This window comes from Micromonospora musae (assembly GCF_003626635.1).
Classification (GTDB): Bacteria; Actinomycetota; Actinomycetes; order Mycobacteriales; family Micromonosporaceae; genus Micromonospora; species Micromonospora musae.
This window is the reverse complement of sequence record NZ_RAZT01000009.1, coordinates 229,557-287,227: the sequence shown is the minus strand read 5'-3', so window position 1 is coordinate 287,227 and position 57,671 is coordinate 229,557. Positions and strand designations below refer to the sequence as shown.

Genomic DNA, 57,671 nt, shown 5'->3' with positions numbered 1-57,671 from the left:
GTAGCCGAAGAGGTAGTCCACCGTGGCGGCCAGCTCGAACGCGCCCTTGTAGCCGTGCCGGCGCATCGCGGCGATCCACCTCGGGTTCACCACGCGGGCGCGGAACACCCGGCGGGTCTCCTCGCCCAACGTCCGGGTGCGCACGTCGTGCGGCATCGCCGAGTCACCGACGTACGCGGCCGGCGCGTCACCGGTGAGGTGACGCACCATCGCGACCATCCCGCCGTGGTACTGGAAGTAGTCGTCGGAGTCGACGATGTCGTGCTCGCGGGTGTCCTGGTTCTTCACGGCGACCGCGATGCGGGCGAAGGAGCGTTCCATGTCGGCACGCGCCTCCCGGCCGTCCAGCCCCCGGCCGTACGCGTAGCCGCCCCAGACCGCGTACACCTCGGCCAGGTCGGCGTCGCTGCGCCAGTTCCGGGCGTCGATGAGCGGCAGCAGCCCCGCCCCGTACGCCCCGGGCTTCGATCCGAAGATGCGCGCGGTGGCCCGGCGTTCGTCGCCGTGCTCGGCCAGGTCGGCGGCGACGTGGGCCCGGACGAAGTTCTCCTCGTGCGGCTCGTCGAGGGCGGCGACCTGCCGGAACGCGTCGTCGAGCAGGGCGACCACGTGCGGGAAGGCGTCCCGGAAGAAGCCGGAGATCCGCACGGTGACGTCCACCCGGGGGCGGCCCAGTTCGGCCGGCGGCACCACCTCGACGCCGGTGACCCGGCGGGAGCGGTCGTCCCAGGTGGGGCGGCAGCCGATCAACGCGAGGACCTCGGCGATGTCGTCACCCTGGGTACGCATGGCGCTGGTGCCCCAGACGGTGAGCCCGACCGAGCGCGGATACTCGCCGGTGTCGGCGAGGTGGCGCGCCAGCAGGGACTCCGCGAGCGCCGTCCCGACGTCCCAGGCGTTGCGGCTGGGGATGGCCTTCGGGTCGACGGAGTAGAAGTTGCGGCCGGTGGGCAGCACGTTGACCAGCCCCCGGGTCGGCGAGCCGGACGGCCCGGGCGGCACGAACCGACCGTCCAGAGCGGCCAGGGTGTGCGCCAGCTCGTCGGTGGTCCGGTCGAGACGGGGCACCAGCTCGGTGGCGGCGAAGCGCAGCAGCGCGGACGCGTCCGGCAGCTCCCGGCCGGTGACCTCGGCGACCACCGCGTCGACCTTCCCGGCGTCCCAGCCGAGCGTCTCCATGCCGACGACGAGCCGGCGCGCGAGGGCCTCGATGAGGTCGACCGCGTCGGCGGCGGTGACCGCCGGCCCGTCCACGACCTCGGTCAGCTCGGCCGGAACGGCGAGCCGCTCGCCCGGCGCGGCGAGCAACGCCGCCTCGTCCAGCCCGTGCGCGGCGGCCAGCGCCTGCCGCAGCCCCGGCAGGGCCCGGCTGCCGCCCCACACCTGCGGGGCGCGCAGCACGGCGAGGACCAGGTTGACGCGGGCGTCGCCGACCGGCGCGGCGGCCAGCACGTGCAGGCCGTCGCGGATCTGCACGTCCTTGACCTCGCAGAGGTACCCGTCGAGGTGCAGCACGAAGTCGTCGAAGTCCTCGGCGTCGGGCATCTGCTCGGTGTGCAGGTCGTGGTGCAGCTCGGCGGAGCGCACCAGCGCCCAGATCTGCGCCTGCACGGTCGGCACCTTCGCCGGGTCGAGGGCCTGCACTGTCGCGTACTCGTCGAGCAGCTGTTCCAGCTTCGCCAGGTCGCCGTACGTCTCGGCGCGCGCCATCGGCGGCACCAGGTGGTCGACGACGACCGCGTGGGCGCGGCGCTTGGCCTGCGTGCCCTCCCCGGGGTCGTTGACGATGAACGGGTAGACCAGCGGCAGGTCGCCGAGGACGGCGTCGGGGGCGCAGTCGGCGGCGAGCCCGAGGCCCTTGCCGGGCAGCCATTCGAGGGTGCCGTGCTTGCCGAGGTGCACCACCGCGTCGGCGCCGAAGCCGCCGTCCTCGGGCCGGGCGGCGAGCCACCGGTACGCGGCCAGGTAGTGGTGGCTGGGCGGCAGGTCCGGGTCGTGGTAGATGGCGATGGGGTTCTCGCCGAAGCCGCGCGGCGGCTGGATGAGCAGCGCCACGTTGCCGAAGCGCAGCCCGGCCAGCACGACGTCACCGCCGTCGGTGTACAGCTCACCGGGCGGCTCGCCCCAGTGCGCGCGCATCCGCTCGCGCAGCGCGGCCGGCACCTCGTCGAACCAGCGTCGGTAGACCTCGCCGGGCACCCGAGCCTCGGCGGCGGCGAGCTGCTCGGGGGTGAGCCACTCGACGTCGTGGCCACCGGCGGCGATCAGGGCGTGGATCAGGGCGTCCCCGTCGTCGGGCGGCGGCGTGGAGCCGAGGTCGTACCCGGCCTCGGCCAGCGCGGCGAAGAGCCGCACCGCCGAGGCGGGGGTGTCCAGGCCGACGGCGTTGCCGACCCGGGAGTGCTTCGTCGGGTACGAGCTGAGCACGATCGCGAGGCGCTTGTCGGCGTTGGGGAGCCCACGCAGCCGGGCCTGCCGCACCGCGATGCCGGCGACCCGGGCGGCGCGTTCCGGGTCGGCGGCGTAGACGGAGAGACCGTCGGCGTCGATCTTCTTGAACGAGAAGGGCACGGTGATGATCCGGCCGTCGAACTCCGGGACGGCCACCTGCATGGCGGCGTCCAGCGGGGTGAGGCCGGCGTCGGAGTCGGCCCACTGCTCGCGGGTGCTGGTCAGCAGCAGCGCCTGGACCACCGGCACGTCGAGCGCGGCGAGCGCCCCCACGTCCCAGGTGTCCTCGTCGCCGCCCGCGGAGGCGTCCGCGGCAACCGCGCCGCCGGCCGCCAGCACGGTCACCAGCAGCGTGTCGCAGCGGGCGAGCAGCTCCAGCGGACCGGCGCCCGCGGTCAGCCCGCGCAGCGATCCGCAGTAGACGGGCAGGGCGTTGCCCCCGGCCGCCTCCACCGCGTTGGCGAGCGTGTCCACGAAGGCGGTGTTGCCGGCGAGCGCGTGCGCCCGGTAGAAGACGATGCCGACGGTCGGCCGACCCGGATCGGTCGCCCGGTCACCGTGGACGCCGTACGCGGGGGTGGGCGCCGGCGGCGCGAAGCCCTCGCCGGTGAGCAGCACCGTGTCGGAGAGGAACCGGGTCAGCTGGGCGAGGTTCTCCGGACCGCCCTCGACCAGGTACGCCAGGGCCTGCGTGACGACCCCGGCGGGCAGCGTGGAGGCCGCCATCAGCTCCGCGTCGGGCGCCGACTCGCCGCTGAGCACGACCGTCGGCACGCCGGAGGCGAGCACCGCGGCCAGTCCGTCCGGCCACGCCGGCCGGCCACCGAGCAGCCGTACGACGGCGACGTCCACGCCGTCGAGCAGCGCGGGTACGGCCTCGGCGTCGACGCGGACCGGATTGGCCAGCCGGTAGTCCGCGCCGCTGGCCCGGGCGGCGAGCAGATCGGTGTCGGAGGTGGACAGCAGCAGGGTACGCACGGATGGCTCCGGAGAGTGACGCCCGGCTCGCCGTCGGGGCGGTCGGGCTGAGGGGTGGATGGCGCGGGGTTCAGCGGGCGCGGTCGGCCGGCCAGAGCCGGCGGTTGGCGCGGCGGTCGGCGTACGGGTCAGCCGGCGGGGTCGAGCCCGCCCGGCGGCGCTCCGGTGTGGCCGGTCGGCGCGGCAGTACGGGGTCGGGTGGCGCGGCGGGCGCGCTGCGGCGCGGGCGCGCCGATGGTATTGGGCCGGTCACGGCGATCGCCGCCGGCACGGTGGACGCGGTGCGTCATCGGGTCCTCCTCGGGTCTCCACGCCCTGGGGTCACATCCCGACGGCCGAAGTATCCTGGCTCCCGGATCGACGCTCACCCCCGGCCTTCCAACCGCACGCGGTCGTGACTCGCAAGGAGGGCTCACTCCCCGATGACAGTGGCGGGACCGCGCCGGAATCGCACCGGCTTCCTTCACTGCCGTCAGGCCGCGAATGCTGCCACACCCGTCCCGGCCGGTCAACGCCGCCCCGGGCGGCTGATCAGCGTCGATGTCATCGAGTCAGATCGATTCCGGGCATCGTCCGGGGCCCCGCCGACCTGGTGCGCGGCGGCCATCCGATCGGCGCGCCCGGCGCTACGCTCGCCGGCCTGCCCGGCCGACGCCCACGGCCGCCGTCCGGCGCCCGCGATCGCGCTGAACCGCTGGCCGGCACACGGATGACGAGCCCCGACAACTAGGATCGACCGGGCCTCGGCGAGCGCCCGTGGTCGATCCCGGGGAGGTCGCCATCATCGGCATGCAGTTCCATCAGCTCGCCGGACGGGTCTGGCTCTGCCCCGGCGATCCCGACCCGGCGGCCGTCCAGGCCGGCGTCGCCGTGGTGGCCGACGAGCGCGGCAGTGTGATCATCGACGCGGGGCAGAGCCCGGCGCACGCCCGAGAGATCCGGGCCGCGCTGCACGCGGCGGGGCTGCCGGAACCGCGCTGGCTCGTCTACACGCATCACCACTGGGACCACGTGTGGGGCGCCTGCGCCTGGCCCGGCGTGGAGATCGTCGGGCAGGTGACCGGCCAGGAGCTGCTGCGGGCCGAGGCGGCCCGGCCGTGGAGCCACCGCTACCTGCGCGAACAGGTCCGCGCGAACCCTCGGCTCGCGCCGAGTTTCCGGGCGCGCGCGTTCGCGGTGGACTCGTGGGACGACTTCGCGGTGTTGCCGCCGACCCGTACCTTCACCGACGCCGACGAGCTGCCGGTCGGAGTGCTGCTGCGCCATGTCGGCGGCCGGCACGCGCCGGACTCGACGGTGGTGCTGGTGCCGGACTCGGGCGTCATGCTGCTCGGCGACTCCTTCTACCCGCCCCCGGCGCACCTTCGCGAGCCGGACGACGGCCCCGACCTCGGGCTGGTCCGCCGGCTGCTCGACGACGACTACGACTGGTACGTCGCCAGCCACTCCGCGCCGATGACCCGCGCGCAGGCCCGGGCCGAGGCCGGCTGAGGGACGTCGACGCGCGCCTGCTCGCGCGTCAGCGGGCCCGACGCTCGGGGTGGGCCCGGTTCCAGGCGCGCATCCGCTCCGGGTAGCCGGTGCGGCCGGCCTCGTAGAGCGGAACGGCGTGCCGCCGTGCGATGGTCGCCGCGGCGCGGGGCGAACCGGTGCGGCGGCGGATCCACTCCCCGTCGTAAGCGATCGCCACCACAGTGGTGTCGGTCGCGGTGGTCTCCGGCTCCAGGTAGAACTCGACGCCCCGGCGGCTGGTGACGAAGGCCTCCAGCGCGGCGAGGTCGTCCCGGGTCGCCTCCCGGTCCAGCTTCGTCGGGGTCCCGTCGGCGGATCGGGACCGCCGGTTGAACCAGCCCATGCCCGGCTCCTCTCCGTGCGCGTTCCGTCCAGTTCACCACCGTCACCTGGCAATATCCTGCGAGCCCGATGGGAGCACGCTGGACCGACGGGCTAGGGTCGGGCGGTGTCCGGGGAGCGCGCGTCGGCCGCGCGGAACAACGCCGAGTGGTGCGATCTCGTCTGCGCGTGCCACGACCTCCCCGGCGCTACCGACGCCGACGCCTGGTCGGTGCCGCGCCGCTCCCCGCCCTGGTACCCGGAGGCCGTCACGCTTCGCCCCGGGGTCTCCGCGGACGCGCTGCTGGCCCGGATCGACCCGGGTCCGGGAGCCTCGGTCAAGGACAGCTTCGCCGACCTGGACCTGCGGCCGTACGGCTTCCGGGTGCTCTTCACCGCCGACTGGATCCACCAACCGGCCACGAACCGGGCGACCGATCCGGCGGGTGAGGTGGAGCGGCCACTGACTCCGGTGCGCACGCCGGACGGGTTGGCCGCCTGGGCGGCGGTCCACGGCGGAGGGGAGCTGTTCCGCCCCGCGCTGCTGGCCGATCCGCGGGTGACGGTGCTCGCCCGGTACGCGGCCGACGGCGCGCTGACCGGCGGCGCGGTGCTCAACCGCGGCGGCCCACTGACCGGCGTCTCCAACGTCTTCGCCGTCGACGGTGACGCGACACCGATCTGGGCCGGGATCCCCGCCGCCGCGGCCGGAGCCGCCCTGGTGGGGTACGAATCCGGAGTCGACCTCGCCCCCGCGTTGCGGGCCGGCTTCACCACCGCCGGGCCGTTGCGGATCTGGGTACGCGACTGACCCGCGCCGGCCGCGGCCCGACGAACCCGACGCCGCCGACACCCCGGCCCGACGAGCCCGGCACGGCCGACACACCGGCCGACGAACCCGGCGCTGCAGAAACCCCCGGTTCGACGATCGCCGCGCCGCCGACACCCCCGGTTCGACGAGCTTGGCGCGGTCGACGCTGATCCGCACGACTGTGATGCCTGAGAGGTATCAATATGCCTCTCAGGCATCACGCTCGCGGGCATCCTCGGTCCGAACACGGTCGACCTCGCCGGCGTCCCACATCGCAGCGCCGGCACTCGCGGACGTTCCGGGCCTCCGGTGCGCCCGAGCCGAAGCGGGCCGGACCTCCGGTGCGCCGAACCGAAGCAGGCCGCCGGGCTCAGTCGAGTGGTCGTGCTCGGCCGGGCCGTCGGGCTCAGCCGGGCCGTCGCGCTCGGCCGGGCCGCCGTGATCAGCCGAGCCGGGCCAGGTCCTCCGCGCTGAGCCGCAGCCCGGCCGCGGCGACGTTCGCCACCAGGTGCCCCGGGTCGCCGGTGCCGGGGATGGCGAGCACGTGCGGGCCCCGGTGCAGGGTCCAGGCCAGCCGCACCTGATGCGAGGTGACGCCGTGGGCGCGGGCCACGGCGTCCACCGCCGGGTTCTCCTCGGCCGCCGCCCCCGCCTCCCGGCGCGTGCCGGCGAGCGCGAAGAACGGCACGTACGGTATGCCCTGCTCGCCGCAGAGCCGGACGAACTCGTCGTCCTCCCGGTACGCGTCCACACCGTACGAGTTCTGCACGCAGACGACCGGCGCGATGTCCCGTGCCTCGTCGAGCTGCTCCGGGCGGGCGTTGGAGAGCCCCAGGTGCCGGATCAGCCCGGCGGCGCGCAGCTCGGCGAGGGTGCCGAAGCGGTCGGCCAGCGGGACCGGGCTCGGTCGGCGATAGAGCCGCAGGTTCACCAGGTCGAGGTGATCGCGACCGAGCCGGCGCAGGTTCTCCTCGACCTGGGCGCGCAGCTGGGCCGGGGTGAGCGCCTCGGTGAAGCCGCTCTCCGGGTCGTACCCCGGGCCGACCTTGGTGGCGATCAGCAGCTCCTCGGGGTACGGGGCGAGCGCCGCGCGGATCAGCTCGGTGGCGTAGCGGGCCGCTCCCGTGCCGACGCCCAGCGTGCCGCCGGGCGAGACGTAGAAGGCGGCGGTGTCGATGTGGTTGACGCCCAGCTCCACCGCCCGGCGCAGGACGGCGAGCGCCCGCGCCGGGTCCGGGTCGGCGGTCAACCGCATGGAGCCGAAGCCCATCCGGTTGACGGTCTGATTTCCCAGCGTCCAGGTGCCCGCGGCGGTGGCGGTGATCTCGTCGATAGGCATCCGGCGACGGTAGCCAGCTCGGGCACCCGGCGCAGTCGGCCGCGTGCCCGATACCGCCCGGGGGCGATTGCGGCTAGGTTTGATCTCCTGAAGGCCCGTGCCCCTGGCCGGTGGGACCGGTGTCGGCGGGGTGGGGCGGGCGCATCACCGGCACCAGCGCCAGCGCCGGCACCAGCAGCAGCGGCACCACGAGCAGGGCGTGCAGGATGCCGACCCGGTCGCCGAGCATGCCGAGCAGCGGCGGGCCGGCGAGGAACGCCGTGTAGCCGATCACCGCGACCACGCTGACCCGTACGGCCGCCTTCTCCTCCTCGTCCGCGGCGGCGCTCATGCCGACCGGGAAGCCGAGCGACGCGCCGATCCCCCAGAGCGCGACCCCGACGATGGCGACCGGACCCGAGCCGGCCAGGATCGCCAGGGTGGCGCCGCCCGCCGCGAGCAGGATCGTCGCGACGAGAACCCGGACGCGGCCCCACCGGTCGAGGGCGATCGTGCCGGCGGTACGCCCGAGCGTCATGCCCGCCACGAAGACGCCGAAGACCGCCGCGCCGGCCGCCTCGCTGAGGTCGTGACCGTCCACGAAGGCGACCGCGAGCCAGTCGTTGGCGCTGCCCTCGGTGAACGCCATGACCAGCACCAGCAGGCCGATCAGCAGGGTTCGCGGCTCCCGCCACACGGCGAGCAGGGCGCCCCGCCGCGACGCCGAGCCGGCCTGCGTCGCGGTGCCGACCCCGGTCTCCGCCGCCGACAGGAAGAGCTTCGCGCCGTAGAGCGTGCCGGCCAGCACCAGCGCGGCGATCACGGCGAGGTGCGCGCCGACCGGAACGTCGAGCCGCGCCGCGCCGGCGCCCAGGCCCGCCCCGGTCACCGAACCGAGGCTCCAGGCGGCGTGGAAGCGGGGCATGATCGTGCGACCCAGCCGCCGCTCGACCGCCGCGCCCTCGACGTTCATGGCGACGTCGCAGCTGCCGGAGCCGTAGCCGAAGGCGAAGAGGCCGACCGCCACGGCGATCGCCGAACCGGTCAGGCCGGCGGCCAGCCCCGCCCAGGCCAGGCCGAGCGCCACCACGAGGGTGGCCAGCCGTACCGATCGGGCGGTGCCGAGCCGCTGCGTCACCAGGCCGGCGGTGGGCATGGCGACCAGCGCGCCGGCCGACATGGCGAGCAGCAGCAGACCGAGCCGCCCGGCGCTGAGCTCCAGTGCCTCGCGGGCGGCCGGCACCCGGGAGAACCAGGTGGCCACGGCGAGTCCGTTGAGGGTGAACACGACGGCCACGCCGTTGCGGGCGACCCGCACCGCCCGGGGCACGGCCGGCGTGGTCGCCGGGTCGGCGGGGGACGCGGTGGTGGCACTCACGGGGTCTCTGTTTCCTTCCCTCAAGACGGCGGTGGCTCGATCGGACACCTGAGAGCGTTCTCACCACAAGCCGGTTCCGACCGTATCGCCCGTCACACTCCGCGGGAATCCCCATGATCGCCGCGACCCGGCGGCCGCGCGGGCGACGAGGCGGGGAGCGCCGCGGCGAACGGTTAACCGGTGGCTCGACGGGTAACCGCCGCGCACATCGGCCGACAGCGAGGAGCAGTGACCCGTGTCCGAACCCGCGCCGCCGCACCGGCAGCCGGAGGAGAACCACCGGCACGGGCGGCTCACCGCCCGCCCCGGCCTGCCGGTCGGTCCGGCCACCGCCGGCCTGGTGCCGATGACCGACGCCGACGGCGGGCTGCTCGCCCTGCTGTACGCCCCGGCGCCGTCCGAGGATCGGCCGTACCGGCTGGTGGTGCTGCTGCACGGGGCGGGCGGGTCGGCACGCCAGGGACTGGACCTGCTGCTCCCCGTCGCGGACACGCACCACCTGCTGCTACTGGCCCCGCAGGCGGCGGCGACCAGCTGGGACCTCATCGTCGAGGGGTTCGGGACCGACGTACGCCGCATCGACGGCCTGCTGAAGTCGACCTTCGCCGGTTACCCGGTCCGGGAAGTGGTGCTCGGCGGCTTCTCCGACGGCGCGTCGTACGCCCTCTCGCTCGGGCTGACCAACGGCGACCTGGTCGACGGCGTGGTGGCCTTCTCCCCCGGCTTCTCCGCGCCGCTGATGACGCATGGCCATCCGCAGGTCTTCGTCTCGCACGGTGTCGACGACCGGGTGCTGCCGGTGGACGTGTGCAGCCGCCGGCTCGTCCCCCGCCTGCACGAACTCGGCTACGACGTGATGTACCAGGAGTTTCCCGGCGGCCACGAGGTCCCCGAGGAGATCCGCGCCGCCGCCGCCGACTGGCTCACCACCCGCCGCCAGAAGAGTTGACCAAGAGGCTCCCGCCCACCTCGTCGGCGCACCCCGCCCCCGCCCTCGCCCCCGCTCTCGCCCACGCCCACAAATACCCGGAAAGAGTGGTCATTCCCGAAGGAATGACCACTCTTTCCGTGAACGAGGCGGCGGGGGCCGGCGGGTCGGGGGCCGGCGGGACGGCGCAGGCGGGGGGTGGGGTGGGGTGGGGTTAGAGCGGGGGGAGGCCGGTGGCCTGGTCGACGCGGCCGAGGACGGTCCGCTCGTCGTCGGCGCTGACGCCACGAAGCAGGTCGATGGCGGTCGCCCGAATCTGACCGATGATCATGACGATGGGCAGGGACCGGCCCGGGGTGAAGAGGGCGCCGGCGGTGCGAACGGCGGCGAGCGCCGCCAGGTCGGCCCGCGCCGCGTGCCCGTCAGCGACCTCGTCGCGCCCCTCCAGGTCGGCGGCGAGCGCCTCCCCGGCAGCGCGGACCGCGTCCGCCAGCGAGCGCAGCGCCACGCCCAGCTCGGCGGGTACCGGCGTGGGCTGGCGGCTGAGCGTGACCCCGGCCCGGGCGAGCACCCGGACGTTGCGTACCGCGTAGTCGATCTGCCGGATCGAGCTGTCCACCGAACGCAACCGGCCGAGGTGCCGACGCCGGCGCAGGTTCAGCCAGAGCGCCTCGCCGGCGGCGAGCACCCCTTCGCGCAGCCGGTCCACCCGGGCGTCCATCTCGCGGGCGTGGCCCAGCGCGCCCCGCGCCGCCGGCTCGTCGTGCCGGTCCAGCGCGTCGGCGATGTCGGTGAGCAGCGCGGCCAGCTCGTCGAACGTGCCACGGACCTCGGCGACCAGCGGGGCCAGCGGGCGGCGGGCGTCGATCAGCTGGCTGGCGGCGAGCGCGATCCCGCCGCCGACCAGCGCGTCGACGAACCGGAACGGAACGAGCCCCTCGGTCGGCGGAGCGACGACGACCAGGTAGAGGGCGGAGACGGCGGCCTGCACCAGGCTCACCCCGGTCGCACCGACCGCCGCGGCGAGCACGACGGTCAGCAGGATGACGGTGAAGACGGTCCCGGTGCTGCCCCGGCCCAGCCCCTGGATCACCACGTCGGCGACGAGCACCCCGCCGGCCACCCCGAGCACCACCTCGACGGCCCGGCGAAGTCGCTGCCCCCGGGCCTGACCGAGAACGATCAGCGCGGCCGCGGGGGCGAAGAACGGCTCCGGGTGCCCGAGCAGCCGGGTGGCGAGAATCCAGGCGACCGTGGCGGCCAGCGTCGCCTCCAGCACCGGGCGCCAGCCGTGGCGCAGCCGCCCGGCGGCCACCCGCAACCAGCCCATCCGGATCATCACCCTCCTCGAACGCCGACACCCGATCGTCCACCAACCGGGCGGCGATTGCCCACCGGCCCGGCGGGCCCCGGCGCCCGGCCCATGGCATGCGAGGCCCGGCCCGGCCGACGCGGGACCCGACCGACGGGACCCGACCGACGCGGAGGCCAGCCGACCCCGGAGCCCGACCGACGCGTAGGCCAGCCGACCCCGGAGCCCGACCGACGCGTAGCCCAGCCGACCCGGAGCCCGACCGACGCGTAGCCCAGCCGACGCGAGACCCAGCCGACGCGGGGCCCGACGCAGGCGGGCGACCGGTGGCGGCAGGGCCTCGTCCTGCGCGTCCACGGCGACGTGGCCGAAGAGCGCGGGCGCCAGCTCAGCCGGCGGCGACGGCCGTCAGGCGGGCGTGCTCCGGCGAGGCGAGAAACCGGGTCAGCACCTCGACGGTGCCGGGGGTGTACGGCCGTCCGTCGAGCAGTTCTGCGGCGGGCACGAAGACGATCGCGGCGCCCTCGCCGAGCACGACGTCCTCCTGCCGGGCCCGGGTGGCGGCGCAGAAGTAGTGCTTGACCCGGTCGACCTCGGGCAGCTCCTGCTGGGCGAAGTGGTGCAGCCCCTGCTCGGCGCGGAGCCCCGTCTCCTCCCACAGCTCCCGCTCGGCGGTCTCTTCCGGGGTCTCGCCCGCCTCGGCGTGCCCGCCGGGCAGGCCCCACACGTTCGGGTGGTACGCGGCGTTGCCGTCGCGCAGCTGCATCAGCAGCCGCCCGTCTCGGTCGACGAGCAGCACGCAGGAAATCGTGATCATCTGGCGAGCCTAGTGCGGCGTCCGGAAACGTTCACCGGCGTCGGGCCGCAGCGGCTCCTGGGCATCCGGGGCGTCGACGACGTGCCGCGCCCGGGTCGCCGAGCGGGCGCGCCGTGGGCGGGCGCGCCGTGCGCGGTGGCGTCGTGGGCGGCCACGTCGTGGGCAGCGACGCCGTACGGCGGGCGCGCCGCGGGTGGTGACGCCGTACCGGGGCCGTCCGTCTCCAGCCACGGCTGCCGGCGACCGTGTCGCGGCGACCACCCGCCCCGGCGGTGCGGGGCGGACCGCGGCGTGATGATCGGCTATAAGTGACGCATGGATTTCCCGCCGTACCTGGCCAGCATGCCGATGCACGCGATCACCGAGATCCACGGCGAACCGGGGCTGCTGGAGCGCTTCCGGTTGGAGATCCAGTCGTTCGACGAGACCGCCCGGGAACGGTTGACCGCCGCGCTCGATCTCGCCGCCGAGCTGCACCGCGATGACCGCCGGGTCCGCGAGCCGTACCTGAACCACCTGCTGCGGGTGGCGATCCGGCTGATGCACCACTACCAGGTGCGGGACGTGGACGTGATCGTCGCCGGGCTGCTGCACGACGCGGTCGAGGACCATCCGGCCGAGCTGGCCGGCGACGCCGGCGGCGAGGATCCGACTCCGGCGGCGCTGGCCACGCTCGCCGCCCGCTTCGGGCCACGGGTCGCGCGCCTGGTGGCCGCGGTCACCAATCCGCGGTACGACCCGAGCCGCGACCGCAACGAGCAGTACCGCGAGCACGTCGCCGCGAGCCTCGACCGGGAACCCTGGGCACGGGTGATCAAGGTGTCGGACTTCACCGACAACGGGGTGGGTGTGATCCACACGGTGGGGCCAAAGGTGGAGTCCTCCGCCCGCAAGTACCGTCCACTGGTCCCGGTCTACCGGGAGTTGGTCACCCGGCCCGACACGCCCCTGTCAGCCGAGGTGAAGCGGCACATCCTGGGCCAGCTCGACCTGGCCGAGGAGCGGTTCAGCGCCATCCTGGACCAGCCCGCCCACCACCACTGAGCACCCGCTCCGCCCGGCCGGGCGGCTGCCGCCCCGATCCGCTCCCGGCCGCGTGATCGACTCGCCTTCCTTGATGTCGGGGTGTCCGAAGCGGCGGGACACCCCGACATCAACGATCCCGAGCGGATCAACCGCGCGCCACGGCGGTCGGGGCACCGCACGGCGCGAGCTTCGGGCGTCCCGTCGTGAGCCCGTCACTTCGTGGGGTCGACCGACCGTTGTTCACGGTGAGGACGGAACCCCGATCGAGAAGGGGTGACATGACGGACGCCCCCGACCCGAAGCCGGCGCGCGCCGACCGGTGGCGGCAGGCCCGCACGCGCGCGTTCGACCGGAGCCGCCGGACGGGTCTGCGCGCCGGGACGTGGCTGGCGCAGCGCTGGCAGCAGACGGTGGCCCTGCTGCGGGGCATGGAGCCGAGCCGGGCGTACGCTCCGCCTCCGGCCGCCCCCGGCCGGCTCACCCAGCGGCGGGACGCGGAGATCGTGGTGCCCGCCCACGGCTACATCTACGTGTTCGTGATCCGGGTCAGCTTCAGCTGGTCCGCCGAGGGGCTCCGCCCCGAGCTGCTCAGCTGGTACGCGCAGCACCTTCAGCCGCTCGCCGTCGCGCAGCTCACCCGGCTCGCCGCGGACCTCGCCCGCAGCACCGCCCCGCAGCACGCCGGCGAGCTGGAGGTGGAGCTCCCGCGGGCGATCGGCGAGGCGGACTGGAATTTTTCCCGTGCCGAGGGGACGGTCACCGGCAGACCGGACGCCTGGGTACGGCTCGACGAGCGGGTCCAGCAGGCGCTGTTGCCCTACTCGGAGCGCCGGGTCACCCTGGAGTCCGAGTACGAGCTGCACCTCCTGCGGGCACACAGCGCGCAGCAGCTGGCCCAGCGCTGGTCGACCATCCTGCGCGAGTACGCCGACACCGCCGCCGAGGTCGGCCCGCAGACCCAGGAGGGCCTGGTCGACGCGGCCCGCCGGATGCTCGGCCTGCAGAAGATCGCCGGACAGTGGATCGAGGACCTGCTCGCCGAGCGCCCCCGTACCGACAACTGGTTCGACCAACCGCCGCCGGACGCGCGGCGCTCCCCCGATCTTCCCCGGCAGCCCGGACCCGAGTCGGCGGCGAACGAGGCCCCTGCCGACGGCGATCCGTCCACCCAGGCTTGAACCGGCGGCGGGGCGCCGCGCCGCGCGTGCCGGCGCAGCACCCCGGGCCGGTTCAGCTCTTCTTCAACCAGGGGTCCTCGGGCTTCGGCCGGTCGAACGTGGGTCGGGCCCGCTGCCAGTGCCCGCGGGTGAAGTCGGGCACCTTGACCGGGCGCATCCGGCCGCTCTTCAACGATTCGTGGCTGAGCGGGATGACGGAGCACCAGGCGGCCGAGTCATACACGTCGATGTCGGGGGTCATGCCGAGCCGCATCAGCTGGACGAGCCGCCAGATGGAGATGAAGTCACCGCCGCCGTGGCCGCCGTACTGATCGGCCAGCTCCTCCAGCGTGGGCCAGAGCCAGTGGTCGTGCTGCCGCAGGATCGTGTTGTAGTCGTTGCCGGTCCGCCAGGTGTGGTTCTGGTGGCCGAGCGACTCGAGGTAGACCCGGGAGTTGTCCAGCTCGATCGAGCCCCGGGTGCCGGTGAGGGTGGTCTCCCGGCTGTAGGGGTGCGGGGAGTTCACGTCGTGCTCGACCCGAATGAACCGGCCGTTGGTGGTGGTCACGAAGCAGGTGTGCCGGTCGCCGGAGATGTAGGGCCGGTCGTCCCACGACGAGTGGTCCTCGCCGACCCGCGGGTCCTCGGAGCGGAACAGGGCCAGCGCCTTGGGTACGGAGGCCACGGCCACCAGCTCCTCGAACCGGTCGCCGCGGTTGACGCCGAGGGCGGCCGAGACCGGCCCCAGGCCGTGCATCGGGTAGTGCAGGGCGTTCATCCGCGTCTGCCAGCGACGCCGCCACTGCTCTGGGTGGTAGGCGCCGCCGAAGAGGTAGGGCCAGCGCAGGTCGTGGACGTACCCGCCGGAGGCGTGCTGGAGGTCGCCGAAGATCCCCTGCCGGGCCATGTTGAACATCGCCATCTCGGGCCGGAAGTAGTTGACGTTCTCCAGCAGCATGCAGTGCTTGCGGGTCCGCTCCGAGGTCCGGACCAGGTCCCAGATGTCGTCGAGGTACGGGGCGATCGGCAGCTCGACGGCGACGTGCTTGCCGTGCTCCATGGCCGCCTTGGCCATCGGGTGGTGCCACTCCCAGGGGGTGGCGATGTAGACGAGGTCGATGTCGTCGCGTCGGACGAGGTTGAGGAAGTCCTCCTCGCCGTCGGCGTAGCCGACGGGCGGGGTGTCCTGGAAGCCCTGCTCCATGATCCGGCTGATGGTCCGCTCGACCCGGTCGGGGCGGATGTCGCAGACGGCGGTGACCGTGGCCACGGCACCCCACCGCCGGTCCTGGTCGCCGCCGCGGTTGCCGACGCCGATGAGCCCGACGCGGACCTGTTCGAAGCCCTCGAACGGCACGTCGACCATGCTCTTCTCGCCGCGGCCGCGGGCGGGTTCGAAGCCTCCCTCGTCGGCGGCGGCGGAGGCGCCCACGGCGCCGGTGAGGCCGGCTGCGGCGCCGAGCACGGCACCGGAGCGGAGCAGGTCACGGCGGGACGGATTGAACTGAGGTGGCGGGGTCACGTGATCACTCCCTAGCTGAAGGGGACCTGATCGAACTTGCCTGCTTACGTCATCCAGTGAGCAGTGTCGATCAGACAGACATCGATGGCAAGGGGTGGTCCCGCACCTTCGCGAGATCGAGAGGTACGGATTGCCGAAGGGCAGACTGACCGTTTACGCTCGGCTGGCCGCCGGATCGCGCGATTTCACGCCGGGCGAGTTGCCTCGTTGGCGGCGGGTCGGAGCGGCATGACACACGTCGAGCAGGAGATCGCCACCCAGCCGCAGTGCTGGCGACGCGGCGTCGCGCAGCCCGGTCTCGCCGAACGGCTGCCACGACCGGGCGAACGGGTCGCGGTGGTCGGCTGCGGCACGTCCTGGTTCGTCGCCATGGCGTACGCCCGGCTGCGCGAAGAGGCCGGCCTCGGCGAGACCGACGCCTTCGCGGCGTCGGAGTTCCCCACCCGACGCCGCTACGACCGGGTTCTGGTGATCAGCCGCTCCGGCACGACCACCGAGGTGCTGGACGTCCTCGCCGCCGTCCGGGGGCGTACGCCGAGCTCCGGGGTGTTCGGTGATCCCCGGTCGCCGGCGGCGAACCTGGTGGACGAGCCGGTCGAGCTGCCGTTCGCCGACGAGAGGTCGGTCGTGCAGACCCGCTTCGCGACCACCGCGCTCGCGGTGCTGCGGGCGCACCTCGGCGAGCACCTCGACCCGGCGGTACGCGACGCGACCGCGGCGCTGACCGTCCCGCTGCCGCTGGACCCGGCAGCGCTCGAACAGGTCACGTTCCTCGGTCGGGGCTGGACGGTCGGCCTCGCCCACGAGGCGGCGCTCAAGTGCCGCGAGGCCGCCGGCTTCTGGGCCGAGGCGTACCCGGCCATGGACTACCGGCACGGCCCGATCGCCGTCGCGGGCCCCGGGAGGGCGGTGTGGGCGTTCGGGGCCGTGCCGGCGGGGCTGCCCGAGCAGGTGACCGCCACCGGCGCCACCTTCGTGCACAACGCACGCGACCCGATGGCGGAGCTGATCCTCGCGCAGCGACTCGCCGTCGACCTGGCCGTCCGGCGGGGCCTCGACCCGGACGCGCCACGTCACCTGACCCGCTCGGTGATCCTGACGTGAACCCCGGGGAGGCGGTGCGCGGCGGGATCCTCACCGTCACCCTCAACGCAGCGCTGGACGTGACGTACCACGTTCCGGCCCTGACGCCGGGCGCCGCGCACCGGGTGTCCCGGGTGGACGAACGGGCCGGCGGGAAGGGCGTCAACGTCGCCCGCCTGCTGCACACCCTCGGCGTCCCGGTCGTCGCCACCGGCCTCGCGGGCGGCGCCTGCGGCACGCGGATCCGATCCCTGCTGGCGCAGGAGGGGGTGCCGGAGACGTTCGCGCCGATCGAGGCCGAGTCCCGGCGCACCGTGGTCGTCGCGGCCCCCGACTCGACGACCGGGTTCTGGGAGCCTGGGCCGACGATCACCCCGGACGAGTGGGACGCCTTCCGCACCCGCTTCACCGACCTCGTACGCGACGCGGCGGCGGTCGTGCTCTCCGGCTCCCTGCCGCTCGGGGTACCGGCCGACGCCTACCGCGTGCTGATCGAGGCGGCCCGCCGCGCGGGCACGTGGACCGTGCTGGACAGCAGCGGGCAGGCGCTGCGCCACGGCCTGCGCGCCGTCCCGGACCTGGTCAAGCCGAACGCCGACGAGCTCGCCGACCTCCTCGGCTGCGCGCCGCCGCGACCGGCCGCGGCGCTCGAGGCGGTACGCGGCCTCGACGCGCCCACCGTCGTCGCCTCGTTCGGCCCGGACGGGCTGCTCGCGGTGACCGGCGAGGGCGCCTGGCGCGCGTACGTGCCGCAACCGGTCGCCGGCAACCCGACCGGGGCCGGCGACGCCTGCGTCGCCGCGCTGACCAGCGGCCTGATCCGGCAGCGCCCCTGGCCCGAGCGGCTCGCCGAGGCGGTGGCGCTGTCGGCGGCGGCGGTCCGGGCGCCGGTGGCCGGGAGTGTGGACCTGTCCGACTACCGGCGGCTGCGCCGGGACGTGATCGTCAAGGAGTTGTGATGCCGCTCGTACCGACCGGAGAGCTCGTCGCCGCGGAACCGGTCTGCGCGTTCAACGTGATAACCCTGGAGCACGCCGAGGCGATCGTCGCCGGGGCGGAGGCCGCGGGTCGATCGGTGGTGCTGCAGGTCAGCGAGAACGCCGTCCGGTTCCACCGCCGGCTCGCACCGATCGCCGCCGCGGCCCGGGCCGTCGCGGCGACCGCCACCGTCGACGTGGCGCTGCACCTCGACCACGTCGTCTCCCCGGAGCTGTGGCGTCAGGCGCCGGAGCACGGCTTCGGCTCGGTGATGGTCGACGCGTCCCGGTTGCCGTACCGGGAGAACGTCGCGGCGACCCGGGCGGCCGCCGAGTTCGCCCATGACCGGGGGCTCTGGGTCGAGGCCGAGCTGGGCACGGTCGGCGGGAAGGAGGGCGAGCCGCCCGTCGACCCGCACGCCCCCGGCGCCCGTACCGATCCGGCCGAGGCCGCGTCGTACGTGGCGCAGACCGGGGTGGACGCGCTCGCGGTCGCGGTCGGCTCCGCGCACGCCATGACCGTCCGGGACGCCGTACTGGACCACGACCTGATCGGGCGGCTGCGGGCGGCGGTCACGGTGCCGCTGGTGCTGCACGGCTCGTCCGGGGTGCCCGACGCCGAGCTGCGCCGCGCCGTCTCCGGCGGGATCGTCAAGGTGAACATCGGTACGGCGCTGAACACCGCCCTCACCGGCAGTGTGCGCCGAACCCTGGCCGCCCAGCCGGAGCTGGTGGACCCGCGCCGCTGGCTGGCACCGGCCCGGGAGGCGATGGCGGAGACGGTGGCCCACTTCTGCCGGGTCGTCTCCGCGGACGGGCCCGCCGGAGCCGACAGCGGCCTGGCCTCGACCGGGGCCGCGCCGTGACCTCGACCGGGACCAGCACGGGCTCCGCCACCGCCGGTGGGATGGCCGACCGGTCCCGCCGGATGCAGGCGCTGCTGGAGATCCTGGCCGCGCGGGGTGGGCGGCTCTCCGTCGCCGAGGGCGCGGCCGCGTTGCAGGTCTCCGAGGCGACCGTCCGCCGTGACTTCACCGTCCTGGCCGAGCAGCAGCTGGTCACCCGCACCCACGGCGGCATCGTGGCCAGCTCGGTCGCGTACGACCTGCCGGTGCGCTACCGCTACCGGGGCGACCGCAGCACCAAGGAACGCATCGCGACGACCGCCGCCGGGCTGGTCGAGCCGGGTAGCGTCGTCGGGCTGAACGGGGGCACCACGACCTCGGCCACCGCCCGGCACCTCGCGGCCCGCCCCGACCTGACGCAGGTCACCAACCGCCCGGCCCTGACGGTGGTGACCAACGCGTTGAACATCGCCACCGAGATGGTGCTGCGGCAGTCGGTGCGCACCGTCATCCTCGGCGGCGTCGCGCTGCCCCAGTCGTACGAGCTGACCGGGCCGCTGACCAGCATGGTCATGCAGTCCCTCTGGCTCGACGTGCTCTTCCTCGGTGTCGACGGGTTCTCCACCGACGGCACGTCGTGCCACGACGAGAGCGAGGCCGGCATCGACGCGTTGATGGTCAGCCGGGCCCGCCAGGTGGTCGTGGTGGCCGGCTCGGAGAAGCTGGGCCGGCACTCCTTCGCGAAGATCTGCGACGCGTCCGCCGTACACACCCTGGTCACCGACGACGCCGCCGACCCGCAGGTCGTGGCCGACCTGCGGACGGCCGGCGTGACGGTCCTGCTGGCCTGACGGCGGACTACTCCGGCTCTACCAGGAGGCGGGCGTAGTTCGCCATCGAGCGCTGGTATCGGGGGAGGTGGGGCGCGAGGGCGGCGACGGCGACCGAGACCGCTTCCCGCTCCCGCCCGACGCTGGTCAGCGCGAGCGCGAGGGTGGCGGCGACCGCGTCGTCGAGCTCGTCGGAGGGCTGCTGCCGCTCCGCCGTCAGCAGCTCGACCGCCTCCTGCGCCTGGCCGATGTTCCGCAGGGAGCTGGAGAGCTGGATGACGGAGCGTCGGCGGCGGAGGCCGGTGACACCGGAACGCAGCGCCTCGCGGTAGAGCGGGACCGCACGGTCGGAGTGCCCCGTCGAGTCGAAGGCGCAGGCGCGCTCGAAGGCCGCGACCGGGTGCCCGTCGGGCAGCTCGGCGGCGAGCTTGTCGACCTGTCGACGGAACTCCTCGGGCTCGTGGTCGTCGATGCTCGCCCACAACTCGGCGCTGCGGCGTTCCCAGTCAGGTGTGGTCGTCATGGACGCGATCCTGCTGGCCGGGTAGGTTTGCCCGCCAGTGATTCGGCGAGGGCCGAACCACCTCGGGGCGGGAAGGAGCCGGGTCATCGCGATCACCCTGCGGTTCGGCCCCGCCGACCTGATCCGCTGCCGCTTCGCCCTCTCCCCCGTGCTGGAGACGATCCAGGCGATCCGGCTGACCACGCCCGAGGACGTCCCCGGGCACCACCGGGGCTTCCTGCACTCGGTCCGGCGTCAGCTCACCGCGCTGGACCTGCGGCCGGTGACGCTGCTGCAGCCCCGCCGCGGGTACAGCCCGGACTTCCTCTCCCCGCCCCCGACCGTCCCACTGCCGCGCTTCGCCGACGAGCTGGCGTGCATCGAGGCGACCCCGCTCGACCGGGTACGACAGGAGGTGGCCCGGTCGCTGCGCGACACCCGCGGCGCCGCCCGCACCGACGTCGGCCGGCGGCTGCTGGCCGACCCCGCCGAGGCGCTGCACCTACTCTCCGGGGTGATCCGGGACGTCTGGCAGCAGGTGATCGAGCCGGTGTGGCCGAGGGTTCGTGCGCTGCTCGACGCCGACGTGGCGTACCAGAGCCGCCGGATGGCCGAGGGCGGGCTGGCCCGGCTCTTCGCCGAACTGCACCCGCAGCTGCGCTGGCACGACAACGTACTCACCCGCGAGCGCGGCGACGACGAGCACCGCGAGCTGACCGGCGAGGGCCTGCTGCTGATGCCCAGCGCCTTCAAGTGGGACCAGGTGCTGGTCATCCTCGACGAGCCCTGGCAGCCGACCGTGATCTATCCGGCGCGCGGGCTGGCCACCCTCTGGCAGGCGACCGGCACACCGGAGCTGGCGGCGCTGGCGCGGCTCGTCGGCCGTACCCGCGCCACACTGCTCGCCGGGCTCACCGAGCCCGCCACGACCACGGTGCTCGCACACCGGCACGCGCTCGCGGCCGGCACGGTCTCCGAGCACCTGGGCGTGCTGCGCGACGCGGGTCTGCTGGTCGGTGAGCGGCACCGCCACGAGGTCCGTTACCGCCGGACGCCGCTGGGTGCCGCCCTGCTCCACCGGAGCGCGTGACGGTGGGGTTCAGTCATTGAGCAGGTGGGAGATGCGGGCCGGCTCGGCGAGGACGGCCTCGGCATCTTGACTGTCGGCGAGCCGGGCTGGTGGTTCCGGTCACCCGGCGCGCCACATCGGCGCGCTCCGGTTGACCGTCCGGACCACGATGTTCGGGTCCGCGAGGGCGCTGGCGAACCTGCGGCTCGCCGCCACCGCGAGGGGACCGAGCGTCGGATGGCCGAGCACGGCGTGGCTGGCCTGGAGCCCGATCTCGGCCAGCTCCCGGCGGCCGAGCTCGATCGGACGGCCGCGCCGCTCGACCATCGCCCTCCGCACGCGCCCGTGCAGCTCGGCCCGCTCGTCAGTGACCCGCCGCATCACCTCGACCGACCAGCTCCACCGCTGCACGAGGACGAACAGGTCGCTGCGGTGCGGAGGCTGGTCCGCGAAGAGCATCTCCTGGTGGCACACCGTCAAGGCCGCGATCGGATCGCCTCCGTCCAGGAGCAGCCGCGCCAGCAAGCCCGCCACGATCGGCATCGGCAGGTCGTTACCCGTGCTGCGGGTGTCCCACAGCCGCGCCAACCGCGCCCGCGCCGCGTCGACATCACCCTCGGCGTAGCAGACGACGGCCAGGAACTCCTCGGCGACTAGGTCCGCCGTTCCGGCCGCCTCCTCCCGGCGACACAGCTCCTCGGCAGCGGACACCAGCTCGACCAGGGGCGCACGGCCGGCGACGAGCCGCGCGACCAGCTCCCGCTGCGCTTGAATCTCCACCGTCGACGCATTGGCGGCGGGTGGCGGCATCAGCGCCAGCAGCTCCGCCAGCAGCGCCCATTCCCGAGCCGCGGCCCCGGCGAGCAGGGCCCGGCGCAGTGCCGCCGCCGTGAGGTCGTCGGCCGGCCCGATGTTCGCGACCCGGGTACGGGTGACGTCGGCGAAGACCGCCAGCGCCTCGGTCCAGTAGCCGGCGCGGGCCAGTTCGAGCCCGAACTCCTCGGAGAGCCGGGTGCCCCGCTGCGCGATCGCCGACCGGGCGGCGAGTCGGCCCTGCAGCCGGCCGTGCCGGAAGCGGTATCCGCCAGCGCCGTAGCGCAGTAGCCCGACCGCCTCCGCGTACGACAGGAAGGAGAGCAGCTGCAACGGCGTACGGCGACGGAGGGCGAGCACCCCGCGAGCTACGGCGAACCGTACCCACGCCCCACGGCCGTGGCTGAGCAGCCACCGTCCCAGACCGAGCCCCACCCCGGCGTAGAGGAGCGTCGGCAACGGTGGCATCCCGGAGAGCACACCGGTCAGCCGCAGCGCCGCCATCAGCACGAGGACCTGTAGCACGGAGCCGGCGACCGCCGGCACCGTCGCGGCGATGGTGGCCGCCCGGTCGGCGCGGACTGTCTCGTCCGGCCGGGCCGCGGCGAGATCGTCGACCGGTGCCGCGACGTCGACCCGCAGCGCCGAGCGAACGGCGTTGTAGGCGCAGACGACGACGGCCAGCACCACCCCGGCCTGGGTAGGCACGGACCACGGCGGTAGTCCGGGCACCCGCTCCAGCACCGCCACCAGCTGCGGGGTGGGTGGGAGCGGCCACAACAGCGCCCAGGTCAGCAGAGATCCCGAGGCCGCTCCGCGGGCCAGGCCGTCCCGCATCCCCATCGCAAGCGCACGCGGGCCACCGGTGAACGCCACCCGGACCGGCGGGACGCTGCCGCCGCCGCGGCGCAGCAGCGCGAAGGCCGCCACCAGCACGACGGCCGCCGCGGTGAGCACGTCTGGGCGGCGTGCGGTCCATTCGAGCAGGTCCGCGACCCACCGCTCGTCGACCAGCGCCGCGGTGCCGGTGAGCGCGTCGCGGGCCAACGCCACGGCCAGCCACACCGCCAGTCCGGCGCGGAGGCCGTCGACGAGTCCCCAGAAGGGTCGGGGCAGCGCGGCGGGCAGCTCCCACCAGCGGAACTCCCGCAGGTCCAGCGACTCGAGGTGGGCGGCGAGGTAGGAGAGGTAGGCACGGGCCCGCGCGGGCGCCCACCGGCGCAGGCCCTGCCCGCCGCGTCGGGACCGGAGGGCCGCGTCGACCGCCCGGGTCAGGAGCTGGTCCTCGACCGAGCGTCGGCCACGCTCACGGGCGAGGGGTACGAGGTCCTGCGGGTCGGTTCCGGGGGCGTCGAACGCGCTGCGGGCCATCGCGACCATCAGTGGGGTGGAGAGCGCCCCGGCCAGCTCCGGGTCGTCGTCGAGGGTGCCCGCGACCGTGGACCAGTTGTCGACCTGGTGGTAGGGGGCCGCGTCGACGAGGTAGTCGGCCACCTCGGCGGGCGCCGGTGGTTCGAGGATCACGACGGCGGTGCCGCGCAGCTTCTCCCCCTGGCTCAGGTAACGCTCGTACACGGAGGTGCGGCAGGTGAGGACGAAGCGCTGCGTCGGCAGCGCGTTGAGCTCCTCCAGACAGGCGATCAGCCGGTCCTCGGGCACCTCGTCCAGGCCGTCCAGCACCGGAACGACCAGGTCGGTCTCGACGAGGTCGCGCAGCACGGCGTCCCGCCGGGGACTGTCCGCCGCTAGCTGCGGGTACCGCCGCCCGATGCGGTCGACGAGCCAGTCGTGGAACGGCAGCCGATCGGGATCCCACGAGTCGGCCGACAACACCACGGGCACCGGCGCGTCCGGCTCGCGATGCACGGGCGACTCACGGGCCATCCGCAGCGCGATGATCGACTTTCCGGAGCCGGCGGGGCCGAGCAGCAGCAGCCGCCCCGACGGGACACGACGGTAGTGACTCCACAGCGTCCCGTCCCGGCCGGCGAGGTCCAGCAGCCCGGCGTCGCTTGACCGGCCGATGGATCGCCAGGAGGGCTGGAGCCGTTCGGGGGCGTTGCGCCAGCGCACCGGCAGCGGGTAGGGCTCGTCGACGGTACGCAGCAACGCGTCGTCGGCCGGGTCGCGGCGGACCAGCTCGGCGAGTTCGTCGGCGAGGGCCTGCCGGTGCGCGGCGACGGCCACCGGAGTGGCCGGTCGGGTAAGGAAGATCTGGTCGAGTACGACGTAGACGGCGATGACCCCGGCGACGACGCCCCACGCCCAATTGACCTTCTCGAAGTCGTACCGCGTCCAGACCCAGGCCGTGCCGGCCGCCGAAAGCCCGGCGACGACGCCCAGCAGTCCCCACTTCCACACCTGACGCCGCACCGAACGATTGTGATCGAACCGGCCGTGCCGGGACAGCCCCGCCCCGGCGCGCAACTTCAGGGAAGTTGCGGCCTCCAGGGCGGTGGAGGGGACAACTTCCCTGAGGTAGTGCGGATCATGAGCACGGCCGGTCCGAGGCGGCGCGGTCAGCGGGGGGTGTCACGGCGGCGGAAGGCGGCTGCGCCGGTCGTCAGCAGGGCCGCCGCCACGGCGACGAGGACCAGCAGCGGCAGCGCCGTCGGGTCGACTGCTGGCGCGGCGGGCACGTGGGTGTACGGCGAGAGGTCGAGCGCGCCCTGCGGCAGCTCCAGCACCGCGCCCAGCTGCCCGAGCAGCAGGAAGACCATGAGCGCCGCCCAGGAGAGCGCCACCGACCAGCGGGGCAGCAGTCCGAAGAGGGCGGTCACCACCCCGGCGACGACGAGCAGGGCCGGCAGGCGCAGCGCGGCGGCGCCGCAAAGCGCGAGCGCCTTCCCCACCGGGTCGCCGTCGACCAGGCCGTAGCCGATCCCGGTGGTGATTCCGCCGAGGAGCAGCAGCGCGGTCGCGCCGAGCAGCGCCGCGGCCACCTGCGTGCCGAGCCAGCGGCCGCGGCTCACGGCGGTGGCGAGGACGGCCTCCAGCACCCCGTCGGCCTCGTCGGCGCGTACCCGGAGCAGGGCCTGCACGACGTACGCGCCGATCGCCAGCGCGTAGAGCCCGAGCATGGCGGCGAGGTACGCGTCGACCAGTTCGGCGCCGCCGCCCATCGCGGCGATCGCCTCGGCGGCGGCCGGGTTCTCGGCGATCATGGCGTTGAACTCGTCGGCGGCGACGCCCATCGAGATGCCGAGCACGCCCACACCGATCGCCCAGCCGAGCAGCGTGCCGCGTTGCAGCCGCCAGGCCAGCCCGGCGGGGCTGAGCAGCCACGTCGCGGCGCGCCCCGGTCCGCGGCGGGCGGCGAGCAGGCCGGCGCCGAGGTCCCGTCGCTGCGCCAGCGCGTACGCGAGCGCCACGGCGGCGATCAGCAGCGCGACCGGCAGGGCGAGCGTCCACCACCGCTCGCCGGTGTAGGCCCGTACCTGGTTGCCCCACCCCATCGGACTCAGCCAGGACGGCCAGGCGCTCTCCACCCGGGTGCCGTCGGCGCTCTGCTCACCGAAGACGTCGCCGGCGGCGCGGAGCAGGAAGGAGAGGCCGACGGCCGCGGCGGCGAGCGCGTTGGCGCCCCGGGAGGTGACGGTGAGCTGGGCGGTGACGGCGGCGACGCCGGTGAACGCCACTCCCACGCCGCCGATCGCGGCGGCCGCGGCGACCGATCCGGCCAGCGGCAGCCCGGCGCCGGCGAAGACGACCGCGAGGAGAGCGGCGGCGAGCAGGTTCACCCCGACGACGACCAGCAGGGCGGCGGTGAGCAGCGCGTACCGGCCGACCACGGAGGCGCCGAGCAGCTCGGCCCGGCCGGTCTCCTCGTTCTGCCGGGTGTGCCGGACGACCGCGAAGGTGCTCAGCAGCGCGACGAGGACGGCCAGCGTCGCGTACGTCTCGGCGACCACCACCGCGCCGAGGTCGGTGCCGGCGATGGGGCCGTTGAAGGCGCGGGCGACCAGGCTGGACGCCGAGGTGGTGGCGTAGCCGTGCCGGGCCGCCTCGTCGGGGTAGACACCGGCGACGCTGGCGGCGAGGGCGTAGCCGAGCAGGGGGGTGCCGAAGATCCAGATGCCGAGCCGGATCCGGTCGCGGCGCAGCGCGAGTCGGGTGAGCCGCCCAGTGCCGGTGAAGGCGCTCACCGCAGCGCCGCCGGGGTCTCGGTGGCGCGCTGTTCGGCGACCCGGCTTCCCTCGGCGCCGTAGTGGCGCAGGAAGAGCTGCTCCAGGGTGGGCGGGGCGCTGCTCAGCGCGCGCACGCCGAAGCGGACGAGGTGACCGAGCAGCTCGTCGAGGTGGGCCGGCTCGACCTCCAGGTGGGTGCGCCCGTCGGCCTCCCGTACGGAGTGCACGCCGGGCAGCTCGGCGAGGCCGGTGAGCGGCCGGGCGGTCTCCACGGTGACCGCGGTGCGGGTGAGGTGGCGCAGCTCGGTGAGGGTGCCGGATTCGACGGTGCGCCCCTCGCGGATGATGCTGACCCGGTCGCAGAGCGCCTCGACCTCGGCGAGCACGTGGCTGGAGAGCAGCACCGTGCCGCCCACGCTGCGGATGCGCCGGACCTGGTCCTGGAAGACCGACTCCATGAGGGGGTCGAGGCCGGAGGTCGGCTCGTCGAGCACGTAGAGCTCCACGTCGGAGGCGAAGGCGGCGACGATGGCGACCTTCTGCCGGTTGCCCTTGGAGTAGGTGCGGCAGGTGCGGGTCGGGTCGAGGTCGAAGCGCTCCAGCAGCTCGTCGCGGCGGTGCCGGTCGAGCCCGCCGCGCAGCTTGCCGAGCAGGTCGATGGCCTCTCCGCCGGTGAGGTTGGGCCAGAGGCTCACGTCGCCGGGCACGTACGCCAGCCGGCGGTGCAGGCGTACCGCGTCGCGCCACGGGTCGGCGTCGAGCACCCGCGCCTCGCCGGCATCGCGGCGGAGCAGACCGAGCAGGATGCGGATGGTGGTGGACTTGCCGGCGCCGTTGGGGCCGAGGAAGCCGTGCACCTCCCCCGCCTCGACCCGCAGGTCGAGTTCGTCGAGCGCGCGAACCGCGCCGAACGTCTTGACCAGTTTGTCGATCGCGATGACGGCCATGGCCCCTCCCGGCGGATGACACCTCGACGTCCTCACTGTACTGACCGACGGTCAGCCGGATCAACGGGCTTCCGCCCGTCGGTCAGAAGGGCGACTACGCTGGCGGGATGACCGCCGAGCCCGTGGACGACACCCGGTCCCGGATCCTGCGCGCCGCGCTCGACCTCTTCGCCGAGCACGGTTACCAGCGCACCTCGCTCCGGCAGATCGGTGAGCGGCTGCGGCTGACCAAGGCCGCCATCCTCTACCACTTCCCCGCCAAGGAGAACCTGCTCGCCGCCCTGGTCGAGCCGCTGCTCGGCGACCTGGAGGGGCTGCTCGACGCGGCGGAGGGGCTGCCGACCGAGCGGGCCCGTGCGGTGGTGTTGGAGGGCTGGGTGGACACGATGCTCGCCCACCGCCGCCCCCTCGGCATGCTCTTCCACGACATCGCCCTGATCACCCGGGGTGACACCTACCACCGGCTGATGCGGATCGCCATGCGGGCCAACGACCTGATCGCCGGTCCGCAGGCCGGACGCCGGGAGCGGGTGCGGGCGGTGCAGGCGGTCGCCATGTGCAGCGACCCGGTCGTCTTCTTCGCCGACGTTCCCGACGAGGTGCTCCGCGCCGACATGCTCGACGGGGTGCGTCACCTGCTGACGGCGACAGTGGACACCGGACTCTCCGCCGGCGTGACGGCCGGGCAGCCGAAGCGGAGCGGGCGAGCCGCGCCGTCGGTGATCGGCGCGGCCCGGGTGGGCGTCGACCACGGCGGGGCCGGGCCGCGACGGCGGCCGGGCCGACCCCGCGCCCTCGATCGCGAGCAGGTCGAGACGGCGCGGCGGATGTACGCCGCCGGGGACCACTCGGTGGACGCGATAGCGGCCGCGTTGAACGTCTCCCGGGCCACCGTCTACCGCCACCTGGCACCGGCCGGCGAGAGTAACGAGACGATTTAGCGACAGTTTCGAGACGGTTCCGCGACGGAGCGGCCGTCACCGTCGTGCGGCTCCACCACGGTGCCGACGTGCGCGAAGACGTCGGCCAGGCGGGCGAGGTCGACGCCCTCGAAGTGGTCGAGGAACCGTCGGCGCACGGCGGCGAGGTGGCTCGGCCAGGACTCGGTGAGCCGGGCGAAGCCGGCGTCGGTGAGCACGGCGTTCCAGCCGCGGGCGTCCTCCAGGCTGCGGACCCGGCGCACCAGGCCCTGCGTCTCCAGCCGGGTGATGGTGCGGGTCATCCCGCTCAGCGAGAGGTGGCAGGCGAACGCGAGCTCGCTCATCCGTAGCTGCCGTTCGGGCGCCTCGGAGAGGCGCATCAGGGCCGTGTACTCGGTGAGCGGCAGCTGCCGGTCGCACACCATGTCGGCGTCGATGGCCCGGGGCAGCAGGTACATCACCCGGAACAGGGTGCGGACCAGGGCCTCCTCGTCGCGGTCGAGGGGCTTGCGCGGTTCGCCGGAGACGCCGGACATGCCGCCCATCCTAGTTCCGGCGGCGGAGCGCCCCGCCGGGGGCGCTGTGACGGCGGCCACGGCCCCGGTGTTTGCTTGACCAATCAACATCTGTCTAGCGTGTGGTGGCGTCAGGCAACGACTTCGGGAAGGCACCACCCGCATGACCAGGATCGGCATCATCCTCGGCAGCACCCGCCCCGGCCGCAACGGCGAGGCCGTCGCCCACTGGGTCCTCGAGCACGCCAAGCAGCGCACGGACGCGCAGTTCGAGCTGATCGACCTGCTCGACCACCCGCTGCCACACCTCGACGAGACCAACCTGCCCTCGTTCGGCCAGTACACGCAGCCGCACACCAAGAGCTGGGCCAAGACCATCGGGTCGTACGACGGGTTCGTGATGGTCACCCCGGAGTACAACCACTCCACCTCGGGTGCGCTGAAGAACGCGATCGACTACCTCTTCGCCGAGTGGAACAACAAGGCCGTCGGCTTCGTCAGCTACGGCTCCGCCGGTGGCGCCCGGGCCGTCGAGCACCTGCGTCTCATCGCCGGCGAGCTCATGATGGCCGACGTACGGGCCCAGGTGGCGCTCTCGTTCGTCAACGACTTCGAGAACTACAGCGTCTTCAAGCCGAGCCCGTCCCACGAGCCCACCCTGAACACCATGCTCGACCAGGTCGTCGCCTGGAGCAGCGCGCTGGCGCACCTGCGCGGGAACTGAATTCACACACGGCACGAGGACGGCCGCGGGAACCTCCGCGGCCGTCCTCGTGCCGTGTCCGGAGGGGGTCAGGCGGCCAGCGCGGCGTAGCGGCCGTCGCGTTCGATCAGGCCGTCGTGGGTGCCGCACTCGACGATCCGGCCGTGGTCGAGCACCGCGATCTGGTCGGCGCCGCGGACGGTGGAGAGCCGGTGCGCGATCGTGATCGTGGTACGCCCCCTGGCCAGCTCGTCGAAGGCCCGCTGCACGGCCCGTTCCGTCTCGGTGTCCAGTGCGCTGGTGGCCTCGTCGAGGATCAGCACCCGGGGGTCGCGCAGCAGGGTGCGGGCGATCGCCAGCCGCTGCTTCTCGCCGCCGGAGAAGCGGTGGCCCCGGGAGCCGACGACCGTGTCGTACCCGTCGGGCAGGTTCGCGATCAGGTCGTGGATCTGCGCGGCGCGGGCCGCCGCCTCGATCTCCGCGTCGGTGGCGTCCGGCCGGGCGTAGCGCAGGTTCTCCCGCACGGTGGTGTGCAGCAGGTAGGTCTCCTGGCTCACCACGCCGACGACCGCGGCCAGGTCGGCCAGGCGCAGGTCACGCAGGTCGGTCCCGTCGACGGTGATCCGTCCGCTCGTCGGGTCGTGCAGCCGGCTGACCAGGGCGGCGAGGGTGCTCTTGCCCGAGCCGGTCTCCCCGACCAGGGCGAGTCCGGTGCCGGCGGGCACGTCGAGGGTGACCCCCGCGACCGCCGCGGTGTCGCTGCCCGGGTAGCTGTAGGTGACGTCCTCCAGGCGCAGGTGTCCGCGCACCCGGCGCGGGTCGACCGGCGCCGGCTCGACCGGCTCGGCCACCTCGACCGGGAGGTCCAGGTACTCGAAGATCCGGGCGAAGAGCGCCAGCGACGAGGTGAGTGAGACGCCCACGTTGAGCAGCATCATCAGCGGTCGGAACAGGCCGTTCTGCAACGTGGTGAAGGCGACCAGGGTGCCGATGCTCAGGGTGCCGGCGGCGCCCGGCAGGCCGGCGCCGAGGTAGATGAGCGCGGGAACGGCGGCGAAGACGATGCTCATCGAGGCCATCCGCCAGCGTCCGGCCAGCTCGCTGCGCAGCTCCAGGTCGACCAGGCGGGCCGAGGAGGCGGTGAAGCGCTCGACCAGTGCCGGGGCGGTGCCGAGGGTCTTGGCGAGCTGAACCCCGCTGACCGAGAGGCTCTCCTCGACGGTGACGTTGAGGTCGGCGAGTTCCCGCTGGCGTCGGGCGGTGATCTCCCGGCGGAGTCGGGCGACCCGGCGGGTGAGCCAGATGGCCGGCGGGAGGATGAGCAGCGAGACGAGCGACAGCCGCCAGGAGAGCGCGACCATGGCGGCGACCGTGGCGACCACGGTGGTCAGGTTCGACGCGATCGAGGTGGCGGTGGAGGTGACCACCGACTGCATGCCGCCGATGTCGTTGGTGATCCGCGACTGCACCTCGCCGGTGCGGGTGCGGGTGAAGAAGTTCAGCGACTGGCGCTGCAGGTGGGTGAAGACGTCGGTGCGCAGGCGGTGCATGACCTCCTGCCCGACCCGGGTGGAGATCCAGGTCTGCACCACCCCGAGCACGGCGGTGACGGCGGCGACCCCGACCATGCCGAGAACCAGCCAGGCCAGCAGGGGCAGGTCGCGCCCCGGCAGGGCCTGGTCGATCACGTGCCGGAGCAGGAACGGCGAGGCCATCGCGAGGACCGAGGAGGCCACGATGATCGTGGTGACCACGGCGAGGGCGGCCCGGTGCGGGCGGAAGAGCCCGGCGATGCGCCGCAGCGACACCTGCCGGGCCTGCGCCTTCTCCGACGGGCTGACGGTACGGGGGCCGCGGTCGCGGCCGAGGGGGTTGGGCTCCAAAAGCGGGCACCTTCCGATCGAATTTTACTGAGGTTGCCTCATCATGAGGGAACAACCGTACATCCTGCTACCGTATTCCGCGTGATCGAGGTCGACGGCGACGACGACAGCCTGGCCGAGGCGTTCTGGAAGGTGGCGCGGCTGCTGCGGCACCGCACCCGGGACGCCCTCGCCCCGTGGGAGGTCAGCCCGAGCCAGGCGCGCGCGCTCGGCGTCCTGGCCCGGCACGGCGTACTGCGACCCGGCGCGCTCGCCGAACACCTGCGCATCGCGGCCCGCTCCGCCACCGAGGTGGTCGACGACCTCCAGCGACGCGGGCTGGTCGAGCGCCGCCCCGACCCGAACGACCGGCGGGCGACCCTGGTCGCGCTCACCCCCGAGGGGGTACGCACGAGCAGCGGAATCCGGGCCAGCCGCCAGGCCGAGGCGGAGCGGTTGTTCGCCGAACTCACCCCCGGCGACCGTGCGGAGCTCGCCCGCATCCTGCGTACGCTGCACGGCTGACCGGCCGGCGCGGAGCCGGCCCCGGACCACGCGGCCCGACCCGCCGTGCCCCCGGAACGGCCCGGCCCGGCCCGCCCGGGTTTGGCCACCGGAACGCCGGGTAGCCGAGCCCGTCCGATCGACGGGACCGGCGGGTGACGGGAGGGCCTCGTGGTACGCCTGCTCAGCGGTGCGACCGGCGGCCGGCGCTGATGTGCGGCATCGCCGGGGAGGCCCGGCTCGACGGGTCGACGCCGGACGTCGCGGCGGTGACCCGGATGACCGAGCTCATGCGCTCCCGGGGCCCGGACGGCGAGGGGCTCTGGACCGACGGTTGGGTGGCCCTCGGGCACCGGCGGCTCACCATCATCGACCTCTCCGAGGCCGGCGGCCAACCGATGGTCCGCGAGGACCTCGGGCTCGGGCTGGTCTTCAACGGCTGCGTCTACAACTACCCCGAGCTGCGCGAGGAGCTGAGCAACGCCGGCTACTCGTTCCACTCCACCAGCGACACCGAGGTGATCCTGGTGGCGTACGCCCACTGGGGTGAACGCTTCGTCGACCACCTGGTCGGCATGTTCGCCTTCGGCCTGGTGGACCGGGCGCGGCGGCGACTGGTGCTGGTCCGCGACCGCCTCGGGGTGAAACCGCTCTACCTCGCCGAGACGCCCGGCCGGCTACGGTTCGCCTCCAGCCTGCCGGCGCTGCTCGCCGCCGGCGACGTGGACACCGGCATCGACCCGGTGGCGCTGCACCACTACCTCTCCTGGCACTCGATCGTGCCCGCGCCCCGGACCATCCTGCGTGGCGTCCGCAAGCTGCCACCGGCCACCCTGCGGATCGTGGAGGCTGACGGGAGCAGCCGGGACGAGGTGTACTGGCAGCCGGACTACGTGCGGGAACCGGCCGACGCGGCCATGGGGGCCCGGGACTGGCAGGACGCCGTCGGGGAGGCGCTGCGCACCGCCGTCCGCCGACGGCTCGTCGCCGACGTCCCGGTCGGTGTGCTCCTCTCCGGCGGCCTGGACTCCAGCCTGATCGTGGCGCTGCTCGCCGAGGCAGGCCAGCGGCACCTGCGGACGTTCAGCATCGGCTTCGACAGCCGGGGCGACGAGTCCGGGGACGAGTTCCACTACTCCGACCTGGTGGCGCGCGACTTCGACACCGACCACCAGCGCATCCGGCTCACCGACGACGACCTCGTCCCCGCCGTACGCCGCAGCGTGCTCGCCATGACCGAGCCGATGGGCAGCCACGACGTGGTCGCCTTCCACCTGCTCTCCGAACAGGTGGCCCAGCACGTGAAGGTGGCCCAGTCCGGGCAGGGCGCGGACGAGGTGTTCGCCGGCTACGCCTACCACCAGCCGCTGGCGCGGGTGCCCCGGGAGGGCGCCGCCGACGAGTTCGCGGCGGCGTTCTTCGACCGGGACCACGCCGAGCTGAACCAGGTGGTCGGGCCGGCGTACGCGCTGGACCGGGACGCCAGCCGGGACCTGCTCGACGCGCACCTGGCGGCGCCCGGGGCGCAGACGGCGGTCGACGCGGTGCTGCGGCTGGACACCCACCTGATGCTCCCCGACGATCCGGTCAAGCGGGTCGACAGCATGAGCATGGCCTGGGGCCTCGAGGTGCGTACCCCCTTCCTCGACCAGGACCTGGTCACCCTCGCCGCGCACTGCCCACCGGAGCAGAAGCTGGCCGGGGGCGGCAAGGGGGTGCTCAAGGAGGTGGCCCGGGAGGTGCTGCCGGCCGAGGTGGTCGACCGGCCGAAGGGCTACTTCCCGGTGCCCGCCCTGCGCAACGTGGACGGCGCCGTACGCGAGCTGGTGGTCGAGGCGTTGCAGTCGCCGGTCGCCCGGGAGCGGGCCCTGTTCCGGCCCGAGTACGTGGCGCACCTGCTCGCCGAGCCGGACCGGGCGGCCGCGGCGGCGGGCAGCAACAAGCTCTGGCAGCTCGGCCTGCTGGAGCTCTGGCTCCAGTCCCACGGCGTCACCTGATCGTGGCCGGGGCGAGGCCGGTCGGGGTCAGCCGGCGGTGGTCCAGGCGGCCAGCTCGGCGAGGACGGCGCGCAGGTCGCCGGTCTCGTCGAGGATCCGCCGCTGCCGGGTCGCACCGGTGCCCTCCCCGCGCAGCCGGGTCAGCTGATCCAGCACGTACCCCAGGTCGCCGTGGCGCAGCAGCGCCGGGGAGACCGTGGCGAAGAGCTCGTCGGCCAGCTCCCACGCCGGCCGGGCGCCACCGCGTCGCAGGTCGATGAGGGTGCCGTCCATCCCCTCGTGGGCGGCCCGCCAGTGCGCCGCGGAGACCAGGCAGTCGCGGACGGGCGACGCCGGCACCCCGGCGCGCACCTCGTCGACGAGCGTCGCGACGAGGGCGCGCAGCAACGCGGCGACGAGCACGGTGTCGTCGACCGTCGGGCAGACGTCCCCGACCCGGATCTCCACAGTCGGGTACGCGGCCGACGGCCGGGCGTACCAGTAGACCATCGCCGCGTCGAGCATGACGCCCGCGGCGATCAACTCCTCGACCGTGCGGTCGTAGTCGGCAGCCGAGTCGAAGTAGGGGGTGGGGCCGAGGCTCGGCCAGCGCTCCAGCTGCATCGAACGCCAGCTGGCGTGCCCGGTGTCGGCGCCGTCGTGCAGCGGCGAGTTGGTGGCGATCGCGTGCACCACGGGCAGCCAGGGGCGCAGGTGGTTGCAGACCTGGATGGCCAGGTCACGGTCCGGCACCCCGACGTGCACGTGGCATCCGCAGACCGCCGGGTCGTGTGCCACCGGCCCGTACCGGCGGGACATGGCGTGGTAGCGCGGTTTGTCCGGCACCGTCCGATGTGGCTCGTGCATCGGGGTCGCGCCCACTGCGACCAGCCGGGCGCCCGCCGACTCGGCCGCCTGAGCGGCGGAGCGTCGCAGTGCCACCAGGTGCGCCCGCAGCTCGGTCAGGTCGACGCTGACCGGGGTGACCATCTCCACCATGCTGTGCCGGAACTCCTGCCGGCTCTGGTCGCGGGCCGCCCCGCGCAGCCCGGTCAGCACCCGCTGGGCGACCGGCAGGTTCTCCCCGGTCCGCGGGTCCAGCAGCAGGAACTCCTCCTCCACCCCGATGGTCAGCGTGGTGAGGTCGGGCACCGCGGTGGCGATCGTCGGACGGTACGTCATGCGTTCGGCGTCCGTTTCGTCAGGCGACGCGCCGGGCGTCGCACTACCGGCCGCCTCCGCGTTCCCGCCGCCGGGGTCGGCAAACGCTCGCGGCCCGGCCGGAGGAGTCCGGCCGGGCCCGTCGGGCGAGCAGTCGGTGCTACGGGTACGCGGTCAGGTACACCTGCTGGTTGGCGGTGTTCGCGGTGCCCCCGGTGTTGTTGATCACGCGGTTGATGGTGCCGACCCCGCCGAGGGAGACGGTCACCAGGTTGGTGAACCGTACGTTCGGATTGGTCGGCGCCTCGAAGGCGCGTTCGGCGACGACCGCGGGGTTGACGTTGAAGTAGCAGTAGCTGCCCATGCCCCAGCCCTGGTGGCTGGTCACCCCGTCGCCCACCTTGTACGCGGCGTAGCCCCGGGTCGAGCCGTTCATGAAGGCGGCCTGGTTCGGCGGGTCGTACGGCATCTCGTTCTGATAGAAGTACGTCCGCCCGCCGTTGCCGTTCCAGACGGTCTGGTACCTCTGGTAGTGCTCGACGAAGAGGCCGTACATGGTGACGTTGTCGCCGTTGACGGTCAGCCCGGTGTCGGCGGTGTTCAGCGTCCACCCGGTCGGTACGCCGGAGGCCGCGTGGTCGGCCCGCCACAACCACATGTGGTCGCCGATCACGTTGTCGCTGTTGACGGTGAGCGTGTTGGTGGCCTTGCCGACGTGCGGCCCGCCGATGCGGAAGAACACGTCGTGCAGCGAGGTCGGGTTCGCCGCGTGGCTGGCCGACGAGCCGGCCGGGCCGACCTCCATGAGCACGGGCGAGTTCGTGGTGCCCGCCTCGAACATGATGCCGGCGACCTTCACACCGTCCACGTCGGCCACCCGCATGGCCACGGTGCCGTTGTCCGCCTGGATGGTGGCGAGGCCGAGACCGAGGATCACCGTGTCGGCGCGGTTGACCTGGATCGGCTCGGTGACGTGGTGCACGCCCGGGGTGAAGAGCAGGTGTTTGCCCTGGGCGAGCGCCGCGTTGATGGTGGCCGCGCCGGTGCCGGGCTGGACGACGAAGAACTGCGACAGCGAGATGGACGAGCCGGCCGGGGTCTTGCCGTACCAGCTGGTGCCGGTGGTGTTGCTGCGCAGTGCCGGTACGAAGACCCGGTACTCGCCGGTGCCGTCGACGTAGAGGAAGGGCTTCTCCCGCACCACCGGGGTCTGCGGGATGACGGTGTGCGACGGGTTCGGGAAGTGCGGCGGCGGTGCGCCGGCGACGCCCTGGAAGACCATGTTCCAGACCGAGCCGGTCCAGCCGTTTCCGAACTCGCTGTTGCGCGAGTACCACTGCTGCTGGGAGCCGGAGACGACGAGGCCGTCGATCCGGGTGTCGGCCATCAGGCCGCCGCTGGACCAGCCGTCACCGCCGTTCCAGAGCTGGATCTGGTTCTGCCCGCCGCGCAGGTGCATCCGGCGGTACGGGGCCGCCTGCGAGACCGCCCACCGCTCCACCGTCACGCCGGCGGGCAGGGTCACCGAGAGGTTCTCGGCGGCGCGCCAGAAGTTCTGGGTGGCGTTTCCGTTCATCCAGAACGCCTCGACCCGGACGTGGCCGTTGAGGTTCACGTCGTCCGGGCTCATCCCCAGGCCGGCGACCTGGGTGAAGAAGCCGAGGTTGACGTCGGCCGTGTAGGTGCCCGGCTTGAACAGCACCGCGTACCGCTGCGGGCCGAACTGGTTCTCCTCCTGCTGGTCGAAGAGGGTGTTCAACCGACTCTGGATGGTGCCGGTCGGGGTGCTGGGGTCGAAGACGAAGGTGTTAGGCCCGAAGTTCGGGTTGCGCGGATCGGTCGGCGGGATCGACGGGTCGCCGCCCCCGCCGGTGGTGTTGACCTGCAGCTCCCAGAGCGAGTAGCCGTACGCGGTGCCCCGGGCGGTCCCGTACATCCGCAGGTAGCGGCCGCTGCCGTTGACGGTCAGGCTCTGCGTGCCGCCGGTGCCCGTGGTGGTGCTGTAGACGGTGGTCCAGGCGTTGCCGTCGGCCGAGGTCTGGAGCTGGAAGGACCGGGCGTACGCGGCCTCCCAGGTCAGCACGACCCTGCAGATCGTCTGGGTGCCGCCCAGGTCCACCCGCAGCCACTGGGGGTCGCTCGCGGCGCTGGCCCACCGGGTTCCGCCGTCGCCGTCGACCGCCGCGGAGGCGGGCAGGGCGGCGTTCTCGGTGGAGGAGGCGGTGGCCGGTCGGCCCTGCGCGGCGTTGGCGCTGCCGCAGGTCGGTGTGGTGCCGCCGGTCTCGCCGTAGACCTGGAACTCCCAGAGCGAGTAGCCGTAGGCGCTGCCCCGGGCGGTGCCGTACATCCGCACGTAGCGGCCGGCGCCGGTCACGGTGATGTTCTGGGTGCCGCCGGCGCCGGTGGTGGTGCTGTGGACGGTGGTCCAGGTGCCGCCGTCGTCGGAGGTCTGGAGTTGGAACGCGCGGGCGTAGGCGCCCTCCCAGACCAGGGTCACCTGGCTGATCGTGGCCCGGGTGCCGAGGTCGACCTGGAGCCACTGCGGATCGCTGAACGCGCTGGACCAGCGGGTGCCGGTGTTGCCGTCGACCGCCGCGGCCGCCGGGGTGCCGGCGTTCTCGGTGGACGAGGCGGTGGCGGGGCGGCCCTGCGACAGCAGGGTGGGGGCGGCCTGCGCGGGTGGTGCGACGCCCGCCGGGCTGAGCGCCGCGACCAGCGCCACGGCGAGCCCGATGAGCGCGCGCCGCCGCCAGCGGGAAGCTGGCACGGATAAAACACGAGATGTCATGACGTTCCCTGTCGGTAGAGGGCTGCGGACGCCGGGCAGACGGGAAGGGACCGGTACGACCGCCGGCGCCGGGGTGATGCCGCCGAGGCGGCGCCGGGGGGTCGAGAGAGCGCTCTCGATGGAGTGTTACGGGGGCGTCGCGACGACGTCAAGACATCGATCTATAACACTGTTATTTATCCCGAAGGTCGTTTATGGACGATGCGCCACCCCCGGGAGACGGCACGCGGCCGGCGGGGGATGGCGCGCGGCCGGCGGGAGACGGCGCCCCGGCCGGCGGGAGCGGGTAGTGCCCTTCGGTGGCTTTAGAGCTGATGTCGCGAACGAGTCGACCCAACGACGCACGAAGGCCACGGCACCAAGCAGGGGAACCCCACTACCCCACCTCCCCCCGCCCCGACCCGCCCCGTCCCGCCTCCGGCTCCGACTCCGGGCCTCCGGGCCTCCGGGCCTCCGGGCCTCCGGGCCTCCGGGCCTCCGGGCCTCCGGGCCTCCGGGCCTCCGGGCCTCCGGGCCTCCGGGCTTCCGGGCTTCCGGGCTTCCGGGCTTCCGGGCTTCCGGGCTTCCGGGCTTCCGGCGATGATCATGAAGTTAGCGGGGGTCGGGAAGATCAAAATCCGCGTTAACCTCATGATCGACGGGCTGAGGCGTGGGCAGAGAGTTCGGTTCATGTCGGTGTCGACCGGGCTCGGCCGCACCGTTTCACGGTGATCGTCGGCGGTTCGGCAGGTCGCGTGGCGGCGGGTCGACGCGCCCGGGCGTCACCGCGGGGCTTCGTCCCGGGCGGGCGTGACGATCGGGGCGACCACCCATGGCACGCATCCTTGGCGCGGCCTCGGCTTCCCGGGGCTCCGGCGCCCGATGTCGCTGTTGACTCAGCTCCAAAGCGTCGGCGCGACCTTACCTAGACTGGTGAGTGGCGCGCCCGACGACGCCGACGAAAGCGTCACCGGCATCGGCACGACCTCGCGTCAACCAGCGACCGGCAGATGGCAGACAGCAGACGGAAAACGGCAGACGGCAGACGCAAGCAGCGACGTCACCAGCGTCGGCACGACCTCACGCCAACCTGCGACCTGCGACGACCCTGGCAGGAGCGACGGCCGACGACCGACATCCGACGACCGGCGAGCGGCGACGACGCGGGCAGAGGCGACGCGGGTCGGGGGCGACGCGGGTCGGGGGCGACGCGGGCGGGGGCGTCAGCGGCGTACGCCTCCGTCGGCGAGGAAGCGGGCGACCGGGAGCGTCGCGGCGCCGAGAGCGACCGCGTCCACACCCAGCCGGCACAGCTCGATCGAGGCCTGTTCGTACGGCTGGCGCAGCGCCTGACGGCCGGCGGCCTCGCGTACGGCCGGCAGCAGATCGCCGAGCGCCATCGCCGCCCAGCCGCCCAGCACGACCCGCTCCGGATTGAACAGGTTGATCAGGTTGGCGACGCCGGCGCCGAGGTAGGCGGCCGTCTCGTCGAGCACCCGGCGTGCTGTCGCGTCACTGGCCGCCGCGTCGAGCAGCGCGTTGAGCTGGGACTCCTCATCTTCACCCGGCACCGGGCGGCCACCGCGCGCCTCGCGGTAGCGGTCGATGATCGCCTCCGCGCCGACGTACGCCTCGAGACAGCCGCGGGCGCCGCAGCGGCAGGGCCGCCCGCCGTACACCAGCGTGGTGTGACCCCACTCCCCCGCGCTGCTGGAGGCGCCGCGGTAGGTCGCGCCGCCGGCCACCACGGCCGCGCCGACACCGGAGCCGACCAGGGCGAAGACGGCGTGCCGTGCGCCCTTGCCGGCGCCGAACCACATCTCGGCCTGGCCGAGCGTCTTCGCCCCGTTGTCGATGTGCAACGGCAGGTCGGTGCCGGCGGCGATCAGCTGCTCGAGCGGTACCCGGTCCCAGCCGAGCGCCTGGGCGTGCACCACGGCGTGCTCGCCCTGCGAGACCACGCCGGAGACGCCGATGCCGACGCCGAGCACGTCCGCGGGGCGGACCCCGGCGGCGCCGGTCACCGCGTCGATCCCGGCGAGCACGTGGCCGGCCACCTCCGCGGGCTCGGTCCGGGCCGGGTCGAGCGGGTACTCGGCGCTGGCCAGCAGGGTCATGGCGAAGTCGAACAACTCGACGCGCACCCGGGTCTCACCGACGTCCACCCCGACGAGGAACGCGAACCGGCTGGCGATCCGGAGCAGCATGCTGGGCCGGCCGCCGTCGGACTCGGCGGCGCCCGCCTCGGCCACGAGCCCCTCCTCGATGAGGTCGCTGACCACGTTGCTCACCGCCGGCTGACTCAGGCCGGTGCTGCGCACCAGATCCTGCCGGGTCAGTGGCCCGTCGAGGAAGAGCTTGGTCAGCAGGGAACCCCGGTTGCGCAGTCGCACGCTCCGGTTGGTGGCTCTCGCCAGCTCCACTCGGCACCTCGATCCCGTCGGTCGTCCGGAGCGACTGTACGGCTCCCCGTGCTTGACGACCCCACCAGCAGACACTTTAATGACGACATAATTTAAGCCTTGATGTAACCCCCCTACCCCCACCACTGCATCGGAAGGGCTGATCGTGTCCACGAGACGTCAACTCGGGATACTTACCGCCGCCGTCCTGGCGGCCGCTTCGCTGACCGCCTGCGGCGGCTCCGGCGACGACGCCGGCGGTTCCGGCAAGACCCTCACCTACTGGGCCAGCAACCAGGGCGCCAGCATCGAGGCCGACAAGGCCATCCTCCAGCCGGAGCTGGACAAGTTCGAGAAGCAGACCGGCATCAAGGTCAACCTTGAGGTCGTGCCCTGGTCGGACCTGCTCAACCGGCTGCTCGCCGCCGCCACCTCGGGTCAGGGCCCGGACGTGGTGAACATCGGCAACACCTGGTCGGCGTCGTTGCAGGCCACCGGCGCGCTCGTCGAGTTCGACGACGCGACGCTGCAGGCCGTCGGCGGCAAGGACCGCTTCGTCCCGGCCGCGCTGGCCGCCGCCGGCGCACCCGGCAAGCCGCCGGCCGCCGTGCCGCTCTACAGCCTGGCGTACGCGCTGTACTACAACAAGAAGGCGTTCGCCGACGCCGGCATCACCGCCCCGCCGACCACCTGGGAGCAGCTCGCCGAGTACGGCAAGAAGCTCACCACCGGCGGCAAGTGGGGGCTCGCGATCGAGGGCGCCAACCCGAACGAGAACGCCCACCACGCCTTCGCCTTCGGCCAGCAGTACGGCGGCGAGTGGTTCGACTCGTCCGGCAAGCCGACGTTCGACACCCCGCAGAACGTCTCGGCGGTGAAGCGGTACGTCGACTTCATGGCGACCGACAAGATCACCAACCCGAGCAACGCCGAGTACGCGCAAAACCAGTCGGTCTCCGACTTCGCCAACGGCAAGGCGGCGATGCTGCTCTGGCAGGCCGCCGGGTCGAACCTGAAGACCCAGAACATGGCCCCCGACGCGTACGGGATCGCACCGGTGCCCTTCCTGGCCAGCCCGCCCGCGGGCGGCAAGAAGGTCAACAGCATGGTCGCCGGCATCAACATGGCGGTCTTCAAGCACACCAAGAACAAGGACGCGTCGCTGAACTTCGTGAAGTTCATGACCAGCGACGAGGAGCAGACGCTGCTCAACAAGACGTACGGCTCGCTGCCCGCGGTGAAGACCGTCGGCACCGATCCGGCGTTCAGCGCCCCGGAGCAGAAGGTGCTCCAGGAGACGCTCTCCACCTCGGCGGCCCCGCTGCCGCAGGTGCCTGACGAGAGCACCTTCGAGACGCTGGTCGGCACCGCCATCAAGGAGCTGTTCGCCGACGCGGCCAGCGGCCGCCCGGTCACCGAGGACTCGGTGAAGAAGAAGCTGAGCGACGCGCAGCAGAAGATGCGCTGACCCCGGCGTCACAGGTGGCCGTGGTGGGGCGCCCCACCGGCCCTGCCACGGCCACCACCTGCCGAGAGGATCCTGATGGCAACCAGCACCACCGCGCCGGGTGCCCGCCCCGACCGGCGCGACCCCGGGGCCGCGACCGCGGCGCCGGCCCCGGCCCGGCGGCCCCGCCGCCCCCGGCGTTCGCTCCTGCCGTACCTGCTGCTCGTTCCGGCCGTCGTCCTGGAGCTGGCCATCCACGTGATCCCGATGGTGGTCGGGGTCTGGATGAGCCTGCTGGAGCTGACCCAGTTCCACATCCGGGACTGGTCCACCGCACCCTTCATCGGACTGGAGAACTACAAGGCGACGCTGGACTTCAACAGCGTGGCCGGCCGCGAGCTGCTGCACTCGTTCTGGGTCACGCTGGTCTACACCCTGCTCTCGGTGGGGCTGGCCTGGCTGCTCGGGATCGCCGGCGCGGTCGTGCTGCAACGACCGTTCCGCGGCCGGGCAATTCTGCGGGCGCTCTTCCTCACCCCGTACGCGCTGCCCGTCTACACCGCGGTGATCACCTGGAGCTTCCTGCTCCAGCGGGACACCGGCCTGGTCAACCACGTCCTCGTCGACCAGCTCGGGCTGCTCGACGACAAGCCGTTCTGGCTGATCGGCGACAACAGCTTCTGGTCGCTGCTCATCGTCTCGGTCTGGCGCAGCTGGCCGTTCGCGTTCCTCTGCCTCATGGCCGGCCTGCAGAACGTGCCGGACGAGCTCTACGAGGCGGCCGCGATCGACGGCGCCGGGTTCTGGTGGCGGCTGCGCTCGGTCACCCTGCCGATGCTGCGCCCGGTAAACCTGGTCCTGCTGCTGGTGCTCTTCCTCTGGACGTTCAACGACTTCAACACGCCGTACGTGCTCTTCGGCGGTTCGGCGCCGGCGCAGGCCGACCTGATCTCCATCCACATCTACCGCAGCTCCTTCAAGACCTGGGACTTCGGTTCGGGCTCGGCGATGTCGGTGGCGCTGCTGCTCTTCCTGCTGGTCGTCTCGGCCGGCTACCTGCTGATCACGAACCGCCGGAGGGACCATGCGTGAGACCGCCGGTGAGCGCTGGGGCCGACGGATCGTGCTGACCCTGCTCACCCTCTTCGTCGTCATTCCGCTCTACGTGATGGTCACCTCGGCGGCGAAGCCGCTGCAGGACGTGCAGAACGGCTTCACCTGGTGGCCCAGCCGGCCGACGCTGCAACCGTTCGTCGACATGTGGAGCACCGTGCCGCTGGCCCGCTACCTGGTGAACAGCCTGGTGGTGTCGAGCGTCGCTGCGGTCTGCTCGGTGGCGGTCGCCATCTTCGCGGCGTTCGCGGTGAGCCGGTACCGCTTCCGGGGCCGGGGTCTCTTCTCGGTGACCGTGCTCTCCACCCAGATGTTCCCCGGCATCCTGTTCCTGCTGCCGCTCTTCCTCATCTACGTCAACCTAGGCAACGCCACCGGGATCGAGCTGTACGCGAGCCGTACCGGCCTGGTCATCACGTACCTGACCTTCTCGCTGCCGTTCTCGATCTGGATGCTGGTCGGCTACTTCGACTCGATCCCGCGCGGGCTCGACGAGGCGGCGCAGGTCGACGGCGCCGGTCCGCTGCGCATCCTGTTCCGGGTGATCCTGCCGGCGGCCGTACCGGGCGTGGTCGCCGTCACCGTGTACGCGTTCATGACCGCCTGGGGTGAGGTGCTCTTCGCCTCGGTGATGACCGACGAGGGCAGCCGTACTCTCGCCGTCGGCCTCCAGGGCTACTCCACCCAGTTCAACGTCTACTGGAACCAGATCATGGCCGCCTCGCTGGTGGTGAGCGTGCCCGTCGTCGCCGGTTTCCTGGCGTTGCAGCGCTACTTCGTCGCCGGCCTCACCGCCGGCGCTGTCAAGTGATTCGATCCACCGCAGAGGAGAACCAACCCGTGCCGGACCTGTCCAAGCTGCCGCCCGACTTCCTCTGGGGCGTCGCCACCGCGGCGTACCAGATCGAGGGGGCCGTCGACGTCGACGGACGATCTCCGTCCATCTGGGACACCTTCTCGGCGGCTCCCGGGAACGTCGACAACGGTGACACCGGTGCCGTCGCCTGCGACCACTACCACCGCTGGCCCGAGGACGTCACGCTGCTGCGCCGGCTCGGCGTCGACGCGTACCGGTTCTCGGTGGCCTGGCCCCGGGTGCTGCCCGAGGGGGTCGGCGCGGTCAACGCGGCGGGACTGGACTTCTACGACCGGCTGGTCGACCGGCTGCTCGCCGAGGGCATCCGGCCCTTCGCCACGCTCTACCACTGGGACCTGCCACAGGCTCTGCAGGACCGGGGCGGCTGGCCCGAGCGCTCCACCGCCGAGGCGTTCGCCGACTACGCGGCGATCGTCGCGGCCCGGCTCGGCGACCGGGTGACCGACTGGAACACGGTCAACGAGCCGCTCTGCGTCTCCTGGATCGGCCACCTGGAGGGCAAGATGGCCCCCGGGGAGCGGGACCTCGACCGGGCGGTGCGTACCTCCCACCACACGCTGCTCGGACACGGCCTGGCCACCCAGGCGGTACGGGCGAACGCCGCCCGCCCGGCGTCGATCGGGCTGGTGCTCAACCTCAGTCCGATCGAGGCGGCCACCGACCGTCCCGAGGACGTCGCGGCGGCCCGCCGGATGGACGGCCACGTCAACCGCTGGTGGCTCGACCCGATCCACGGGCGCGGCTACCCGGCGGACATGATCGCCACCTACGGGATCGAGCCGCCGGTACGCGACGGCGACCTCGCGGTGATCGCCACCCCGACCGACTTCCTCGGAGTGAACTACTACTTCCGTCAGCTGGTCGTCGACGACCCGGCGGGGCCCCCGCCGTACGCCCGGCAGGTGCCGGTGCCCGGCGCGGTCGAGACGGCGATGGGTTGGGAGGTCTACCCGACCGGGCTCGAGCAGCTGCTGGTCTCGGTGCACGAGGAGTACCGGCCGGCGAAGATCATCGTCACCGAGAGCGGGTCGGCGTGGCCGGACACGGTCACCGCGGAGGGCACGGTCGAGGACAAGGAGCGCACCGACCAGCTGGAGGAGCACCTGGTGGCGTGCGCGTCGGCGGTGGCCCGCGGGGTTCCGCTCGCCGGCTACTTCGTCTGGTCGCTGCTGGACAACTTCGAGTGGGCGTACGGCTACGACAAGCGCTTCGGGCTGGTCCACGTCGACTACGCCACGCAGCGGCGCACGATGAAGGCGAGCGGGCACCGCTACGCCGAACTGATCCGCGCCCACCAGCGGCTCGCCGGTGCGGCCGGCGCCACCACCACGCCGGTGGCCTGAGCCCGTATCCACCTCCCGGGGCCCCGGGTGCCGCACCAACGGCACCCGGGGCCCTCCCCATTCCCACCCCCGACCCTCCCCACCCCCGGCCCTCCCCGTCGATCATGAGGTTGGCGGGGCCTTGGAGATCGGCTCCCCCGTCAACGTCATGATCAACGGACGGCGCCGAGGAGTCCCGCGTGGGGGAGAGCGCTCTCTTGACACAAGGGCGGAGCGTTCATAGATTGTTGACAGTCTATTTCACCGGTTTCCTTACAGTTCCCGTCCGCCGGACGGGTTGAGGCTCCGGACATCCGAGATCGCAGGGAGGCCTCCCATGCGCAGACTTCGTGCCGTCGCCGCACTGGCGCTCGCCGTCGTGGGGCTCAGCGCCGCGCTGACCGTACCCACCGCCGCACCCGCCGCCGCCGCACCCGGCGCGGTGACCTGGTCCGACGACTTCAACGGGCCCGCCGGCACACCGCCGGACCAGAACAAGTGGAAGTACGACATCGGTGGTGGCGGCTGGGGCAACAACGAGTTGCAGTACTACACCAGCAGCACCCGCAACGCGGCGCTGGACGGCAACGGCAACCTCGTGATCACCGCCCGCCGGGAGAACCCCGCCAACCACAACTGCTGGTACGGCAGCTGCCAGTACACCTCGGCCCGGCTGCTGACCGCCGGCACGTTCGCCCAGGCGTACGGCCGGTTCGAGGCTCGCATCAAGATCCCACGCGGCCAGGGGCTCTGGCCGGCCTTCTGGATGCTCGGCACCAGCAGCAACTCCTGGCCCGACCGGGGCGAGATCGACATCATGGAGAACGTCGGGCGCGAGCCCTCCACCGTGCACGGCACCCTGCACGGGCCCGGCTACTCGGGCGGCAACGCGGTCACCGGGCAGACCTCCCTGCCGGGCGGGCAGGCACTCGCCGACGCGTTCCACACGTACACCGTCGACTGGGCGCCCGACTCGATCACCTGGTACCTCGACGGCGTGCAGTACTCCCGCAAGACCCCGGCCGACCTGCGCGGCAACCGATGGGTCTTCGACCACCCCTTCTTCATGATCATGAACGTCGCGGTCGGCGGCAACTGGCCCGGCTCCCCTGACGGGACGACGGTCTTCCCGCAGCAGATGGTCGTCGACTACGTCCGGGTGCAGGCGTGGGACACCGGCGGCGGGGGCGGTGGCGCGCCGATCGTCGGCTACGGCAACAAGTGCGTGGACGTGGCCGGCGCCAGCACCGCCAACGGCACCGCGGTGCAGCTCTGGACCTGCAACGGCACCGCGGCGCAGCGCTGGTCCTGGGCCGGCGACGGTTCGGTGCGGGCGCTGGGCAAGTGCCTCGACGTGGCCGGTGGCGGCACCGCCAACGGCACGCTGGTGCAGTTGTGGGACTGCAACGGCAGCGCCGCGCAGCGCTGGGTCCTCAGCGCCGCCGGGGACATCGTGAATCCGCAGGCCAACAAGTGCCTCGACGCGACCGGAGCGAGCTCCGCCGACGGCACCCGCCTGCAGATCTGGGAGTGCACCGGCGGCCCCAACCAGAAGTGGCGCCGCTGACCGGCACGGTCACGGCGGAGTGGCGCGGCCGAGGTCGGCCGGGGTGTCGAGGTCGAGCGGAACGCCGACACCGTCGCAGGGCACCCGGACCACCAGGTCGGGCCGGGCGCGCAGCAGGTCGCGGGCGCCCCGGTCGCCGGTGGCGTACCGGTCGAGCAGCGGCCAGGTCTCGCGCCCGAGCAGCACGGGGTGGCCGGGACGCCCGGCGTAGGTGGCCGTCGCGACGACCGCGCCGCCGGCGTACGCGGCCCGCACCCGGCGCACCGCCGCCGGGCTGAGCAGCGGCTGGTCGACGAGGACCACCACGGCGGCCGCCACGTCCTCGGGCAGCGACGCCAGCCCGAGGCGCAGTGAGAGGCCCATCCCCCGGGACCAGTCGGGGTTGTGCACCAGGACCGCCTCCGGCAGCGGGGGCAGGCCGTCCACCCCGGCGCCGACCACGACGTGCGCCGGGGCGCAGCCCCCGGCGGCCAGCAGGCGCAGGGCACGGCGGACGAGCGGCTCGCCGTCGAACTCGACGAGCGCCTTCGGCCGGCCGAACCGACGCCCCGCGCCGGCGGCGAGCAGCAGCCCGGCCACCCTGCCCTTCGCCACGCGTCCCCCAGCCGGACAAGAGCTGTCGGTTTTCTCCCGATTAGTGTGAACAAAGCTACTATGGGCAGGTGCAGAATCGCTCCGGTAGCGCCTCGATCGCCGGCGACGAACGGTCGTCCCGGGTCGCGTTCACCGTCAACGGCGATCGCCGCGAGCTGACGCTGGACAACCGCACGACGCTGCTCGACACGCTGCGCGAGCACCTCGGCCTCATCGGCGCGAAGAAGGGCTGCGACCACGGCCAGTGCGGCTCCTGCACGGTGCTGCTGGAGGGGCGGCGGGTGAAGAGCTGCCTGATCTTCGCGGTCACCCTGGACGACTGCTCGATCACCACCGTCGAGGGGCTGGCCGGGCCCGACCGGCTCTCCCCGCTGCAGGAGGCGTTCGTCGCGCAGGACGCGTTCCAGTGCGGCTACTGCACGCCGGGTCAGCTCTGCTCGGCGCGCGGCGTGCTCGACGAGCTCGCCGAGGGGTGGCCGAGCGCGGTCACCGAGGACCTCACCGGCGTCGTCCGGCCGACCGACGCGGAGATCCGCGAACGGATGGCCGGCAACCTGTGCCGGTGCGGGGCGTACCCGCACATCGTCGCCGCGATCCGGGAGACGGCGGGCGAGCGATGAGGGAGTTCCGGTATCGCCGCCCGACCGACGTCGACGAGGCCGTGGCGCTGCTCGACGCGGACCCCGACGCCGCGTACCTGGCCGGCGGCACCAACCTCGTCGACCTCATGAAACTCGGCGTGCAGCGCCCCGACCTGCTGGTGGACGTCAACCGGCTGCCGCTGGGCGGCGTCGAGCCACTGCCCGAGGGCGGCCTGCGCGTCGGCGCGACCGTACGCAACAGCGAACTCGCCGCCCACCCGGTGGTACGCCGGGACTACCCCGTGCTCGCCCGCGCGCTGCTCGCCGCCGCCTCCGGTCAGGTGCGGAACATGGCGACCACCGCCGGCAACCTGTTGCAGCGCACCCGGTGCTTCTACTTCCAGGACACCGGCAAGGCGTGCAACAAACGGGATCCGGGCAGCGGCTGCGCGGCCCGGCACGGGCAGAACCGCGAGCTGGCCATCCTGGACTGGTCCGAGGAGTGCGTCGCCACCCACCCGTCGGACCTGGCCGTCGCGCTGGCCGCCCTCGATGCGGTGGTCGAGGTGGCGGAGCCCGAGGGAACCCGGGACGTGCCCTTCGTCGAGCTGCACCGGTCGCCGGGCGAGCACCCGGAGCGGGAGACCACCCTCCGACGGGGTGCGCTGATCACCGCCGTACGGATCCCACCGCTGCCGGCCGCGCGCCGGTCGGCGTACCTCAAGGTTCGGGATCGGGCCTCGTTCGCCTTCGCGGTCGGTTCGGTGGCCGCCGTGCTCGACCTGGACGGGGACGTGGTGCGTGACGTCCGGCTCGCCTACGGCGCGGTCGCGCACCGACCCTGGCGCGCCTACCGGGCCGAGGCGGAGCTGCGCGGCCGGCCGTTCACCCCGGAGCTGGCCGGGCAGGCCGCGGACGCGGAGCTGGCGGCAGCGCGCCCGTTGCGGCACAACGGGTTCAAGGTGCCGCTGATCCGCGCCGTCACCGTCCGCGCCCTCACCGAGCTGGCGGAGTCGCGGCGATGAGCGGCGGGCTCGGCGTGCGGACCGGGGCGGAGCCGTGAGCGCTGGCGCGGTGGGCCGGGCCCACCCCCGTCTGGAGGGCCCGGAGAAGGTCACCGGCACCGCCCGGTACGCGGTCGAGTACCCGCTGGAGGACGTGACGTACGGCTGGGCGGTTCCCGCGGCGGCGGTGCGCGGGCGGATCACCCGGATCGACCCGGACCCGGCGCTCGCGGTGCCGGGCGTGCTGGCGGTCCTGCACCACGGCAACGCCCCGCGGCTCTCGCCCGACGTCGAACCGGAGCTGTACCTGCTGCAAGATCCGGCGGTGCACTACCGCGGTCAACTGGTGGCCCTGGTCGTGGCGGAGAGCATCGAGGCGGCCCGCGAGGGCGCGCGTCAGGTCCGGATCGACTACGACACCGAGCCGCACAGCACGGTGCTCACCGCCGACCACCCCGGCCTGTACCGACCGGAGAAGGTCAATCCGAGCTATCCCACGGACACCAGCGAGGGGGACTTCGACGCCGCGTTCGACGCCGCCGAGGTGCGGGTCGACGCCACGTACCGGACTCCGGCGTACCACAACAATCCGATGGAGCCGCACGCCACCACGGCGCAGTGGCGCGACGGGCGGCTGCTCGTGCACGACTCCAACCAGGGCTCGACGGCTGTGCAGGCCGCCCTGGCCGAGCTGTTCGGAATTCCCCGCGACTCCGTGCGGGTGATCAGCGAACACGTGGGCGGCGGGTTCGGCAGCAAGGGCTACCCGAAGGCGGCCGTGGTGCTCGCCTCGCTCGCGGCCCGGCAGGTGGACCGGCCGGTTCGGCTCGCCCTCACCCGGCAGCAGCTCTTCGGGCCGATCGGCTACCGCACTCCGACGATCCAACGGGTACGGCTCGGCTCCGACGCGGACGGTCGGATCGCGGCGATCTGCCACGACGCGATCAGCCAGACCTCCACCATCACCGAGTTCGCCGAGCAGACCGCCGTCTACACCCGCAGCATGTACGCGGCGCCGCACCGGCGCACCACCCACCGGCTGGTCCGCCTCGACGTGCCGACCCCGTTCTGGATGCGGGCGCCGGGCGAGTGCCCCGGCGCGTACGCCCTGGAGTCGGCGATGGACGAGCTCGCCTCCGCCTGCGGGATCGATCCGATCGAGCTGCGGGTCCGCAACGAACCGACTGTCGACCCCGACCAGGGGCATCCGTTCAGCAGCCGCAACCTCGTCGCCTGCCTCATCAGGGGCGCACGCCGGTTCGGCTGGGGTGACCGCGACCCGCGTCCAGGTGCCCGCCGCGAGGGACGTTGGCTGGTCGGCACCGGGGTGGCCGGCGCCAGCTACCCCGCTCGGGCGCGGGCGTCGGCCGCCACGGCCACCGCGCTGCCCGACGGCGGCTACCTGGTCCGGATCAACGCGACCGACATCGGCACCGGGGCCCGTACGGCGCTGTGGCAGATCGCCGCGGACGCGCTGGACGTACCACCGGAGCGGGTGACCATCCGGATCGGCGACAGCGACCTGCCCCCGGCGGGCGTGGCCGGCGGTTCGATGGGCACCGCCTCGTGGAGTTGGGCGCTCACCCGCGCCTGCCAGGAGCTGCGCGACCGGCTCGGCCACCACTCGGGCTCACTGCCGCCGGAGGGGCTGACCGTCGCGGCGAGCACCGCCGACGAGATCCGGGCCCAGAAGCCGATGGCCCGCTACGCGTACGGCGCGCACTTCGTCGAGGTACGGGTGGACGCGGAGACCGGTGAGGTCCGGGTGAGCCGCATGCTGGGCGTGTTCGCGGTCGGCCGGGTGGTGAACCCGACGACCGCGCGCAGTCAGCTCATCGGGGGCATGACCATGGGAATCTCCATGGCCTTGCACGAGGAGGGGTTGCTCGACGAGCGGTACGGCGACTGGGTCAACCACGACTTCGCCACGTACCACATCGCCGGGTGCGCGGACGTCGAGCAGATCGAGGCGGAGTGGGTCGCCGAGGAGGACTCCGACCTGAATCCGACCGGGGTGAAGGGGCTCGGCGAGATCGGCATCGTGGGTTCGGCGGCGGCGATCGCCAACGCCGTCCGGCACGCCACCGGCGTACGGGTGCGCGACCTGCCGATCCGGCTGGAGAAGCTCGCCGGCTCATCATCCTTTACTTAATTAACCTGGCGCTGATATAACTTCTGGGTGCATGCCTTCGACGTGTTGGGCGACCCGGTGCGGCGCCGCATCCTCGAGCTGCTCGCCGGGGGCGAGACGACCGCGGGCGACATCTGCGCGGTGATCCAGCGCGAGTTCGGCATCTCCCAGCCGGCCGTCTCACAGCACCTGAAGGTCCTGCGCCTCAACGGGTTCGCCACCGTCCGGCCCGACGGCACGCGCCGGCTCTACGCGGTCGACCCGCGCCCGCTGCACGACGTCGACCAGTGGCTCGACCACTTCCGCCGGTTCTGGACCCCACCGCTGAGCGCGCTCGCCACCGAGCTCGCCCGTGGCAAGCGGGAGCGGCGACTGCGGGACCAGTCCGGCGACACCCCCGACGGGCCGCCGCCGCAGGCCACCACCGACCCGAACGAACGGCCGCGCCGGCCGGCGCCCACCGGCGGGGGCGAGCGGCCAGGGCGGCAGGCGTCCACCGACCAGGGCGAGCAGCCACGGCGGCAGGCGTCCACCGACCAGGGCGAGCGGCCACGGCGGCGAGCCACGGAAGTCCCCGATGACAGGAGAGCACGATGATTGACGCCACCGAGCAGATCAACGCCGTCCGGCGGCAGGTCGGCAGCCGGACGCTGGAGGCCGGCGAGGCCCGCGTGACCACCATCGGCCAGACGTACGACGCGCCGGTCGAGGACGTCTGGGACGCCTGCACCAACGCCGAACGGATCCCCCGCTGGTTCCTGCCGATCTCCGGCGAGCTGCGGCTGGGCGGCCGATACCAGCTGGAAGGCAACGCCGGCGGGGTCGTCGAGACCTGCGACCCGCCGCACAGCTTCACGGCGACGTGGGAGTACGGCGGCGAGGTCAGCTGGATCGAGGTTCGGCTGACCCCGCAGGACGGCGACCGCACCCGTTTCGAGCTGCACCACATCGCGCACGTCGACGACGACCGGTGGGCGCAGTTCGGCCCGGGCGCGGTCGGCATCGGCTGGGACCTCGGGCTGCTCGGCCTCGCGACGTACTTCGGCACGCCCGGCGCGGGCGTCCGTCCGGAGGACGCCGAGGCGTGGTCGGCCTCGGCCGAGGGGCGGTCCTTCATGACGCTGGCCAGCGAGCGCTGGCGCGAGGCGAGCGTCGCCGCGGGCACCGACCCCGAGGCCGCCCGCGCCGCCGCCGAGCAGGTCACCGCCTTCTACACGGGCGTCTCGGCCTGAGCCACCGCGTCGCGGGCGACCGGCCCGACCCGGGCGGGGCACGGGGGCGCCTCGGCGCGACTCGGGCGGGGCGGCGCGGGATGTCCCGGCCGACCGGGGCGCGGCGCGGTCCTGCGGTGTGATCGACTCGGAGTCAAGGAAGTCGGGCTCTCCGGCACGCCCCGACGGCCCGACTTCACGGATACCGAGTCGATCTTGTCGGTGTTCTCCGGCACACTGCGTCCATGCCCTCCCCCCGCTCGGTCGACGACCTGACCGCCGCCGTGCGCGCCGGCCAGCGCGTGCGCTACCTCTTCTTCTGGGGCCACCGGCCACAGCCCGACGGCAGCGTCGGCGCGGGCTGCCTCAGCCAGTGGTGGCCCGCCCCGTTCGGCGACGGTGACCGCACCTTCGCCACCGCCGAGCACTGGATGATGTGGCAGAAGGCGCGGCTCTTCGGCGACGAGGAGACGGCCGAGCACATCCTCACCGCCACCCACCCGCACCGGGCCAAGTCGCTCGGCCGGCAGGTGCGCGGCTTCGTCGAGGCCCGGTGGGAGGCCGCCCGCTACGACATCGTGGTGGCGGGCAGCGTCGCGAAGTTCGGTCAGCACCCGCGGCTGCGGGAGTTCCTGCTCGGCACCGGCGATCGGGTGCTCGTCGAGGCGAGCCCGATGGATCGCGTCTGGGGCATCGGGCTCGCCGCCAGGGACCCGCGCGCCGACGACCCGGGCGCCTGGCGCGGCGCCAACCTGCTCGGCTTCGCCCTGATGGACGCCCGCGACGTCCTCCGCGATACCACCGGCACTTGATCGACTCGTCTTCAAGGAAGTCGGGCTGTCCGGGCGACTCGGACAGCCCGACATCCTGGATGTCGAGTGGATCTTGTGGCATCGGTCGATCACGCGGGTAACGTGCTGCGGCATGACCGGTGCGCCGTACTCTCACTGTTCCTTCTGCGGGGCGAGCTACCCGGCGGCGGCCGGCTGGCCGCGGGTCTGCGCGGTCTGCGGGCAGACGGTCTGGCGCAACCCGCTGCCGGTGGCGGTCGCGGTGCTCCCGGTACGCACCCCGGCCGGCGTCGGCGTGGTGGTGGTCCGGCGCGACATCGAGCCCGCCCGCGGGCAGCTCGCCCTGCCCGGCGGCTTCATCGAGTACGGCGAGGAGTGGGACGAGGCGCTGGTCCGGGAGCTGCGGGAGGAGACCGGCCTGGTCGCGTCGGCGCGGGACGCCACGCTCTTCGCGGTGCACTCCGCGCCCCGCGGCGGCACGATGATGGTCTTCGGCGTGCTGCCCGAGCAACGCGCCGAAGAGCTTCCCGCGTCGGCGCCGACCGAGGAGGCCACCGAGTGGCTGGTGCTCACCGAGCCGGTCGAGCTGGCCTTCGACACGCACACCCGGGTGCTCGCCGACTTCCTGGCCGCCCACCGCGCCGGCTGAAACGCGTCCCGCCCGGCGTCGACAGCGACGCCGGGCGGCGTGCCGGCCGCGCCGCGTGCCGTCTCCGCGCGGGGCAGCGACGCCGGGGACGCCGCCACCGGCACCGCCACCCACCGCCCGGCTTCGGCACCGCCCGCTGACGGTCAGGCGGCGGCGCGGTCGACGACGGGTCGGCGGCGACGCCCCGGGTCGGTGAGCGCCGGCGGACGCCAGACCCCGTCGGCCGCGTACAGGTCGGTGCCCGGCGCCACGATCTCGTCGATCCGGTCGAGCGCGGCGTCGTCGAGGGTCAGTTCGGCGCCGGCCAGCAGCCCGTCGAGCTGCGCCATGGTGCGCGGCCCGATGAGCACCGAGGTGACCGCCGGATGCGCGGCGGGGAACGCCACCGCCAGCTGCGGCAGCGTGCAGCCGAGCTGCCCGGCCAGGGCCGCCAGCTCCTCGACCGCCCGGTACTTGGCGGCGTTGCCGGGGAGCGCCGGGTCGAAGCGGGCCGGGGTGAGGGTGGCCCGGCCGCTGGTCAGGTCGGCGGGGCGACCGTCGCGGTACCGGCCGGAGAGGAAGCCCGAGGCGAGCGGGCTCCAGGTGAGCACACCCATGCCGTACCGCTGGCAGACCGGCAGCACGTCCGCCTCGATGCCCCGGGCGAGCAGCGAGTACGGCGGCTGCTCGGTGCGGAACCGGCCCAGCGCCCGCCGCTGCGAGACGTGCTGCGCCTCCACGATCTCCTCGGCCGGGAAGGTGGAGCAGCCGAAGGCCCGGATCGTGCCGTCCCGGACCAGGTCGGTGAGGGCGCCGAGGGTCTCCTCGACGTCGGTGGTGTGGTCGGGACGGTGCACCTGGTAGAGGTCGATCCAGTCGGTGCCCAGCCGCCGCAGGCTCTCCTGGACGGCCCGTACGATCCAGCGCCGCGAGTTGCCGCTGCGGTTGCGCCCCTCCCCCATCGGGAAGTGGACCTTGGTGGCGAGCACGACGTCGTCCCGCCGGCCCCGCAACGCCTTGCCGACGATGACCTCGGACTCACCGGCGGAGTACATGTCGGCGGTGTCGACGAGGTTGATCCCCCGGTCGAGGGCGGAGTGGATGATCCGGACGCACTCGTCGTGGTCCGGGTTGCCGACCGCGCCGAACATCATCGCGCCCAGCGCGTGGACGCTGACCTGGATGCCGGTGCCGCCGAGAACGCGGTAACGCATGACTGAACTCCCCGTCGTCGTACCGATGCCCGCCGGGAGACCCGGCGGGCGTGCGGCTCACGGTAGGAGTTCGAGTGCTCTGGAGGTCAACAGTGGGATCGCCGCACCGGGCTCGGTGACGGCGACCGACGGGGACGGTCAGGGCGCGGGGAGCGGATCCGGCGTGGGCGGGCGCTCGACGGTCAGCGGCAGCAGCACCCGGAAGACCGTGTCGCCGGGCTCGCTGCGCACCCGGATGTCGCCGTGGTGCTTGTGCACGACGATCCGGTACGAGATGTCCAACCCCAGACCGGTGCCGCTGCCCACCGGCTTCGTGGTGAAGAACGGCTCGAAGATGCGCGGGCGCACCTCCGGCGGAATGCCCGAGCCGGTGTCGGCGACCTCCACGGCGAGCAGCTCACCCGCCCGCTCGGTGCGGACCGTCAGCGTCCCCGTCTCCCCCATCGCGCCCAACGCGTTGTCGATGAGGTTGGTCCAGACCTGGTTCAGCTCCGCGGCGTACGCGGGCACGGGCGGCAGGCTCCGGTCGTACTCCTTGACGAGCCGGACCCCGGCGGGGATCTTCGCCTTGAACATCACGAGCGTGGCGTCGAGCAGGTCGTGCACGTCGACGACCTGGAACGGCGCGCGGTCGAGTTGGGAGTACTGCTTGGCGGCGCCGACCAGGCCGGAGATCCGGGTGACCGCCTCACCGATCTCCCGCATCAGCAGCTCGGTCTCGACGGTGTAGGTGAGCCACCGGATCGCCGTCTCCAGGTCGGCCTGGCCGACGCTGGTGCGCACCCGGGTCAACCACTCGGTGTCCGCGCCGCCGCTGACCAGGATCGGCGCCAGGTCCCAGGCTGCCCGAACCCCGTGCTCGTCCAGCCAGTCGGTCAGCGTGTCCTCGGCGTCGGCGACGGCCATCGGGCTGAGCTTCGGCGCGCCCGCCACCCGGGCCACCGCCTCCTCCTGCAACTCCACGAGACGGTGCAGGCCACTGCCGTCGAGGCGGCCGTCGGCGATCATCGCGAGCTTGCTCCGGATCGCGGCGACCCGGTCGCGCAGCACCGAGGTCGCCCGCACCGCCGCGGCGGCCGGGTTGTTCAGCTCGTGGGTGAGGCCGGCGGAGAGCGAGCCGAGGGCGAGCAGCCGTTCCCGCTCCCCCACCAGGGTCTGGGTGTTGCGCATCCCGATGAAGAGCCCCTCCAGCAGGTGCATCGCCATCGGGAACCAGGTGCGGACGGCCTGCGCGAAGCTCTCCGCGGGGAGCACGAAGAACTCGGCGTCGGTGTTCGCGCGCATCGTGTTGCGGTAGACCTGCTCGGTCTCGCCGTCGAGGTACGCCTGGGTGGCCCCGCCGTACACCCCCCGCTGGGCGGTCCGGTTCAGCTCCACCTCGTCGTCGCCGACCCGCCGGCTGAGCGTCACCGAGCCGGAGAGCAGGACGAAGAAACAGGTCGCGGCCTCGCCCTCGCCGAACACGACAGTGCCGCCGGCGCGCTGCTCCGTCCGGCCGTGCTCCGCCAGCCAGGCCAGCTGGTCGTCGCCGAGCGACTCGAACAGGAACAGGGTGCGCAGCTGCTCCGGCGTGAGCCGGTCGGTCGGGGTGCTCACTGCGCCTCCAGGTAGCGGTGCACCAGCGACACGGCCATCGCCCCTTCGCCCACGGCGGAGGCGACGCGCTTCACCGACTGGGAGCGCACGTCGCCGGCGGCGAAGACCCCCGGCAGGCTGGTCTCCAGGTGGTACGGGTCGCGCTGCAGCGCCCAGCCGGCCGGCGGCCTGCCGTCGGTGACCAGGTCGGGGCCGGTGACGATGAAGCCGCGCCGGTCCCGGGCCAGCACCCCGTCCAGCCACTCCGTCCTCGGCTCCGCCCCGATGAAGACGAAGAGCCAGGAGGTCTGCGCGGTGCGTACCTCGCCGGTGCGGCTGTCGCAGATCGTGATCCGTTCGAGGTGGTCGCCGCCGGCCGCGCCGACCACCTGGGTGTGCGGGTGCACGGTGATCCGGTCGCTCTGCTCCAGCTGGTCGATCAGGTAACGCGACATGGAGGCGGTCAGGTCGGGGCCCCGAACCAGCAGGTGCACCCGGGCGGCGTAGCGGGAGAAGAAGACCGCCGCCTGACCGGCGGAGTTGGCCCCGCCGACGATGTAGATCTCCTCGTCGACGCAGTTCGGCGCCTCCGTGGAGACGGCTCCGTAGAAGACCCCCCGACCGGTGAAGTCACCCACGCCGGGGGCGTCGAGCACCCGGTAGGAGACGCCGGTGGCGAGTACCACGGTGTGCGCGGCGATCTCGGTGCCGTCGCCGAAGCGGAGCAGGCGGGCGCCGCCGGCCTCGGTCAACCCGACCACCTCCCGGGTGCTGAGCAGCTCGGCGCCGAACTTGAGCGCCTGCCGGCGGGCCCGGTCGGTGAGCTGGGCGCCGGAGACGCCGTCGGGGAAGCCCAGGTAGTTCTCGATCCGGCTGCTCTGCCCGGCCTGCCCGCCGGTGGCGCGCCGCTCCACCAGCACCGTACGCAGCCCCTCCGACGCCGCGTACACGGCCGAGCCGAGACCGGCCGGGCCGCCGCCGACCACCACCACGTCGTAGAAGTCGGTGGTCGGCTCCACGGCGAGCCCCACCACGCTGGCGAGCTCGGCCGCCGATGGCGCGATCAAGGTCTTGCCCTCGGCGGTGACCACCAGCGGCACGTCCGTCTCACTGGCACCGGCGGCGGCGAGCAACCGGGCGCCCTCCGGGTCGTCGGTGAGCAGCCAGCGGTACGGGATGAGGTTGCGGGCCAGAAAGTCACGGATCTTGAACGAGGGGGCGGACCAGCGGTGCCCCACCACGCGGATCTCGGTCAGCGCCGCGTCCGGGGTGGCCGCCCAGGCGTCGAGCAGACCGTCCACGACCGGGTAGAGCTTCTCCTCCGGCGGGTGCCAGGGCTTGAGCAGGTAGTGGTCCAGGTCGACGACGTTGATCGCCTCGATCGCGGCGTCCGTGTCGGCGTACGCGGTGAGCAGCACGCGGCGGGCGGCGGGGAAGAGGTCCATCGCCGCCTCGAGAAACTCGATTCCGGTCATCTCGGGCATCCGGTGGTCGGCGAGGAGCAACGCCACCTGTTCCCCGCGCAACTTGATCTCGCGTAGCGCGTCCAGCGCCTCCGGGCCCGACCCGGCACGCACCACCCGGTACCGCTCGCCGTAGCGGCGACGCAGGTCGCGTGCCACCGCCCGGGAGACCACCGGGTCGTCGTCGACGGTCAGGATCACCGGGTTCGCCATGGCGCCCATGAAACCACCTCCCGCCGCGTCGGTCACCGGCACCTCGGCGAGGCGTACCCGGGAAGAGGCGTGGTACCGCGGTGTCGCACGAATGGCAGGCGTCGGGGCGGGTAACCGGGGCCGGGCGCCGGCGGGGCGCCGCGGCCCGGGCTGCCGTAGACACCTCCGGGGGGTCAATGTCGCAGACGCCAGCGCCCTCGGCCGGGCCGGCGGGGGCCGGCGAGGTCGTGGAGCTACGGGTGCACGGGGTCTCCGGGGCCGGCGCCGAGCAGGTGCTGGACCGGCCGCACGCGTACCAGGTCGCCGGGGACAGCAACGGGGGCTTCTTCCGCCCGCGGCCCGGTTACCCGGACAGCGCCGGCCCGGGCGGCGTCACGGTCGAGGCGTACCGCTGGAGCGATCTGCC

At 73.4% G+C, this 57,671-nt stretch carries 46 protein-coding genes, 1 pseudogene and 1 riboswitch (2 of these 48 cut by a window edge); of the genes and pseudogenes, 27 read left to right on the top strand and 20 right to left on the bottom strand.

Annotation, left to right across the window (positions count from 1 at the left end; all coding sequences use genetic code 11):
* A protein-coding gene (gene cobN / locus D7044_RS19640; protein ID WP_120689791.1) for a cobaltochelatase subunit CobN crosses the window boundary here: on the bottom strand, window positions 1–3,429 show its 5' portion. The gene continues 240 nt to the left of window position 1, outside the view; the window shows 3,429 of its 3,669 coding nt (coding positions 1–3,429); the start codon lies at window positions 3,427–3,429; its stop codon lies beyond the left edge, outside the window.
* Window positions 3,430–3,745: 316 nt separating this feature from the next.
* Window positions 3,746–3,918, bottom strand: a riboswitch (cobalamin riboswitch).
* A gap of 267 nt (window positions 3,919–4,185) precedes the next feature.
* Here cobN and D7044_RS19635 point away from each other — a divergent pair.
* Entirely contained in the window at window positions 4,186–4,920 is a 735-nt protein-coding gene (locus D7044_RS19635) for an MBL fold metallo-hydrolase (protein ID WP_233563450.1), read from the top strand.
* A 28-nt stretch (window positions 4,921–4,948) separates the two neighbouring features.
* Here the strand turns inward: D7044_RS19635 and D7044_RS19630 are convergent, their stop codons facing one another.
* Window positions 4,949–5,284 (bottom strand): hypothetical protein, encoded by a 336-nt coding sequence (locus D7044_RS19630; protein WP_120682076.1) that lies wholly within the window; start codon window positions 5,282–5,284, stop codon window positions 4,949–4,951.
* A 105-nt stretch (window positions 5,285–5,389) separates the two neighbouring features.
* On the opposite strand from D7044_RS19630, the gene D7044_RS19625 reads away from it, so the two are divergent.
* Entirely contained in the window at window positions 5,390–6,073 is a 684-nt protein-coding gene (locus D7044_RS19625) for a hypothetical protein (RefSeq protein ID WP_120689790.1), read from the top strand.
* A 442-nt stretch (window positions 6,074–6,515) separates the two neighbouring features.
* Here the strand turns inward: D7044_RS19625 and D7044_RS19620 are convergent, their stop codons facing one another.
* Entirely contained in the window at window positions 6,516–7,412 is an 897-nt protein-coding gene (locus tag D7044_RS19620) for an aldo/keto reductase (RefSeq protein ID WP_120689789.1), read from the bottom strand.
* A gap of 73 nt (window positions 7,413–7,485) precedes the next feature.
* A complete protein-coding gene (locus D7044_RS19615) occupies window positions 7,486–8,769 on the bottom strand; it encodes an MFS transporter (RefSeq protein WP_120682070.1) in 1,284 nt (427 codons plus the stop codon).
* 235 nt (window positions 8,770–9,004) lie between these two features.
* On the opposite strand from D7044_RS19615, the gene D7044_RS19610 reads away from it, so the two are divergent.
* Window positions 9,005–9,718, top strand: coding sequence for an alpha/beta hydrolase (locus D7044_RS19610; protein WP_233563449.1), 714 nt, complete (start codon window positions 9,005–9,007; stop codon window positions 9,716–9,718).
* A gap of 193 nt (window positions 9,719–9,911) precedes the next feature.
* Here D7044_RS19610 and D7044_RS19605 read toward each other — a convergent pair whose 3' ends face one another.
* Window positions 9,912–11,036, bottom strand: a complete 1,125-nt coding sequence (locus tag D7044_RS19605) for an FUSC family protein (RefSeq protein ID WP_233565049.1) — start codon at window positions 11,034–11,036, stop codon at window positions 9,912–9,914.
* A gap of 361 nt (window positions 11,037–11,397) precedes the next feature.
* Complete coding sequence (locus D7044_RS19600) at window positions 11,398–11,826, bottom strand: NUDIX domain-containing protein (protein WP_120689788.1); 429 nt, start codon at window positions 11,824–11,826, stop codon at window positions 11,398–11,400.
* Window positions 11,827–12,141: 315 nt separating this feature from the next.
* Between D7044_RS19600 and D7044_RS19595 the strand changes: the two genes are divergently transcribed.
* The gene (locus D7044_RS19595; RefSeq protein WP_120682066.1) at window positions 12,142–12,870 is read left to right on the top strand and encodes an HD domain-containing protein; all 729 of its coding nucleotides are present in this window, start codon (window positions 12,142–12,144) and stop codon (window positions 12,868–12,870) included.
* A 260-nt stretch (window positions 12,871–13,130) separates the two neighbouring features.
* Window positions 13,131–14,030, top strand: coding sequence for a hypothetical protein (locus D7044_RS19590; RefSeq protein WP_120689787.1), 900 nt, complete (start codon window positions 13,131–13,133; stop codon window positions 14,028–14,030).
* Window positions 14,031–14,082: 52 nt separating this feature from the next.
* Here the strand turns inward: D7044_RS19590 and D7044_RS19585 are convergent, their stop codons facing one another.
* On the bottom strand, window positions 14,083–15,531 hold the full coding sequence (locus D7044_RS19585) for a Gfo/Idh/MocA family oxidoreductase (RefSeq protein ID WP_120689786.1): 1,449 nt from the start codon (window positions 15,529–15,531) through the stop codon (window positions 14,083–14,085).
* Between the two features lie 228 nt (window positions 15,532–15,759).
* On the opposite strand from D7044_RS19585, the gene D7044_RS19580 reads away from it, so the two are divergent.
* Genes D7044_RS19580 through D7044_RS19565 form a run of 4 tightly spaced genes read left to right on the top strand, consistent with a single transcriptional unit; the run spans window position 15,760 to window position 19,287 of the window.
* Window positions 15,760–16,635 (top strand): SIS domain-containing protein, encoded by an 876-nt coding sequence (locus D7044_RS19580; RefSeq protein WP_120689785.1) that lies wholly within the window; start codon window positions 15,760–15,762, stop codon window positions 16,633–16,635.
* Window positions 16,632–17,573: a 1-phosphofructokinase family hexose kinase gene (locus D7044_RS19575; RefSeq protein ID WP_233565048.1), complete on the top strand. Its 942-nt coding sequence runs from the start codon at window positions 16,632–16,634 to the stop codon at window positions 17,571–17,573. The genes D7044_RS19580 and D7044_RS19575 overlap by 4 nt, the downstream gene beginning before the upstream one ends.
* Window positions 17,573–18,457 (top strand): class II fructose-bisphosphate aldolase, encoded by an 885-nt coding sequence (locus tag D7044_RS19570; protein WP_120689784.1) that lies wholly within the window; start codon window positions 17,573–17,575, stop codon window positions 18,455–18,457. The genes D7044_RS19575 and D7044_RS19570 overlap by 1 nt, the downstream gene beginning before the upstream one ends.
* 41 nt (window positions 18,458–18,498) lie before the next feature.
* Window positions 18,499–19,287, top strand: a complete 789-nt coding sequence (locus tag D7044_RS19565) for a DeoR/GlpR family DNA-binding transcription regulator (protein WP_407663391.1) — start codon at window positions 18,499–18,501, stop codon at window positions 19,285–19,287.
* A 7-nt stretch (window positions 19,288–19,294) separates the two neighbouring features.
* Here D7044_RS19565 and D7044_RS19560 read toward each other — a convergent pair whose 3' ends face one another.
* Window positions 19,295–19,789 carry a tetratricopeptide repeat protein gene (locus D7044_RS19560; RefSeq protein WP_120689783.1) on the bottom strand — a complete coding sequence of 165 codons (495 nt, stop codon included), beginning with the start codon at window positions 19,787–19,789 and terminating at the stop codon, window positions 19,295–19,297.
* Window positions 19,790–19,826: 37 nt separating this feature from the next.
* Between D7044_RS19560 and D7044_RS19555 the strand changes: the two genes are divergently transcribed.
* Window positions 19,827–20,858 (top strand): ArsR/SmtB family transcription factor, encoded by a 1,032-nt coding sequence (locus D7044_RS19555; RefSeq protein WP_233565047.1) that lies wholly within the window; start codon window positions 19,827–19,829, stop codon window positions 20,856–20,858.
* Window positions 20,859–20,957: 99 nt separating this feature from the next.
* Here the strand turns inward: D7044_RS19555 and D7044_RS19550 are convergent, their stop codons facing one another.
* The 3 genes from D7044_RS19550 to D7044_RS19540 form a co-directional block, all read right to left on the bottom strand.
* Window positions 20,958–24,023 carry an NACHT domain-containing protein gene (locus tag D7044_RS19550; RefSeq protein WP_147434690.1) on the bottom strand — a complete coding sequence of 1,022 codons (3,066 nt, stop codon included), beginning with the start codon at window positions 24,021–24,023 and terminating at the stop codon, window positions 20,958–20,960.
* A 146-nt stretch (window positions 24,024–24,169) separates the two neighbouring features.
* Window positions 24,170–25,795, bottom strand: a complete 1,626-nt coding sequence (locus D7044_RS19545; RefSeq protein WP_120689781.1) for an ABC transporter permease — start codon at window positions 25,793–25,795, stop codon at window positions 24,170–24,172.
* The gene (locus D7044_RS19540; RefSeq protein ID WP_120689780.1) at window positions 25,792–26,724 is read right to left on the bottom strand and encodes an ABC transporter ATP-binding protein; all 933 of its coding nucleotides are present in this window, start codon (window positions 26,722–26,724) and stop codon (window positions 25,792–25,794) included. The genes D7044_RS19545 and D7044_RS19540 overlap by 4 nt, the downstream gene beginning before the upstream one ends.
* A 107-nt stretch (window positions 26,725–26,831) precedes the next feature.
* Between D7044_RS19540 and D7044_RS19535 the strand changes: the two genes are divergently transcribed.
* The gene (locus tag D7044_RS19535; protein WP_120675125.1) at window positions 26,832–27,665 is read left to right on the top strand and encodes a TetR family transcriptional regulator; all 834 of its coding nucleotides are present in this window, start codon (window positions 26,832–26,834) and stop codon (window positions 27,663–27,665) included.
* Here D7044_RS19535 and D7044_RS19530 read toward each other — a convergent pair.
* Entirely contained in the window at window positions 27,662–28,180 is a 519-nt protein-coding gene (locus D7044_RS19530; RefSeq protein ID WP_120675124.1) for a MarR family winged helix-turn-helix transcriptional regulator, read from the bottom strand. The two genes, D7044_RS19535 and D7044_RS19530, sit on opposite strands and share 4 nt — an antisense overlap.
* Before the next feature lie 142 nt (window positions 28,181–28,322).
* On the opposite strand from D7044_RS19530, the gene D7044_RS19525 reads away from it, so the two are divergent.
* Window positions 28,323–28,883, top strand: coding sequence for an NADPH-dependent FMN reductase (locus tag D7044_RS19525; protein ID WP_120675122.1), 561 nt, complete (start codon window positions 28,323–28,325; stop codon window positions 28,881–28,883).
* A gap of 68 nt (window positions 28,884–28,951) precedes the next feature.
* Here D7044_RS19525 and D7044_RS19520 read toward each other — a convergent pair whose 3' ends face one another.
* Window positions 28,952–30,745 (bottom strand): ABC transporter ATP-binding protein, encoded by a 1,794-nt coding sequence (locus D7044_RS19520; RefSeq protein WP_120689779.1) that lies wholly within the window; start codon window positions 30,743–30,745, stop codon window positions 28,952–28,954.
* A gap of 81 nt (window positions 30,746–30,826) precedes the next feature.
* Between D7044_RS19520 and D7044_RS19515 the strand changes: the two genes are divergently transcribed.
* Together D7044_RS19515 and D7044_RS19510 are read left to right on the top strand one after the other, a co-directional pair.
* Window positions 30,827–31,249, top strand: a complete 423-nt coding sequence (locus tag D7044_RS19515) for a MarR family winged helix-turn-helix transcriptional regulator (protein WP_233563001.1) — start codon at window positions 30,827–30,829, stop codon at window positions 31,247–31,249.
* Window positions 31,250–31,440: 191 nt separating this feature from the next.
* Window positions 31,441–33,225 (top strand): N-acetylglutaminylglutamine amidotransferase, encoded by a 1,785-nt coding sequence (locus D7044_RS19510; protein ID WP_120689778.1) that lies wholly within the window; start codon window positions 31,441–31,443, stop codon window positions 33,223–33,225.
* A gap of 27 nt (window positions 33,226–33,252) precedes the next feature.
* Here the strand turns inward: D7044_RS19510 and D7044_RS19505 are convergent, their stop codons facing one another.
* The 3 genes from D7044_RS19505 to D7044_RS19495 form a co-directional block, all read right to left on the bottom strand.
* On the bottom strand, window positions 33,253–34,386 hold the full coding sequence (locus D7044_RS19505) for a carboxylate-amine ligase (protein ID WP_120689777.1): 1,134 nt from the start codon (window positions 34,384–34,386) through the stop codon (window positions 33,253–33,255).
* 139 nt (window positions 34,387–34,525) lie between these two features.
* On the bottom strand, window positions 34,526–37,153 hold the full coding sequence (locus D7044_RS19500) for a discoidin domain-containing protein (RefSeq protein ID WP_120689776.1): 2,628 nt from the start codon (window positions 37,151–37,153) through the stop codon (window positions 34,526–34,528).
* A 1,202-nt stretch (window positions 37,154–38,355) separates the two neighbouring features.
* Window positions 38,356–39,555: an ROK family transcriptional regulator gene (locus tag D7044_RS19495; RefSeq protein ID WP_120675113.1), complete on the bottom strand. Its 1,200-nt coding sequence runs from the start codon at window positions 39,553–39,555 to the stop codon at window positions 38,356–38,358.
* A 145-nt stretch (window positions 39,556–39,700) separates the two neighbouring features.
* On the opposite strand from D7044_RS19495, the gene D7044_RS19490 reads away from it, so the two are divergent.
* The 5 genes from D7044_RS19490 (at window position 39,701) to D7044_RS19470 (ending at window position 45,860) form a co-directional block, all read left to right on the top strand.
* Window positions 39,701–41,002, top strand: coding sequence for an ABC transporter substrate-binding protein (locus tag D7044_RS19490; RefSeq protein ID WP_120689775.1), 1,302 nt, complete (start codon window positions 39,701–39,703; stop codon window positions 41,000–41,002).
* A gap of 75 nt (window positions 41,003–41,077) precedes the next feature.
* The gene (locus D7044_RS19485; protein WP_120689774.1) at window positions 41,078–42,073 is read left to right on the top strand and encodes a carbohydrate ABC transporter permease; all 996 of its coding nucleotides are present in this window, start codon (window positions 41,078–41,080) and stop codon (window positions 42,071–42,073) included.
* Window positions 42,066–42,905, top strand: coding sequence for a carbohydrate ABC transporter permease (locus tag D7044_RS19480; protein ID WP_120675107.1), 840 nt, complete (start codon window positions 42,066–42,068; stop codon window positions 42,903–42,905). The genes D7044_RS19485 and D7044_RS19480 overlap by 8 nt, the downstream gene beginning before the upstream one ends.
* Before the next feature lie 29 nt (window positions 42,906–42,934).
* Window positions 42,935–44,314 (top strand): GH1 family beta-glucosidase, encoded by a 1,380-nt coding sequence (locus tag D7044_RS19475; protein ID WP_120689773.1) that lies wholly within the window; start codon window positions 42,935–42,937, stop codon window positions 44,312–44,314.
* Window positions 44,315–44,630: 316 nt separating this feature from the next.
* The gene (locus D7044_RS19470; RefSeq protein WP_120689772.1) at window positions 44,631–45,860 is read left to right on the top strand and encodes a glycoside hydrolase family 16 protein; all 1,230 of its coding nucleotides are present in this window, start codon (window positions 44,631–44,633) and stop codon (window positions 45,858–45,860) included.
* A 9-nt stretch (window positions 45,861–45,869) separates the two neighbouring features.
* Here the strand turns inward: D7044_RS19470 and D7044_RS19465 are convergent, their stop codons facing one another.
* The gene (locus tag D7044_RS19465) at window positions 45,870–46,454 is read right to left on the bottom strand and encodes a nucleotidyltransferase family protein (protein WP_120689771.1); all 585 of its coding nucleotides are present in this window, start codon (window positions 46,452–46,454) and stop codon (window positions 45,870–45,872) included.
* Window positions 46,455–46,549: 95 nt separating this feature from the next.
* Here D7044_RS19465 and D7044_RS19460 point away from each other — a divergent pair, with 95 nt between their 5' ends.
* The 7 genes and pseudogenes from D7044_RS19460 (at window position 46,550) to D7044_RS19430 (ending at window position 52,821) form a co-directional block, all read left to right on the top strand.
* Complete coding sequence (locus D7044_RS19460) at window positions 46,550–47,074, top strand: 2Fe-2S iron-sulfur cluster-binding protein (protein WP_120689859.1); 525 nt, start codon at window positions 46,550–46,552, stop codon at window positions 47,072–47,074.
* The gene (locus D7044_RS19455) at window positions 47,071–48,060 is read left to right on the top strand and encodes an FAD binding domain-containing protein (protein ID WP_120689770.1); all 990 of its coding nucleotides are present in this window, start codon (window positions 47,071–47,073) and stop codon (window positions 48,058–48,060) included. The genes D7044_RS19460 and D7044_RS19455 overlap by 4 nt, the downstream gene beginning before the upstream one ends.
* 34 nt (window positions 48,061–48,094) lie before the next feature.
* A complete protein-coding gene (locus D7044_RS19450) occupies window positions 48,095–50,191 on the top strand; it encodes a xanthine dehydrogenase family protein molybdopterin-binding subunit (protein WP_120689769.1) in 2,097 nt (698 codons plus the stop codon).
* A 27-nt stretch (window positions 50,192–50,218) separates the two neighbouring features.
* A pseudogene (locus D7044_RS33440) lies at window positions 50,219–50,569 on the top strand (ArsR/SmtB family transcription factor); the annotation flags it as partial.
* Between the two features lie 194 nt (window positions 50,570–50,763).
* A complete protein-coding gene (locus tag D7044_RS19440) occupies window positions 50,764–51,402 on the top strand; it encodes an SRPBCC family protein (RefSeq protein ID WP_120689767.1) in 639 nt (212 codons plus the stop codon).
* A 224-nt stretch (window positions 51,403–51,626) separates the two neighbouring features.
* On the top strand, window positions 51,627–52,193 hold the full coding sequence (locus tag D7044_RS19435; protein WP_120689766.1) for an NADAR family protein: 567 nt from the start codon (window positions 51,627–51,629) through the stop codon (window positions 52,191–52,193).
* Window positions 52,194–52,305: 112 nt separating this feature from the next.
* Window positions 52,306–52,821 (top strand): NUDIX domain-containing protein, encoded by a 516-nt coding sequence (locus D7044_RS19430; protein ID WP_120689765.1) that lies wholly within the window; start codon window positions 52,306–52,308, stop codon window positions 52,819–52,821.
* Window positions 52,822–52,964: 143 nt separating this feature from the next.
* Here the strand turns inward: D7044_RS19430 and D7044_RS19425 are convergent, their stop codons facing one another.
* The 3 genes from D7044_RS19425 to D7044_RS19415 form a co-directional block, all read right to left on the bottom strand.
* On the bottom strand, window positions 52,965–54,014 hold the full coding sequence (locus D7044_RS19425) for an aldo/keto reductase (protein WP_120689764.1): 1,050 nt from the start codon (window positions 54,012–54,014) through the stop codon (window positions 52,965–52,967).
* A gap of 138 nt (window positions 54,015–54,152) precedes the next feature.
* The gene (locus tag D7044_RS19420; protein WP_120689763.1) at window positions 54,153–55,610 is read right to left on the bottom strand and encodes an ATP-binding protein; all 1,458 of its coding nucleotides are present in this window, start codon (window positions 55,608–55,610) and stop codon (window positions 54,153–54,155) included.
* Entirely contained in the window at window positions 55,607–57,274 is a 1,668-nt protein-coding gene (locus tag D7044_RS19415) for an NAD(P)/FAD-dependent oxidoreductase (protein WP_233565046.1), read from the bottom strand. The genes D7044_RS19420 and D7044_RS19415 overlap by 4 nt, the downstream gene beginning before the upstream one ends.
* A 167-nt stretch (window positions 57,275–57,441) precedes the next feature.
* On the opposite strand from D7044_RS19415, the gene D7044_RS33295 reads away from it, so the two are divergent.
* On the top strand, window positions 57,442–57,671 hold the start of the coding sequence (locus D7044_RS33295) for a hypothetical protein (protein WP_120689762.1). The gene runs 1,999 nt beyond the window's last position; only the first 230 of its 2,229 coding nucleotides appear in the window; it begins with the start codon at window positions 57,442–57,444; the stop codon falls past the right edge of the window.

Bases quoted from the DNA above. Each gene is read 5' to 3' on its own strand.
- D7044_RS19605 (WP_233565049.1), bottom strand. From the start codon at position 11,036: ATGATCCGGATGGGCTGGTTGCGGGTGGCCGCCGGGCGGCTGCGCCAC.
- D7044_RS19430 (WP_120689765.1), top strand. From the start codon at position 52,306: ATGACCGGTGCGCCGTACTCTCACTGTTCCTTCTGCGGGGCGAGCTAC.
- D7044_RS19525 (WP_120675122.1), top strand. From the start codon at position 28,323: ATGACCAGGATCGGCATCATCCTCGGCAGCACCCGCCCCGGCCGCAAC.
- D7044_RS19480 (WP_120675107.1), top strand. From the start codon at position 42,066: ATGCGTGAGACCGCCGGTGAGCGCTGGGGCCGACGGATCGTGCTGACC.
- D7044_RS19510 (WP_120689778.1), top strand. From the start codon at position 31,441: ATGTGCGGCATCGCCGGGGAGGCCCGGCTCGACGGGTCGACGCCGGAC.
- D7044_RS19570 (WP_120689784.1), top strand. From the start codon at position 17,573: ATGCCGCTCGTACCGACCGGAGAGCTCGTCGCCGCGGAACCGGTCTGC.
- D7044_RS19565 (WP_407663391.1), top strand. From the start codon at position 18,499: ATGGCCGACCGGTCCCGCCGGATGCAGGCGCTGCTGGAGATCCTGGCC.
- D7044_RS19455 (WP_120689770.1), top strand. From the start codon at position 47,071: ATGAGGGAGTTCCGGTATCGCCGCCCGACCGACGTCGACGAGGCCGTG.
- D7044_RS19415 (WP_233565046.1), bottom strand. From the start codon at position 57,274: ATGGGCGCCATGGCGAACCCGGTGATCCTGACCGTCGACGACGACCCG.
- D7044_RS19600 (WP_120689788.1), bottom strand. From the start codon at position 11,826: ATGATCACGATTTCCTGCGTGCTGCTCGTCGACCGAGACGGGCGGCTG.
- D7044_RS19580 (WP_120689785.1), top strand. From the start codon at position 15,760: ATGACACACGTCGAGCAGGAGATCGCCACCCAGCCGCAGTGCTGGCGA.
- D7044_RS19630 (WP_120682076.1), bottom strand. From the start codon at position 5,284: ATGGGCTGGTTCAACCGGCGGTCCCGATCCGCCGACGGGACCCCGACG.
- D7044_RS19595 (WP_120682066.1), top strand. From the start codon at position 12,142: ATGGATTTCCCGCCGTACCTGGCCAGCATGCCGATGCACGCGATCACC.
- D7044_RS19560 (WP_120689783.1), bottom strand. From the start codon at position 19,789: ATGACGACCACACCTGACTGGGAACGCCGCAGCGCCGAGTTGTGGGCG.
- D7044_RS19620 (WP_120689789.1), bottom strand. From the start codon at position 7,412: ATGCCTATCGACGAGATCACCGCCACCGCCGCGGGCACCTGGACGCTG.
- D7044_RS19425 (WP_120689764.1), bottom strand. From the start codon at position 54,014: ATGCGTTACCGCGTTCTCGGCGGCACCGGCATCCAGGTCAGCGTCCAC.
- D7044_RS19500 (WP_120689776.1), bottom strand. From the start codon at position 37,153: ATGACATCTCGTGTTTTATCCGTGCCAGCTTCCCGCTGGCGGCGGCGC.
- D7044_RS19535 (WP_120675125.1), top strand. From the start codon at position 26,832: ATGACCGCCGAGCCCGTGGACGACACCCGGTCCCGGATCCTGCGCGCC.
- D7044_RS19505 (WP_120689777.1), bottom strand. From the start codon at position 34,386: ATGACGTACCGTCCGACGATCGCCACCGCGGTGCCCGACCTCACCACG.
- D7044_RS19590 (WP_120689787.1), top strand. From the start codon at position 13,131: ATGACGGACGCCCCCGACCCGAAGCCGGCGCGCGCCGACCGGTGGCGG.
- D7044_RS19440 (WP_120689767.1), top strand. From the start codon at position 50,764: ATGATTGACGCCACCGAGCAGATCAACGCCGTCCGGCGGCAGGTCGGC.
- D7044_RS19485 (WP_120689774.1), top strand. From the start codon at position 41,078: ATGGCAACCAGCACCACCGCGCCGGGTGCCCGCCCCGACCGGCGCGAC.
- D7044_RS19540 (WP_120689780.1), bottom strand. From the start codon at position 26,724: ATGGCCGTCATCGCGATCGACAAACTGGTCAAGACGTTCGGCGCGGTT.
- D7044_RS19435 (WP_120689766.1), top strand. From the start codon at position 51,627: ATGCCCTCCCCCCGCTCGGTCGACGACCTGACCGCCGCCGTGCGCGCC.
- D7044_RS19470 (WP_120689772.1), top strand. From the start codon at position 44,631: ATGCGCAGACTTCGTGCCGTCGCCGCACTGGCGCTCGCCGTCGTGGGG.
- D7044_RS19530 (WP_120675124.1), bottom strand. From the start codon at position 28,180: ATGTCCGGCGTCTCCGGCGAACCGCGCAAGCCCCTCGACCGCGACGAG.